Annotated in this window: 43 protein-coding genes; 25 read left to right on the forward strand and 18 right to left on the reverse strand. The window is 56.9% G+C overall.

Features of this window, described 5'->3' with window-relative positions; genetic code table 11:
- Positions 1-48: 48 nt before the first annotated feature.
- The 6 genes from Q0650_RS12005 to Q0650_RS12030 all read left to right on the forward strand — a co-directional run bounded on the left by Q0650_RS12005 (position 49) and on the right by Q0650_RS12030 (position 7,828).
- Positions 49-993 carry an alcohol dehydrogenase catalytic domain-containing protein gene (locus Q0650_RS12005; RefSeq protein ID WP_298819269.1) on the forward strand — a complete coding sequence of 315 codons (945 nt, stop codon included), beginning with the start codon at positions 49-51 and terminating at the stop codon, positions 991-993.
- Positions 986-1,927, forward strand: coding sequence for a response regulator (locus Q0650_RS12010; protein WP_298819271.1), 942 nt, complete (start codon positions 986-988; stop codon positions 1,925-1,927). Before Q0650_RS12005 ends, Q0650_RS12010 begins: the two co-directional genes overlap by 8 nt.
- 252 nt (positions 1,928-2,179) lie before the next feature.
- Entirely contained in the window at positions 2,180-5,521 is a 3,342-nt protein-coding gene (locus Q0650_RS12015; RefSeq protein ID WP_298819272.1) for a tetratricopeptide repeat protein, read from the forward strand.
- Positions 5,518-6,126 (forward strand): FFLEELY motif protein, encoded by a 609-nt coding sequence (locus Q0650_RS12020; protein ID WP_298819274.1) that lies wholly within the window; start codon positions 5,518-5,520, stop codon positions 6,124-6,126. Before Q0650_RS12015 ends, Q0650_RS12020 begins: the two co-directional genes overlap by 4 nt.
- A complete protein-coding gene (locus Q0650_RS12025; RefSeq protein WP_298819277.1) occupies positions 6,123-6,932 on the forward strand; it encodes a formylglycine-generating enzyme family protein in 810 nt (269 codons plus the stop codon). The genes Q0650_RS12020 and Q0650_RS12025 overlap by 4 nt, the downstream gene beginning before the upstream one ends.
- 56 nt (positions 6,933-6,988) lie before the next feature.
- Positions 6,989-7,828 (forward strand): YecA family protein, encoded by an 840-nt coding sequence (locus Q0650_RS12030; protein ID WP_298819279.1) that lies wholly within the window; start codon positions 6,989-6,991, stop codon positions 7,826-7,828.
- A gap of 1 nt (position 7,829) precedes the next feature.
- Here the strand turns inward: Q0650_RS12030 and Q0650_RS12035 are convergent, their stop codons facing one another.
- The 3 genes from Q0650_RS12035 to Q0650_RS12045 all read right to left on the reverse strand — a co-directional run bounded on the left by Q0650_RS12035 (position 7,830) and on the right by Q0650_RS12045 (position 12,624).
- Complete coding sequence (locus tag Q0650_RS12035) at positions 7,830-11,345, reverse strand: ATP-binding protein (protein WP_298819281.1); 3,516 nt, start codon at positions 11,343-11,345, stop codon at positions 7,830-7,832.
- A gap of 145 nt (positions 11,346-11,490) precedes the next feature.
- Positions 11,491-12,222: an amino acid hydroxylase gene (locus Q0650_RS12040; RefSeq protein ID WP_298819283.1), complete on the reverse strand. Its 732-nt coding sequence runs from the start codon at positions 12,220-12,222 to the stop codon at positions 11,491-11,493.
- An 84-nt stretch (positions 12,223-12,306) separates the two neighbouring features.
- Complete coding sequence (locus tag Q0650_RS12045; RefSeq protein WP_298819285.1) at positions 12,307-12,624, reverse strand: metal-sulfur cluster assembly factor; 318 nt, start codon at positions 12,622-12,624, stop codon at positions 12,307-12,309.
- 119 nt (positions 12,625-12,743) lie between these two features.
- Between Q0650_RS12045 and Q0650_RS12050 the strand changes: the two genes are divergently transcribed.
- The 6 genes from Q0650_RS12050 to Q0650_RS12075 all read left to right on the forward strand — a co-directional run bounded on the left by Q0650_RS12050 (position 12,744) and on the right by Q0650_RS12075 (position 19,922).
- Positions 12,744-14,372, forward strand: coding sequence for an aspartate:alanine exchanger family transporter (locus Q0650_RS12050; RefSeq protein WP_298819287.1), 1,629 nt, complete (start codon positions 12,744-12,746; stop codon positions 14,370-14,372).
- A gap of 280 nt (positions 14,373-14,652) precedes the next feature.
- Entirely contained in the window at positions 14,653-15,885 is a 1,233-nt protein-coding gene (zigA, locus tag Q0650_RS12055; protein ID WP_298819289.1) for a zinc metallochaperone GTPase ZigA, read from the forward strand.
- 63 nt (positions 15,886-15,948) lie between these two features.
- A complete protein-coding gene (locus Q0650_RS12060) occupies positions 15,949-16,314 on the forward strand; it encodes a SaoD/DsrE family protein (RefSeq protein ID WP_298819291.1) in 366 nt (121 codons plus the stop codon).
- A 641-nt stretch (positions 16,315-16,955) separates the two neighbouring features.
- Positions 16,956-17,885: a Bug family tripartite tricarboxylate transporter substrate binding protein gene (locus tag Q0650_RS12065; RefSeq protein ID WP_367280817.1), complete on the forward strand. Its 930-nt coding sequence runs from the start codon at positions 16,956-16,958 to the stop codon at positions 17,883-17,885.
- Positions 17,882-18,373, forward strand: coding sequence for a tripartite tricarboxylate transporter TctB family protein (locus tag Q0650_RS12070; protein ID WP_298819295.1), 492 nt, complete (start codon positions 17,882-17,884; stop codon positions 18,371-18,373). Before Q0650_RS12065 ends, Q0650_RS12070 begins: the two co-directional genes overlap by 4 nt.
- A gap of 10 nt (positions 18,374-18,383) precedes the next feature.
- The gene (locus Q0650_RS12075; RefSeq protein WP_298819296.1) at positions 18,384-19,922 is read left to right on the forward strand and encodes a tripartite tricarboxylate transporter permease; all 1,539 of its coding nucleotides are present in this window, start codon (positions 18,384-18,386) and stop codon (positions 19,920-19,922) included.
- Positions 19,923-19,997: 75 nt separating this feature from the next.
- On the opposite strand, the gene Q0650_RS12080 is transcribed toward Q0650_RS12075, so the two are convergent.
- The 6 genes from Q0650_RS12080 to Q0650_RS12105 all read right to left on the reverse strand — a co-directional run bounded on the left by Q0650_RS12080 (position 19,998) and on the right by Q0650_RS12105 (position 30,519).
- Positions 19,998-22,730, reverse strand: a complete 2,733-nt coding sequence (locus Q0650_RS12080; protein ID WP_298819298.1) for a phosphoenolpyruvate carboxylase — start codon at positions 22,728-22,730, stop codon at positions 19,998-20,000.
- 267 nt (positions 22,731-22,997) lie between these two features.
- Positions 22,998-25,604 (reverse strand): hypothetical protein, encoded by a 2,607-nt coding sequence (locus tag Q0650_RS12085; RefSeq protein WP_298819300.1) that lies wholly within the window; start codon positions 25,602-25,604, stop codon positions 22,998-23,000.
- A gap of 104 nt (positions 25,605-25,708) precedes the next feature.
- Positions 25,709-28,372 (reverse strand): Tad domain-containing protein, encoded by a 2,664-nt coding sequence (locus Q0650_RS12090; RefSeq protein ID WP_298819302.1) that lies wholly within the window; start codon positions 28,370-28,372, stop codon positions 25,709-25,711.
- A 72-nt stretch (positions 28,373-28,444) separates the two neighbouring features.
- Complete coding sequence (locus tag Q0650_RS12095; protein ID WP_298819304.1) at positions 28,445-29,038, reverse strand: TadE/TadG family type IV pilus assembly protein; 594 nt, start codon at positions 29,036-29,038, stop codon at positions 28,445-28,447.
- 23 nt (positions 29,039-29,061) lie between these two features.
- A complete protein-coding gene (locus Q0650_RS12100; protein WP_298819306.1) occupies positions 29,062-29,634 on the reverse strand; it encodes a TadE family protein in 573 nt (190 codons plus the stop codon).
- Between the two features lie 168 nt (positions 29,635-29,802).
- Positions 29,803-30,519, reverse strand: a complete 717-nt coding sequence (locus Q0650_RS12105) for an esterase family protein (protein WP_367280818.1) — start codon at positions 30,517-30,519, stop codon at positions 29,803-29,805.
- Positions 30,520-30,618: 99 nt separating this feature from the next.
- On the opposite strand from Q0650_RS12105, the gene Q0650_RS12110 reads away from it, so the two are divergent.
- The 4 genes from Q0650_RS12110 to Q0650_RS12125 all read left to right on the forward strand — a co-directional run bounded on the left by Q0650_RS12110 (position 30,619) and on the right by Q0650_RS12125 (position 33,613).
- A complete protein-coding gene (locus tag Q0650_RS12110; RefSeq protein WP_298819308.1) occupies positions 30,619-31,812 on the forward strand; it encodes an MFS transporter in 1,194 nt (397 codons plus the stop codon).
- Between the two features lie 91 nt (positions 31,813-31,903).
- Positions 31,904-32,566 carry a protein disulfide oxidoreductase gene (locus Q0650_RS12115; protein WP_298819310.1) on the forward strand — a complete coding sequence of 221 codons (663 nt, stop codon included), beginning with the start codon at positions 31,904-31,906 and terminating at the stop codon, positions 32,564-32,566.
- A gap of 124 nt (positions 32,567-32,690) precedes the next feature.
- Positions 32,691-33,326 carry an RNA polymerase sigma factor gene (locus Q0650_RS12120; RefSeq protein WP_298819311.1) on the forward strand — a complete coding sequence of 212 codons (636 nt, stop codon included), beginning with the start codon at positions 32,691-32,693 and terminating at the stop codon, positions 33,324-33,326.
- A gap of 23 nt (positions 33,327-33,349) precedes the next feature.
- Positions 33,350-33,613, forward strand: coding sequence for an anti-sigma factor (locus Q0650_RS12125; protein ID WP_298819312.1), 264 nt, complete (start codon positions 33,350-33,352; stop codon positions 33,611-33,613).
- Here Q0650_RS12125 and Q0650_RS12130 read toward each other — a convergent pair.
- Positions 33,610-34,506, reverse strand: coding sequence for a LysR family transcriptional regulator (locus Q0650_RS12130; RefSeq protein WP_298819314.1), 897 nt, complete (start codon positions 34,504-34,506; stop codon positions 33,610-33,612). The genes Q0650_RS12125 and Q0650_RS12130 overlap by 4 nt on opposite strands.
- A gap of 313 nt (positions 34,507-34,819) precedes the next feature.
- On the opposite strand from Q0650_RS12130, the gene Q0650_RS12135 reads away from it, so the two are divergent.
- From Q0650_RS12135 to Q0650_RS12145, 3 genes are all read left to right on the forward strand, one after another.
- The gene (locus tag Q0650_RS12135) at positions 34,820-36,220 is read left to right on the forward strand and encodes a rhodanese-like domain-containing protein (RefSeq protein WP_298819316.1); all 1,401 of its coding nucleotides are present in this window, start codon (positions 34,820-34,822) and stop codon (positions 36,218-36,220) included.
- 115 nt (positions 36,221-36,335) lie between these two features.
- On the forward strand, positions 36,336-37,031 hold the full coding sequence (locus Q0650_RS12140) for a DUF1641 domain-containing protein (RefSeq protein WP_298819318.1): 696 nt from the start codon (positions 36,336-36,338) through the stop codon (positions 37,029-37,031).
- 80 nt (positions 37,032-37,111) lie between these two features.
- Positions 37,112-38,302: an FAD/NAD(P)-binding oxidoreductase gene (locus tag Q0650_RS12145; protein ID WP_298819319.1), complete on the forward strand. Its 1,191-nt coding sequence runs from the start codon at positions 37,112-37,114 to the stop codon at positions 38,300-38,302.
- 112 nt (positions 38,303-38,414) lie between these two features.
- Here Q0650_RS12145 and Q0650_RS12150 read toward each other — a convergent pair whose 3' ends face one another.
- The 3 genes from Q0650_RS12150 to Q0650_RS12160 form a co-directional block, all read right to left on the reverse strand.
- On the reverse strand, positions 38,415-39,833 hold the full coding sequence (locus Q0650_RS12150; protein WP_298819321.1) for an FtsW/RodA/SpoVE family cell cycle protein: 1,419 nt from the start codon (positions 39,831-39,833) through the stop codon (positions 38,415-38,417).
- 75 nt (positions 39,834-39,908) lie between these two features.
- Positions 39,909-41,144 carry a threonine ammonia-lyase gene (gene ilvA, locus Q0650_RS12155; RefSeq protein WP_298819323.1) on the reverse strand — a complete coding sequence of 412 codons (1,236 nt, stop codon included), beginning with the start codon at positions 41,142-41,144 and terminating at the stop codon, positions 39,909-39,911.
- Between the two features lie 39 nt (positions 41,145-41,183).
- Positions 41,184-41,399 (reverse strand): hypothetical protein, encoded by a 216-nt coding sequence (locus Q0650_RS12160; protein ID WP_298819325.1) that lies wholly within the window; start codon positions 41,397-41,399, stop codon positions 41,184-41,186.
- A gap of 98 nt (positions 41,400-41,497) precedes the next feature.
- Between Q0650_RS12160 and Q0650_RS12165 the strand changes: the two genes are divergently transcribed.
- The 4 genes from Q0650_RS12165 (at position 41,498) to Q0650_RS12180 (ending at position 44,496) form a co-directional block, all read left to right on the forward strand.
- Positions 41,498-41,806, forward strand: a complete 309-nt coding sequence (locus Q0650_RS12165) for a nucleotide pyrophosphohydrolase (protein WP_298819326.1) — start codon at positions 41,498-41,500, stop codon at positions 41,804-41,806.
- 128 nt (positions 41,807-41,934) lie between these two features.
- On the forward strand, positions 41,935-43,209 hold the full coding sequence (gene aceA, locus Q0650_RS12170; RefSeq protein WP_298819327.1) for an isocitrate lyase: 1,275 nt from the start codon (positions 41,935-41,937) through the stop codon (positions 43,207-43,209).
- A 102-nt stretch (positions 43,210-43,311) separates the two neighbouring features.
- Entirely contained in the window at positions 43,312-43,881 is a 570-nt protein-coding gene (locus tag Q0650_RS12175; RefSeq protein WP_298819330.1) for an AAA family ATPase, read from the forward strand.
- Positions 43,882-43,908: 27 nt separating this feature from the next.
- Positions 43,909-44,496, forward strand: coding sequence for an acyltransferase (locus Q0650_RS12180; protein ID WP_298819332.1), 588 nt, complete (start codon positions 43,909-43,911; stop codon positions 44,494-44,496).
- A 16-nt stretch (positions 44,497-44,512) separates the two neighbouring features.
- Here the strand turns inward: Q0650_RS12180 and Q0650_RS12185 are convergent, their stop codons facing one another.
- Positions 44,513-45,811 (reverse strand): M14 family metallopeptidase, encoded by a 1,299-nt coding sequence (locus Q0650_RS12185; protein WP_298819334.1) that lies wholly within the window; start codon positions 45,809-45,811, stop codon positions 44,513-44,515.
- Between the two features lie 60 nt (positions 45,812-45,871).
- A complete protein-coding gene (locus Q0650_RS12190; RefSeq protein ID WP_298819337.1) occupies positions 45,872-47,206 on the reverse strand; it encodes a DUF58 domain-containing protein in 1,335 nt (444 codons plus the stop codon).
- Positions 47,207-47,420: 214 nt separating this feature from the next.
- Between Q0650_RS12190 and murJ the strand changes: the two genes are divergently transcribed.
- Positions 47,421-48,722, forward strand: coding sequence for a murein biosynthesis integral membrane protein MurJ (gene murJ, locus Q0650_RS12195; RefSeq protein ID WP_298819339.1), 1,302 nt, complete (start codon positions 47,421-47,423; stop codon positions 48,720-48,722).
- A 99-nt stretch (positions 48,723-48,821) separates the two neighbouring features.
- Positions 48,822-50,987, forward strand: coding sequence for a diguanylate cyclase (locus tag Q0650_RS12200; RefSeq protein ID WP_298819341.1), 2,166 nt, complete (start codon positions 48,822-48,824; stop codon positions 50,985-50,987).
- On the opposite strand, the gene Q0650_RS12205 is transcribed toward Q0650_RS12200, so the two are convergent.
- From Q0650_RS12205 to phoU, 3 genes are all read right to left on the reverse strand, one after another.
- Positions 50,961-52,730 (reverse strand): choice-of-anchor Q domain-containing protein, encoded by a 1,770-nt coding sequence (locus tag Q0650_RS12205; RefSeq protein ID WP_298819343.1) that lies wholly within the window; start codon positions 52,728-52,730, stop codon positions 50,961-50,963. The genes Q0650_RS12200 and Q0650_RS12205 overlap by 27 nt on opposite strands.
- Positions 52,731-52,943: 213 nt before the next feature.
- Positions 52,944-56,537 (reverse strand): methionine synthase, encoded by a 3,594-nt coding sequence (metH, locus tag Q0650_RS12210; RefSeq protein WP_298819345.1) that lies wholly within the window; start codon positions 56,535-56,537, stop codon positions 52,944-52,946.
- Positions 56,538-56,791: 254 nt separating this feature from the next.
- Entirely contained in the window at positions 56,792-57,451 is a 660-nt protein-coding gene (gene phoU / locus Q0650_RS12215) for a phosphate signaling complex protein PhoU (protein ID WP_298819347.1), read from the reverse strand.
- Positions 57,452-57,671 lie beyond the last annotated feature (220 nt).

The following is a 57,671-nucleotide window of genomic DNA, read 5'->3' on the forward strand; positions in this document are numbered from 1 at the left end:
TGTATAGTATAATAGACTTCGCTAATGCGAAAACCAAAAGTTTGCCGTATGCGCGCAATTGTTTTTGATAACCAACTGCAGTTCAGAGCAGATTATCCCGAACCTCAACGCCAACCGGGTGAAGCGCTCATTCGCCCCCATCTCGTTGGTATTTGCAACACTGACCTGGAAATCACTCGCGGTTACATGAATTTCCGCGGCGTCCTCGGTCACGAGTTCGTTGGCACAGTGATCGAGAGTGACAATCCGGCCTGGATAGGTCAGCGGGTAGTTGGTGAAATCAACGCTGCTTGCCGCCGGTGCCCAACATGCCTGCGCGGTGATGAAAGTCACTGCCCACAGCGCACAACCCTTGGCATTGACCGACGCGACGGCGCAATGGCCGATTTATTCACGCTGCCTGAGTCGTGTCTGCACGCCGTGCCGACAACAGTGAGCGACGAAGCGGCAGTCTTTACCGAACCTCTCGCTGCGGCGCTAGAGATTGTGCAACAGAGTCACATTCATCCAACCGATCGCGTCGCTGTCGTTGGCGACGGCAAACTCGGCGCGATGATCGCACAGGTGTTACGGTTGACCGGCTGCGATCTGACTCTGGTTGGGCGCCATCCCGAACGGTGGGAACTGTACCGCCGACAAGGTGTCACATGCGTAACGGTTTCTGAACTAACCGCCAACCAGTTTGATATTGTGATTGATTGTACCGGCAATCCGGCTGGGCTGGCAACTGCCCGGCAACTGGTTCGTCCGCGCGGTCGCCTGGTTCTCAAGAGCACATTTGCCGCCGAGGCACGCCTGAATCTGAGCATGCTGGTGGTTGATGAAATCCAACTGATCGGCTCGCGTTGCGGCCCATTCGCTCCGGCGCTACGCTTGCTCGAACGCGGCTTGATCGAAACCGAATCTCTGATCAGTGCTCGTTACCCGCTTGATGCGGGCATGCATGCATTTGCCGTTGCGCCTGGTCAGCTCAAGGTTTTGCTCTGTGTCTGAACCATTCCATAAACCGACGGTCCTGATTGCCGATGATGAGCCAAACCTGCGCTTCCTGCTCAGCAATGCGCTGGCGCAAGCCGGATTTGACGTGCTTGCGGCAGAAGATGGGCTTGATCTGATCCGGATTGCTCAGGAAGAGATGCCTGATGTGATCTTGATCGATCTTATGTTGCCCGGTATCGATGGCTATGAGGCGATACGTCAGCTTCGCAATGACACCCGCACGGCTCACCTGCCGATTATCATTGTTACTGCGCGCACCAACCCCGCCGATGTGGTGATCGGTTTCGACTCCGGCGCTGATGATTATGTCACTAAACCATTCAATGAAGCCGAGTTGATTGCCCGCATCCGCTCGTTGCTACGTCGCACTGCGCAACGTCCGGTGCGCAATCCACTGACCGGCTTGCCCGGCAATCTGTTGATCAGCGAAGAGATTCGCTATCGCCTGCAACGCGGCGAAGCGTTTGTGCTGCTCTACATCGACCTGAATGACTTTAAAGCATTCAACGATGCTTACGGCTTTGCGCGCGGCGATCAGGCCATTCTGTTGCTGGCCAACATTTGCGAGCAGTCTCAACGACACTTCGCCTCACACCCAACCTTTCTCGGCCATATCGGTGGCGATGATTTCGTTATGCTTTGCCCAACCTCGATTGCTGCCGATCTGGCAATATGGATTGTCGATCAGTATGAGCAGGCTGCCAGGGCACTGTACGATGAGCGCGACCGCGAACAAGGATTCCTGATCGGGCACGACCGCGCCGGTAATTTACGCCAGATTTCAATTGGTGCAGTCGCTATTGGCGGCGTCTCAAGTCATAACTATACGTCGGTTGAAGAGTTGTCGCGGGCTGCTGCTGATATGAAGCACGCGGCTAAAGTATTCGGTGTCAGCGCTGTGGTCATTGACCATGCGCGCTTGAAATGAGCGCGCAATAACCGCAAAAACGGTCTCGATTTCCGAGCGAGTCAGGGTTTACCACGCGCGCCGTTGGTCAGATCATCATTCCCAGAGTTTACCGGCACAATAACCGAGCCTTTCATTGCCGTAATGTAAGCCATTCTCTTTTTCATACGCTTGCTGTCATAGAGTTACGTTCATTGCTCAGCGCTTGAAATATCGGCAAAACTGCTTACAATTAAGATGCAATGTCGTAGGTTGTGGGCAAGGAGCACCATCATGCGCTGGTCCTGGCGACGAGGACAGGTGGAACCTTATATTGATCAGCAAACCGATCGCCCCAAATGGTATCGACGCCTGCATCGCTGGCAATGGCTCTTGCTCATGTTGGCGCTGATCGGTGTTGTAATCAGCCTTGTTGTCCTGCTCCAACCATCCGAACCTCGCTTTGTGATTGCAATTGCGCCGTTTGCCGATCAAGATGGGCGCACCGGCCAGCAGATTGCCGGCGCGCTAGCGCGCCAGCTTCGCGCGCAAGGTAGCAATCTGATACAGGTTCTGAGCGCGGAAACCCGACCGGGCAGTAAAGCTGATGCCCTGGTTCTGGCCCAACAATTAAATGTCGATCTCCTGGTTTGGGGTGAAGTTACGCCCGGTGGCGTGCTTGATAGCGCCAGCTTGCGCCCTCACTTGATTTACACGCCGCGCAATCTTGACATCACGCAGGCGTGGCACAACTTCGCGCCACGCTTTGCCATGCCGCAAAGCTTTACGATCAGCGCAGCGCCGATAAATGGCCAAGCAGTTCTCATCCCTTACTTACTTGCTCTAACCGCCTATCATCACGGCGAAGCAGATCTGGCGCTTGATCAGTTTCAACGACTGCTAGAGGTTCATCCGCAATTGAATCCCCTCTTGCCACAATTATTGCAGGGTAACCTGCTGTGGGCCCGCGGATGGTATACGGCGGCAGCAACGGAATATCAAGCAGCGCTCGCGACGGCAACTGAGGAGCGAGCGCTGATCACAAACAATCTTGGCGCTATCCTGTTCGATGCCCGCGATCCCGCAGCGCCAAACTATTTCGCCGAAGCTATCGATTTGCTCGATGGTCGCGATCTCGGCCAGTTGCGGGTTAATCTGGCGCTCTGGGCCTTGCGCGAACAGCGTACACGCGATGCAGTATCCGATCTCGAACAGGCGCGAAACCTGTTGCCGGCTCATCCAGAACTGGAAATCATTCTTGCCACTGCCTACCGCGAGAGTGGTCGCCTCTCAGACGCCGCCACTGCCCTGGAACGGGCCGCGCAGTTGAAGAGTATGTTCCTCAACCGCGTGCCGCAGGCATTCCGCCCGGCAGTTGAGACGCGCCTGGAAGCACTTTTGTTTGAAGAGCGTGCCCTGGTCACATTTGAACGCTTGCTTCCGCTTTCTGGTCCCCTCTACTGGTCGATTGAAGCGGCTGAGCCGCTGCCTGCGGCTGATAGTGTGCGCCAGGCCCGCGACAATCTACGCACCGCGACCGAATATATGGCTCGCTCGATCAATTTCTGGCGGCAAAGAGCTGCCAGCGAAGCAGCCATTTTTCCCGGTGCCGGCCTGATGTCTACCGGGCAGGCCGAACGCAGCGAAGAGCTTGCCAATCGCCAACGCATTGAGCTGGCCTTGATCGAGGCAACCCTGCAAGCCGCGACGGGGAACCAGGCTTCTAGCTCACCAAACCGGTGGCTGGCCGCGCTCTTTGGCGCGACGAGTGCCGATAATACAACGGTTGCTACGCTGCAACAGTTGCGTGAACAATTGCCCGACGATGTGCCACTGTTGCTAACGCTCGGATTTGCGCTGCGCGTTGACGGTCAGCTCGATCAGGCTGAGCAGATCTACCGGCAAGTGATTGAACTGGCGCCACAGCTTCCCGATGGGTATGTCGGTGTCGGCAAGATAGCGATGTCTCGTAACGATCAGGCCGGCGCGCAAGCGTCGTGGCAGATGGCGCTGGAACGCAATCAAGCCTTCTTTCCCGCTCACCTGGCGTTAGCGCGTCTTGCCGAAAGCGCCAGCGACTGGTCAACGGCAATTACGCACTGGCGCGCGCTGACAAACTGGCAGGAAACCCCGTATACCATTGTGAATCTGAGTCGGGTATTGCGTCGCAGTGGTGTAAGCGGGTTCGCCGAAGCTGAACGGCTGCTCGTTCCCCTGGCAACTACCGAAGCCGAAGCAGCTATCGAACTGGCCCGTCTTTACAATGACGCTGGCTATCCAGCCGAAGCTGCCGCTGTATACCGAGATGCGTTGACCCTTGCGCCCCGTTCGACTGTTGCTGCGTTCGAGCTTGGCGAGACGTATCTCAAACTCAACGACCTGACCGCCGCCGAGCAGATGTTGCGCCAGGCCCTTTCGTTCGACGAGCGGAATCTCGATGCGCGCATGCGATTAGCTGAGCTGTACGAAGGTCCGCTCAATCGGCCCGACCGCGCGGTCGAACAATACCGGATTGCGCTTGGGCAAGGTATTGATGATCCCGACCGCCTGATAATGATTGGGCAGGCTGCGCTCAACGTCGATGCCGCGACCGTGGCCATTCAGGCCCTTGAGCGCGCTCTAAATCTGCGCCCTGAATCGGTTACTGCCCAACAGTTGCTCGCCCGCGCCTATCTGGCCGGTAATCGGGTTGAGGCCGCCGCCCAAACCGCCCGCCGGGCCATCGAACAGACGGCTAACCGCGCCGACTCTGAAGCGATCGCAGCCCGCACCAACGCGCTCCTGACAATGGCCGAAATTGCCCGCCGCCGTAATGATGAGACAGCGGCTGATGAATTCTACCGCCAGGCCATCGCAACCGATCCACGGTCAGTTGCCGCGCATATCGGTCTGGGTGAACTCACCGCCGGGCAAGGCAACTGGGGGGTCGCGCTCGGCTACTTTGAGACCGCAGTCAATCTACCCGGTGGCGAGACCAACCCGACTGCTCAATTCTGGCTGGGCGAGGCGTTGCTCCGCAATGGTCAGCTTGCCCGCGCCATGGCCGCATACCAACGCGCGCTCGAGCTACAACCTCAATATCCCGGCGCGCTGCTGGGCCTGGCGCAAACGCAATACGCTTTGGGCCGGGCCGATGAAGCCCTGGAAACCGTCGATCAAGCGCTACGCCAGGAAAGTAACTTCGCCGAAGCCCATCTTTTCCGCGGGAAACTGCTACAAGAGGCCGGTCGCTTCAACGAGGCCCGCGCCGCATACGATGCCGCCATCAGCGCCAATGATCGTATCGCCGAGAGTTTCTACCGCCGGGCACTGCTGGCAATTCGCGCCAATGATTATGATCAGGCAATCCGTGACCTGAACCGGGCCATTGCCCTGCAACCAAATTTTCCTGAAGCCCATTACTGGCTTGGCCGCGCCTACTACGCTCAAGGCCGCACCGAGAACGCTTCGCAGGCAATCCGCCAGGCTATTGCCCTCAATGCAGATTACAGCGAAGCCATCTTTTACAGTGGTTTGATCGCCGAAGACCAAGCCAATCTTCTCGCTGCTCGTGAAGCATATCAGACTCTGATCAGTCGTGAACCAACCAGTGAATGGGGGCAACGCGCTCGCGCTCAACTTGAACGCCTGCCATGAACACACTCCGTCAGTATCGGATTGCCTTGCAAATCTTCCAATCAAACCGCCTGCGGCGCGATTATCAAGATTTGTCGGAAATACCTGAGTACGAGCCGCTCGGCGAGTTCTTCTTCAACGAAATGTACGGCCCGCGCGACTTCAGCCAGCGCGATCAAGAAGGTCGCCGGTTACAGCACTTTCTCGGCATGCTGCCCGGTGTGCATCTGCGCGATCTGGAAGAGGTGCTGGAATTGCTCGATCTCACCTACCAGCTCGATGACGATCTGGCTCGACTGATGCAGGCCGCGCAGGTTGGCACCGATTTTGATGAAACCACCTACGAACACTTCTACCGGCTGGCCGACCGGTATGACGAACGCTTGCGCCAGCTCACGCTGATCAGGAGTTCGTTGTACAATGTCTTCCGACTATCGCGTTCGTCAATGCTTGGCATGGCCTTGCGCCGATCGCATTTCATTGCCCGCCTTGCCGGTATCGGTCACGTGCATACGTTCCTTCGACGTGGCTATGAAGCTTTGCAACATCTTGCCGCCATCGATCATTTCGCCGAAACGATCTATCAACGCGAGCTTGATCGGCTCAATCGTATCTATCAACGATGAAGCACATATCTGAACTGTTGCCAGTCATTGTGTTGATTCCCGGCCAGACCTTTCTCATGGGCACCCCCGCGCGCGAGACCAGCGCTCTCGCGCGCCGCTATGGCGGCACCCGCGAGAGCTACCACGAAGAGACTCCACAACACGAGGTGACAGTGCCGGCTTTCGCGATTGCACAGACTCCATTGAGCGCCGCACTCTATGCCTGTGCCGTCGCCGCCGGCGCCGTGCCGCCACCACCGATCTGGCGCGGCCCGCAACCTCCGCCTCATCTGTCCGATCTGCCGGTGACCGATATCACCTGGCACGAAGCGCGCGCCTTTTGCGCCTGGCTGAATCGGCAGCCCGATCTCGCCCTATGCCTGGTCGATAGTAACGGACAACCCCTGCCACCGCCATCGCATCTCCACTTTCGCCTGCCTGCCGAGGCCGAATGGGAACTCGCTGCGCGCGGTATTGATGGCCGTCGTTTCCCATGGGGCGATACGTTCAGTCCTGAGCTGGCTAATACCCGTGAAAGCGGTCGCGCTGCGCCAAATCCACCCGGCGTCTACCGCAACGGACGCAGCCCATTCGGGATCGAGGATATGGCCGGCAATGTCTGGGAATGGACATCCTCGCTCGATCGACCATACCCATATCGGGCTGATGATGGACGCGAAGACCCCGCCGCGCCGGGACGACGGATTCTGCGCGGCGGTTGCTACGCCAACCCGCAAGGCTACGCTCGTTGCGCTTGCCGGTTTCGCTTGCAGCCAACAATGCGCAATCAGTTTTTGGGAATGCGATTAGCATTGAGTATTTCTTGACACTATCGAATCTGCCAGTTTGACCAACATCGACTGTATAATAAGGAGTAACGGGTATGACTCGCACCGGAGCGCCGAAACCGGGTCGTAATGACCCCTGCTACTGCGGCAGTGGCCGCAAATATAAAGACTGCCACTTGCGCCAGGAAGAGGAATGGCGTAGCCAGCAGTTACGGCTGCGCAACGCTCAGGATAGTCTACTTCAACGCATCCTGGCCATGGCGACCGATGCTGAGGCCGCAGATCTGCGCACAGCGTTCGACCGCTACTGGAATGGACGCTATCAATTCGAGCAGTTGGCCGAGTTGAATGAACGCGAAGGCTATGGCGCCGACCGCTTTATGGTCTGGTTTGCCTTCGACTATCGCCAGAGCGATGGGCAGACTTTGGTGTCACGTCTCGCCAAGACCATCGACCAAAGCGACTTGCCACCGCTTGAGCGCCAATTGCTGCCACAATGGGTTGATGTGCGGCTTCGCCCTTACCGGGTTGAACGCCTGCGCCCCAATGCCGGCGCGAATCTGCGTGACCTGCTGACCGATGAACCGCTGATACTAGCCGATAGCCATGCCTCGCTGCGGCTCGAGCTAGACGAAGTTATCGTTGGACATCTGGTACCGGTCGATACTCCACTCGGCGCCAATCAGTCCAACTACTATCTCGCCGGCCCGGCAGCGCACCTGACCCCCGATACTGCCGAACCGCTGCGCGCGTTTGCCGATATTCACCTGGCAGCATTTCGCCGCAATCATCCCGATGCCGGGTGGCTTGAACTGCTGCGCGAACGCTCTGAGATTTTCAGTCACTTTATCCTGATCTTGCCTACCGACAAGCCTGACCCAGAACGAATTCAGCGCTTCATCGCTGAAACGCGACAACAACTCCTTGGTGAGTAAGTTATTCGACAACAATCTCGGCCAGGGGCAGTGTGAAATGAAACGCGCTGCCCTGGTCGGGCTGACTTTCCACCCAAATCGCGCCATGATGGGCCTCAACCGCCAATCGGCAGAACGTTAACCCCAAACCGATCCCTTCATTTCGTCTGCGACTAACCTGGCTGAAGCGATCAAAGATACGCTCCTGATCTTCCGGGGGAATGCCCACCCCTTGATCGCGCACAACAAAATGCGCCATCCGGTTGCCAGGAATGAGCAAGGTCAATTCATCCGAAATCTGTACAATCTGATCCTGACCATTTGCGGGCACGTTCGCTACCTCAAGCGTAATCACACCCGCAGATGGGCTAAATTTCAAGGCATTCTCGAGCAGATTTTGCAAAACGCGGGCGATAATGTTGCTATCGGCAAATACCATTTGAATGTGCGGGTCGATTCGGTAAACGATCTTTACCTGCTTAAGCTGGGCCTGAATCGAGAATGGATCGATAACCCGCTCAATCACAGCTTCAATCGGCAATGGGCCGCGATCGAGTGGCATCTGACCACTCTCCAACCGGCCAATCTCGAGCATTGTATTGACCAGATTGAGCAATCGATGAGCGCTGTTTTGTCCAACCCGCACTGCCTGTTGCTGACGTTCGGTAAAGAGATCACCTAACTCATTCGTCAACCGCTCAAACGCCAGCAGAATGGTATTGAGAGGATTGCGCAGATCGTGGATCAGCATATGGGTCAAATCGTCGCGCAACTGCTCGGCTTTTCTGGCTGCTGTCACGTCGCGAATGGTAAGCAAGAACGCCTGTGACCGTCCGGCAGTCAGATCACCGGCCTGTGTCACCTGCCATGCCAGTATCGTATCTTTGCTCGACAGGACGCCGGTCGCGTTAGAAACCGTCAGTAAACGCTGCAAGGCGGCAACGTCGCGCGGATCGAGCATACGTTGCGTCATCCACTGTATCAAAACATCGTTAATCGTTCGCCCCTCAATCTGTGATAATGGCGACGACCATGCTGAGGTTTGGGCAAGACGGTAAAATGCTTCGTTAGCAACAATAATAACACCATCCGCAGCGAACAAGATTAAACCATCCTGCACAGCCGCCATCACCCGCGCCAGATTGTCACGTCCACGCCGCACCTCTTCGAGCAAACGCATACTCTCGACCGCCACCGCAGCCTGGGTCGCGTATAGCATGAGCATTTCAATATCGGTAGAGTCAAATGCCTGTTCGCTACCCAGGACGATGACGCCGATCATGCGCTGCGTCCCGCGCAGTGGCACTGCCACGGTTGTCGCCGAACGAAAGACCGGTCGCCGGTTGAGCAAGGCCCGCCGGGCCAGTGTGGTCACAATGTCAGGCTCCAGGGCACTGATGCCAAACATCTGATCAAGCACGAGTTCATCATGATCGCGGTCGTACAACACAATTTGTGCCCAGGCGGCATTGACCATCTCAAGCATGCCGCGCGCCGTCATCTCTAACACCTGTGGCTGTGGCAACGATTGGGAATGGATGACCATACCGAGGCCATTGAGCGCGGTCAGACGTTCGAGGCTGCGCTGCTGACGGTCGCGCAAGAGCGCCATATCAATCGCCGAGCCGGCGATGCTGGCGTAAACGGTCAGCACTTCGAGCTCGGCTACTGTTGGCCGTCGCCCGTTAACCGGATGATCGAGCAGCAATATGGCCTGCACTTCACGATTGGCGGCTCGCAACAATACGACCAGCAGATCAGTAGCTTCCCACTGCGTGGTTCCAAATGTCACATACTGCGTGGAGGAAGATGATGGCGGGATGTCGAACAACACAGCAAAGGTCGGGCTATGACGATTGAGCAAGAAACAATCTTCGCCGAAGGACCACTCGTTGGCCAACACGTCGAGGCGGGACGCAGCGAGCGTTCGACCCAACCAGAATTCTCGCCCCAGATCACCCATCACCGCCACGCACGTCAACACCGGATGGAGACGGTGGTTATGTTGATTTACAAAGAGCGCTGCGCTCTGGAATTGCGCGCGCTGACCGATCGTATCAATGATCAACTGGAAGAGCTGCTTATGATCTGAGGCGCTCAACATTTCCCGGTTGAAGGCCAAGACCGAACGGAGATCGGCGCTGTACCAATCACGCTCGCGCGCCTGCTGAACGAATTCTGTCGCAACTGGCTCCTGTCGGCGAGCTTGATCAAACACCAGCCCCATCAGACCAACAATGGCCCGGATCTGCTCAATGTCGCGCTCGGTGAACGGAGCATTGCGGTGACGATTGATGAATTGAACCAGGAAGCGTATGCCTGCCGGTGTCGTGTGTGGCACACTGATCAGGTTGGTTGCCGTTATCCCCACAATGCGATCAAGTATGTGACTGCGACGGGGATCATCGGTCGCATCATTCATTATTACCGGCTTGTCAGCGATCAACGACTGCATCAGGATGCTTTGCGGTGATGACAACCGAAAACCGACCAGTCGACTCAATTGCGCATTTGAAGCGTAGCGAAAGATCGCTTCATGCCGTTCTTCATCCCAGAGAAAAATTCCGCCCCCATACACTGCCAGCAAACGACAACTCGCCTCCAGCATCGTTTGCAAGGCGCGATCGGGATCGACAAGATGGAGACTCGCGGCAACAATCTCCTGCCAGGCCTTACTCCGCTCCTGGTGCTGAATGAACTCTCGCCGCAAGATACCTGGCAATAGCGCCTGACTGACGCGGTACACCGTCTCTGCCAGAATGCGTTGCTGCTCTTCACTGATTGGTTGCGTCGTAAAGGCGTAGGTCATCCCAATCGACTCACCGGTTAACCGGATCGGCGCGCCAACCCAATACGCAGGAGTCGTTTCCGGCGATTGATAATCAGGATGGGGACGCACATTGTAACGCGCGCAATCGGTGAGGTAGGCCGCTGTACTGATCGGCACCCCAAGCTTGATCACTGCGCTGCTCAGATCAACATCGGCCAGCCAGAATTGCGTGCCGGTTGCATTCGCGGGCATTTGTTCGCTATAACGCGCCACCAGCTCTAACCAGAGGCTTGAACTGACCGGCGCGACCACACCCATTTCAACCGGACAACCGATGATCCGGCTGAGCATCTGACCGATCTGGCGACAAATTACGTCTGGATCGCTATTTCCGCTAAGAACTTCTAATTCGATATGTAGACGTTGATCCCAACTCGCTTGCCTGGCCCGCGCCTGCAAACGTTCGTAACCAATCACGATCAGATGCTCAATCGCGCCGAGCGCATTGGCTTCCGCCTCCGTCATCTCAGCCGGACGAATGACCAGCCAACCGAGCGGTTTCGTAGTAGCCAGTGGCCTCACCAATCCGGACAAATCCGACTCCGGCTGACCATGACCCGACCATATCAGCGTCGCCTGATGATGGGGCAATGCCCGGCGCAACGCAGTAAGTGCCATTCGTTCGAGATCAACCAGTTGTTGCGCATCAAGGATAGCCGCTGAGATGCTGAATCCCTCAGACGCAGGATGATGCGCAACGTGTACCATCGGTTAACTCTCCTTTCCTTTCATGTCAGTGACGTTATGAACATTGTACCGCGTTTCAACCTGCACAGATCTGATCAGGATCTGAGTCAGAAGAGCGCAAAAAAGGCGACCAGTGGTCGCCTCTGGTCGGTTTCGCCTGACCTTATCACACCTGCGGCGGCGGCAACCCTTCCATCGCCGCGTATTCGCGCAAGATTGCAGCCACATGCTCTAAATCTTCCAAAATGAAGTAGGTCTCGTGCATCGAATAGGCTGCGCCAGGTGTATTCGCTACGCGCCGAATATCAAACGGCACCCGCGGCGTATCCGGCGCAAAGGCGTGATCCAGTTCGCCGATCGACGAAAGCAAACCGGCGCCAAAAGCGCGCAGCTCACCATCTTCGCGGATCAACCCAAATTCAATGCTATACCACCACAGTCGGGCAATTTCAAGCTGCTGCCGTTCGCTACCGGCAAAGTAGAGCGGGCCGAACGCCTGAGCAATGTCGGCGAAACGCTGATCGGTAAAAAAGGCAAGATGACCGATATACTCGTGGAACAGATCGGGCAGCGGCGTGAAATCCAGCTCATCCATTCGCCGAATGTAGTTGGTGACTGGAAAACGCCGCTCGGCAATATGCTCAAACCACTCGGTGGGATTGAGATACTCGTTCTGCGCATCGCATAATGTCCAACCGGTTAAGCCGTGTAAACGCTCACTGACCTGCGCCGGATCAGGCAGGCGTTGCAGATCGAGGTTGAGCTTGCGAAATCCTTCGCGGAAGAGACGGCAGGCATAACGGTCGAGCCGGGGAACCTGACGAGCACAGAGCGTCGCCCAGACCAGATGATCTTCTTCGGTGTAAGCAGGGAGTGCAGGGGGGGCGATGGTCGCCATGACAATACCTCCTCGTATTGCATGTATACTCGGTATACCAGCGTTCGGCAGACACCACCCAACATCTGCCGAACGCAATCCCGCTTAGAAGAAACCCAACTCTTCCCGCGCCTCTTCCGACATCATCGATGGATTCCAGAAGGGCGTCCAGACCAGGTTGATCTTGACATTTTCCAGCTCTTTATAGACTTCGCTGAGCGCCATCACTTCCCGGCGCGCCTGTTCTAGAATCTGCGGCCCTGCCGGGCACGCTGGCGTCGTCAGGGTCATATCGATATCAACCGTCTTGCCGCCATCGAGAATATCAATCCGGTAGACCAGCCCAAGATTGACGACATCAAGGCCGATCTCAGGATCAACCACATTCTTAAGCGCTGCGCGCACCATATCTTCGGTAATCATACGATCCCTCTTTCTTAACCGCGCGTTATCATCGACATGATACCATACACGGCGGAACATGACGAGACTTGCGCCGACGCGATCTGCTTTGCTATCGAGCCGGCTATCAAGGCAACCCTATGATTGACATTCTGGCCACTAACCCAATTCTGCTTCTCTTCATCGTCTCGGCGATCGGCTACCTTCTCGGGCGGATCCGAATCGGTGGCGTGAGTCTGGGTGTCGCGGCAGTGCTGTTTGTCGGCCTGGCCTTTGGCGCGCTTGACCAGCGTCTGCGCCTCCCTGACATTATCTACCTGCTCGGTCTGGTGATCTTCGTCTACACTATCGGTCTCAGCAGCGGCCCCGGCTTCATCGCCTCATTGCGCCGGCGTGGACTGCGTAACAATCTGTTCATCGGCGGTATTCTCGTCGTCGCCGCCGGCCTCACGATGCTGATACGCGCAATACTTAACCTCAATAGCGCCCAAACCGCTGGCCTCTTCGCCGGCAGTCTGACGAACACGCCGGCGCTAGCTGCAATCATCGAGCAGCTCGCCCAGCTCGGCGCAGATGAAGCCCTGCGCGCCGAACCGGTCGTTGGCTATTCCGTGGCCTATCCGGTTGGCGTATTGGGCATGATTCTCGCCATCTATCTGACCCGTCGCCTCTGGCGCATCGATTTCGCGCAAGAAGCTCATCTGCTCCACGAGTTAGGCGCCACCGGCGAGAGCCTGATCAACCGCACCATCCGCGTGACCAATCCCGCTGTCGCTGGTCAGACCATTGCCGACCTGGTAAAACAACATCAATGGAACGTCATCTTTAGTCGCCGTCAGCGCGATGGGCGGCTAGAACTGGCTACCGGTACGGCTCAGATTGCGCCGGGCGACCTGATCAACGTCGTCGGCGCTCCTGAAACTGTCGCGCAAGTCGCCGCAACCCTGGGCGAAGAGACTAACGACCATCTCGAACTCGATCGTCATACCCTCGATTTTCGCCGGATCTTTGTCTCTAACCCGGCAGTTGTCGGCATTCCGCTACGCAACCTTAATCTACCATCAACGATGGGCGCGGTCATCACCCGCATTCGTCGCGGCGATGTCGAGCTGCTGCCCCACGGCGATACAACACTCGAACTTGGCGACCGAGTGCGCGTGGTCACGCAACGCGACAACATGGATCGGGTGAGCGCCTTTTTCGGCGATTCCTACCGCTCGCTGGCTGAAGTCGATGTGGTTTCGCTAGGTCTAGGGGTGGCGCTCGGCATCCTGGTCGGCCTGATACCATTCCCCCTGCCCGGTGGCGGTAGCTTTTCGCTGGGGCTGGCCGGTGGCCCGTTGATTGTGGCGCTACTGCTCGGCTGGCGCGGACGCACCGGCCCCATCGTCTGGAGCCTGCCCTATAGCGCCAACCTCACGTTACGTCAGGTTGGCATGACCCTCTTCCTCGCCGGGGTTGGCACGCGCGCCGGCTACAGCTTCGTGAACACGTTGACACAAGGTAACGGACTGCCTCTGTTTCTTGGCGGCGCGCTGATTACCGTCTCGGTCGCATTTGCCACGCTCTTCATCGGGTACAGGCTGCTCAAAATCCCCTTTAGCCTGCTCGCCGGTATGCTGGCCGGTTTACAAACCCAACCTGCTGTGCTCGCCTTCGCCAATGAACAGACCGGCAACGAAGCGCCTAACGTCGGCTATGCGATGGTGTATCCCACCGCGACAATTGTCAAGATTATTCTGGCCCAACTCTTGCTCGGAAGTGGATGAGTCAGAGCGAGACGTGAAGCGAAGTCATTGGTGCGCAGAGACGTGGACGGCTAACCCGACTTCCGTATGTGCTGGGAGTGTGTCGCGATACCGGTTGTGCGCAGCGCGCCAGCATCTGTTGCAGCTAACCTGACCTTCCGTATGTGCTAGGAGTGTGTCAGCACACTCTTGTCTGTTTGATCGCACTTGACAATTTTTTTGATACAAGGTATCATTACTATCGCTGTCGCGTCAGGCAGCACTTTCTTTCGTTTCCAGTTATTGATATAAGGTATCATTTATGGAACAGGCTACCACCCACTCACATCGCCTGCCGGTCACGGTGCTCTCTGGCTTTCTCGGCAGTGGCAAAACCACGCTACTCAATCATGTGCTGGCAAACCGCGACCACATGCGCGTCGCAGTTATCGTCAACGACATGAGTGAAGTCAACATCGACGCCCAACTGGTGCGACGCGGTGAAGCTGCGCTCAGCCGCACTGAAGAACGGCTGGTTGAGCTAACCAATGGCTGCATCTGTTGCACACTCCGCGAAGATTTGCTCGTGGAAGTTGCCCGTCTCGCCCGCGAACGGCGCTTCGACTACATCCTGATCGAGTCGACCGGTATCGCCGAACCGCTGCCGGTGGCCGAAACCTTCACCTTTCCCGGCCCCGATGGAACAGTGCTTGCTGACCTGGCCCGGCTCGACACCATGGTCACGGTGGTTGATGCGTACAACTTCCCGCGCGATCTCTGCGCGCTCGATGAGCTGCGCGACCGTGATCTGGCGGTAGATGAGGAAGACGATCGCACCATCGGCGATTTGCTGATCGAACAGGTTGAATTCGCCGATGTGATTGTGCTCAACAAGATCGATCTGGTTGCTGCCGATGAGCTTGATCGGCTAGAGGCTATCTTATCCAGACTCAATCCCGACGCGCGGATCATCCGCAGCTCGTTCGGACAGGTACCGTTGAACCAGATTCTCAATACCGGTCTGTTCAGCTTCGAGCGCGCAGCCCAGATGCCGGGCTGGCTGAAAGAATTGCGCGGTGAACACACTCCTGAAACTGAAGAGTATGGGATCAGCAGCTTCGTCTTTCGCGCCCGTCGTCCCTTTCACCCCCAGCGTTTCTGGGATCTGCTCCACGATGAATGGCCCGGTGTCTTGCGCTCGAAGGGCATTTTCTGGCTGGCTACCCGAATGGATCAGTGTGGAATCTGGTCACAGGCTGGCGCGTCGTGTCGGATCGAACCGGGCGGTTGGTGGTGGGCGGCCAGCGCCGAACGGCCAGACGATCCTGCTGAGCAAGTGGCATTGGCCGCGATCTGGGATGATCAGTGGGGTGATCGCCGACAGGAGCTGGTCGTGATCGGCCAGGACATGGATACAGCGGCGCTCCAGGCGCGTCTTACAGCTTGCCTGCTCACCGATGCAGAAATGGCCCTCGGCCCATCCGGTTGGACAACTTTTTCTGACCCTTTCGGCAGTTGGGAGATCGCCTTTACCGTCGATGATGAAGCCGGGTAGCGTAACTTGCAGTACAATCAACCGTGTCATTTCGCAACATCTTTGTATCGAAAAGGAGCAGGTATGAAAGTCGCTTACATTTTCGCCACCTCTGGTCACACCGCCAGCTACAAGCTTGGCAAGATGATTCTGCCCCAACTCGAAGCCGGCAACCACGGCGCGCAGGTCGTTGGGATGTTCTTTTTCGACGACAATACCTATCTGCTGCGCGCAGGTGACCCGCTCGGTGAGCGCCTGGCAAAAGTGGCCGCTGAACAGGGCATTTTGCTGATGATGTGCGATCAATGCGCGCTTGAACGCGGATTGGCCGTAGGCGAACTGGGGAATTGTCAGGTGAGCGGCACAGTGGCCGGCGTGCAGGTCGGTTGTTTCCCCGATCTCTATGCTGCGCTGTCCGGTAATCCACCCGATCAGGTGATTACGCTGTAGCTTCTCGGGTGTAGGCAGTCTGTTGCCTGACTGCGCCGGCAACAGACACGAGAGATTCGGTGGTTGGTCTGAGCGCGCTCGCGCGCCAGAGACCAACCATCGTTTTGCATCGTCACGATCAGAATCTACCCTCCCGCAAACAAGCAATAGTCTCAGAGCGAGCGCAAGAAGTTCGCTTCAACCGCATGATGCCGGCAAAACCGCGACTCTGATTGCGCAGATTTGTGGTTGCGCCTCGCACCTCGTTGAAGGCGCGACCGACTATTTACAAACAGTCAACCCAACAGGGCCTGGAAAGTGGCAGGTATTGCGAGAAACGCGCTGGCGCGCAATGTCCGGTATGCGTTACAGGAAACAAACGTTACGTAAATTTGCACATTTGATCTCAATCGATGTTCGACCAAAGGCCGGTTGTTATCACCATCGAGAGAGCAACAATCCCTGCGCGCCCAGACTCCACGCTCACGCTCGCCAGATCGCTCTGAAACATCAGTGCTTGACGCCTGATAACAACTTTTATTATAATCCGCAGTAACATTCCCAAAAAGCACCGGAACAGTTCCAGCACCCGAGAAGGAAAGGAACCGCAATGAGGCAAGTATTCTCGCTTGTTCTGCTGTTTGTCATGGCACTCAGCGCATGTGGGAATTCAGAGTGCGACAACCTCGACCACTGTTGAATACCCAACACAGCCGATCAACATCATGGCCCCGGCTTCACCCGGTGGCGGTTGGGATAGCACAGCTCGCGCAATGCAGACTGCTCTGGCAGCAACCACCAATCAGACTGTCCAGGTCTACAACGTCAGTGGCGCCGGTGGCACGATTGGTCTGGCTCAATTTGTGAATGAAGCGAAGGGCAAGCCGCATGAACTCATGGTCGGTGGCCTGGTAATGGTTGGAGCCATTCAGACCAACAAAGCGCCGGTCAATCTGTCGCAGGTCACGCCCCTCGCCCTGCTCACAGCCGAAGCCGAAGCTATTGTCGTGCCTGCCGATTCGAAATATCAGACCATGCAGGAGCTGATCGAAGACTTCAAGGCCAACCCGACAGCCATAAGCTGGGGAGGCGGTTCGGCTGGCGGCACCGATCACATTTTGGTCGGCTTGATCGCCAAAGCGGTTGGCGTTTCACCGGCGCAGATCAATTACATTGCCTATTCTGGCGGCGGTGAAGCAACGGCAGCGATCCTCTCCGGCGCAGTGACGGCAGGCGTATCGGGAGTGTCTGAGTTCGCCGAACAGGTCGCCGCCGGCACGATGCGGATGCTGGCCGTTTCGAGTGAACAACCGATTGAAGGGGTAAATGCGCCAACCCTCAAAGAGGCCGGCATTGATGTCGCCTTGATGAACTGGCGCGCCGTCTTCGGAGCGCCTGATCTGACTGCTGAACAGCGCGCTGCGGTTATTGCCGCGCTTGAGAAAATGCATGCCAGCAAAGAATGGCAGGATGCGCTGGCGAAAAATGGCTGGACCGACTACTTCCGAGCAGGCGATGAATTCAGCGCCTTCCTCAATAATGAGATTACTCGCATTGAGGCGGTGTTGCGTGATCTCGGATTGATCCAATGAACGCGGAAACTCGGGCACTTCTCTGGCTGAGGCTCACAGCGTTAGCCGTGATCGGTTTGGGTGGGGTTATCCTCACCCAAACCTCACAAATCGGCGAAAATCTCGGATATACGATCATTGGACCGCGATTCTTCCCAACACTGGTCGGGATTGGGTTTCTGATTCTGGGTGGTCTGCTATTTCTTCGCCTTACCATGTTTCCCGATCAGACCTTGATCGACGAGGTGGTCGCTGAAGAACGCATGATCGATTGGCTGATGACCGCTACTGTACTGGCATTGCTGGTCGTGTATGCTGCCCTGTTAGAATCACTCGGCTATGTGCTTGCGACAACTATCTTTTTCGCGCTGAACAGTCGTGTGCTGGGAAGCCGACGCCTCCGCCGCGACGTTCTGATCGGTTTTGCAATTGGCATCGCTGTCTATCTTTTCTTTACCCGCCTCCTCGGTGTTCGCCTCCCCGCTGGTCTGTTGAGCGGTCTGTTATAGGAATATCGTCGTGGAAGTATTCCAGCAATTATTGATCGGCTTCAGTCATGCGCTCACCCCGCAGTACCTGCTGTTAGCCGCTATCGGCGTCACTATCGGCACAGCCGTCGGTGTTCTGCCCGGAATCGGGCCGGCGCTCACCGTCGCCCTCTTGCTGCCACTGACGTACAACTTCGACCCGACCGGCGCATTGATCATGTTCGCCGGCATCTACTATGGCGGTATGTACGGCGGTTCTACCACCTCGATCCTGCTCAACACGCCGGGTGAGTCGGCATCAGTGGCAACAACCCTGGAAGGATTCGCGATGGCGACTTCAGGCCGGGCCGGCGCTGCCCTGGCTACCGCAGCCATCGGATCGTTCGTTGCTGGAACACTCTCTACCCTTTTGCTCACCTTTACCGCGCCGTGGCTGGCCAGAGCTGCGCTACTCTTCCAACCCGCCGACTATTTCGCGCTGACAGTGTTAGCCTTTGTGAGTGTGACCGCACTGGTCGGTTCATCGCTCTTGCGCGGGATGATCAGCCTCTTCATCGGTCTCTTCTTCGGCCTGATCGGAATCGACGTGCTTTCGGGGCAAGTGCGATACACATTCGGCGTGGTTGAGTTGCTCGACGGGATCGATGTGGTCGTCGTTGCCGTCGGTCTGTTTGCAGTTGGTGAAGCGCTCTTCGTGGCCTCACAATTCCGCCAGCGCCGGGAAGAGGTGCTCGCCGTTCGTTCTCGAATCGGAATGAACCGCGAGGAGTGGCGACGCTCGTGGCCGGCATGGTTGCGTGGCGCCTTGATCGGATTTCCTCTTGGCGCCTTGCCCGCCGGTGGCGCAGAAATCCCGACCTTTCTCAGCTACACCCTGGAGAAGCGACTCTCAAAACATCCCGATGAATGGGGGCGTGGCGCTATCGAGGGTGTAGCCGGGCCAGAAGCGGCCAACAATGCCGCTTTTTCCGGCGTTTTGGTGCCCCTCCTGACCCTCGGATTACCAACCTCGGCAACCGCAGCGATTTTGCTCGCCGCTTTCCAAATCTACAATCTCCAACCCGGACCGCTCCTGTTTCAAAAAGCGCCGGATTTGGTGTGGACGCTGATTGCCAGTCTGTACGTTGGCAATGTTATGCTCTTGATCTTGAATCTGCCGCTCATCCGCATCTGGATCAAGATTCTTACCATCCCGCGCTCGCTGCTCTACAGTGGCATCCTCGTGTTCGGCACGCTTGGCGTCTACAGTATGTCCAACAGCTTTATCGATGTCCTCTTGATGTACGGCATCGGCGTCATCGGTTTCTTTATGCGACGGTTTCGCATACCGATCGGGCCGGCCATCCTCGGCCTGATCCTGATGCCACTGGCCGAAGCGCACTTTCGGCGGGCACTGGCTATCAGTCAAGGCGATCTCAGCGTCTTCGTCACCCGTCCCATTGCGCTGAGTCTCCTGCTTGCCACTCTGGTAGCGATCATCTTGCCCTACCTGCCAGTGTTGATCAACCGACTCACCGGCAAGCGAACGCCTGCCGGTCGTCTGGTTTTTGGGCAAGGTGAAGAGGATTGAGCAGCTTCTGTAAAGGCAACTCCTCATTCACCTCAGTTCCGGCCAGGCCGGGCAACGCGATGGTGAATGCGGCTCTCACCCTGTTGTGCGCAAACCGGCTGCAATTGCATTCACCAGCAAGAGCAGATCGGTCAGGGTCTCTTCAGCAGCCGGATCATGAGCGGCCCGCTGCGCTCGCCATTGGCGTAAGAGCGCAATCTGGCGCTGATGCAGCGGCGCCAGTCCGATCTGCCGCCGGGCCAGTGTGGCCGCAATCTGGGGCCGACGTTGGGCAATCGGCATGCCGAAGATGGCGCTCAATGCCGCTTCGGTACGCGCAAACTCGGCGTCGATCAGCTCAAGGAACTGCTGCCGCAGCGCCTCATCTTCGACCAGTCCGGCATAGGCATGCATCGTTTCGCGGTGCGCCGTTTGAATACTGGTGCTCACATTAGCCAGCAGATAACGCAACAATGGCCAGTTCCACTGCTCGGCGCGCACTTGTTCCCAGGCTGCGGGATCGGTCTGCTGTAAAGCGCTCAGAGCGTAACCAACTCCATACCAGCCGGGTAAATAGAAGCGAGCCTGATTCCAGCTAAAGACCCAGGGAATTGCCCGCAGATCGGCCAGCGTGGCCTGACCGGTGCGCCGGGCGGGCCGGGAGCCAATGCGACTCTGCTCGATGACATCAATCGGCGTAGCCTGCCGGAAGAAGGTCAGGAAGCCATCGCGTTCGATCAGATCGCGATAGGCAGCCTGCGCCTGTCGCGCCAACCAGTCCATTACCGGCTCGAGCGGATGTTGCTCAACCGCTTGACGCCGTTGCCGCAACGTATGGACGGTCGTGCCGGCCAGCAGCAACTCTAGATTGTAAGCTGCGGTCAACCGATTAGCATACTTTTGCGCGATCACTTCACCCTGTTCAGTCAGCCGCAAATCGCCATTCAACGTGCCCGGCGGTAACATCGCGATGAAGCGATTGGTTGGCCCGGCGCCGCGACTGATCGTCCCCCCGCGACCATGGAAGAAGCGAATGCGCACCCCGCGCTCGCGCCCCACCTCTGTCATCGCGCGCTGCGCCCGGTAGAGCGCCCACTGACTGGCCAGAATGCCACCATCTTTGTTACTATCGCTATAGCCGATCATGACCTGCTGCACCAGTTCGCCACCGTTGGCCTGGGCACGCAGACTGCGTTGCGTTACCGGATGATCGAGGATGTCGGCTAAAATCTGGGGACTATGTTCGAGATCGTCAATTGTCTCAAACAGAGGCACAACCGGCAAACGACACACCAATCCTTCAGGAGTAGCATAAGCCAGCCCCGCTTCACGGGCCAGCAAATACACAACCAGGACATCAGTAACATCGCGGGTCATACTGATGATGAGCGGGCCAAGCCCGGCCAGCCCGTGGCGCGCAATGTGGGCCACCAATACCCGATAACAACTGACGACTGCTGTCGCTTCCGGGCCAAGTGGTGTGTCGGGATGAGCAAAGGGACGTGGCGAGGCGACTTCGCGTTCGAGCAACGCCAGTCGTTTTGCCGGATCGGGACTGAACAGATCATCGGCAGGCAAGCCGGCAGCCATTAACAACTGCGCCAGCGCGCGATCGTGGAACTGGCTGTTCTGGCGAATGTCGAGCGTGGCCAGGTGAAACCCAAAAGTCTGCACCAACTGGATCAGCGGTCGGACCTCGGCATCGACTAGTCGTTCAGCGCCGATTGCGCGGAGATAACCGGCAAACTCGCGCAAATCACGCAACAGCTCATCGGCCTGACGATAACGGCCAGGCTCATCTACAAGCCGCGCGGCCTCTGCCGGAGCGTCATCAATTGGCAGTCGGGCCAGCATCAGATTGAGCGCCTGTCGCCAGGGCTCGTTGGGATTGCGGGCAATTGCCCGCGCGCCGCGTTCACCCAACCCGTCAGCCAGTCGTTGAATAAGCGTGGTCAATCCCTCCGGCGTCGGTGTCAGCCGATCGGAGATGCTTAGATGACGGGCGGCCAGTCGAAGCCGGCGACGGATCAGGCGCAACGCTTGCAAGCGCAATTCCTGGAGGGTCTGGGCAGTAATGTCGGCGGTGACCAGCGGATGACCATCGCGATCACCCCCCACCCACGAACCGAAACTGAGTCGCGGCCAGTGTTCGGAAAGTAGCGCCAGATCAAACCCGTTTGCCTGCCAGGCGTAGCGTAACTGATTATCGAGCACCGGCAATACATCAGGAAAGACGTTAACCAGGTAGTGCAGAACATTCCGCACTTCCGAGGGCACATCTGGTTTGCTGAGAAAAATGTCACCGGTGCGCCACAAACGTTCGAGCAGTGTCACAATCTCGGCTTCGATCTCAGCCTGCTCTGCCGGTGACCAGCGTTGACTCTCGCGCCGAACCAGCAACAAGTACAGCTCACGATAGTGTTCGAGAACGGTTGCTCGTTTCGCTTCAGTCGGATGCGCAGTCAAGACCGGCTCAACCCGGATGTCCGGCAGTGCTGTCGCGATCTCTTCCGCAGTCCAACCGGCCTGTTGCAGTTTGATCAAGGTATCACGCCAACGCCCCGACTCGGGTGGCAAATCGGGGTCACGATCTGCAATACGGCGCTGCTGAACTGCGGCGTTCTCTTCGGCAATGTTCAACAATTGGAACGCGATCACCAGCGCCTGCGCCAACGCGCGGGTTGGCACGCTGGTTTCCTGGCTGGTCGTTGATCCCCACGGCAGCACTGCTGCCACTTCCTCAGTTGCCACCTTTCGCAACACCGACCGAAAACAGTCTAGCAAGAATCCAAAATCGATATCGACTTTCGCCTGATCTAGTGGTTGCATCTATCTTCACCTCTGCTGGCTTTACGGTAGGAGTGGCAAGTGCGGATCTTGCTGACACAACTCCCAGGTATCATACCATAGAGGCGATAGCCGATAGCCGATAGCCGATAGCCGATAGCCGATAGCCGATAGCCGATAGCCGATAGCCGATAGCCGATAGCCGATAGGCGCTCTACGTAATCTGTGATCTCTTTCGCGAAAAGGGAGAGACGTTGCAATGCAACGTCTCTCCCTTCCTCTAGAGGGTAAGTCGCAAGGTAAAGTCGGTCAGCGATAAATCACCGGGACATAGACATTAATGCCTGACGATGGCGGCAAAATCTCGATTGTCCGAATAATCCCATTGGGTGGCGAAATGTTTTCGCCGCGGTTATTGCTGCGCCCCTGGGCATCTTCACCGGTAAAGGTGGTATAGTCAACCACAATACCGATGTCATATATTCCCGGCTCGGCAAAGATTTGACTCCAGTTTGCAGGGCCGGTCGTTTGCGCATCCAGCCAATCGCTAAGACTCACAGTATATGTCGCGCCAGCTCCCATTGCGCTCTTAGGCACCTGGGCTGAAACTGTTGCGCATTCCGGCAATGCAGTATTTGAGGCATTTGGATCAGGCGGCGGCACTGCCGTCAACGCCGGCGTTGACGGGTTGCTTCGGCGAGCGATGCACAAATCGACAAAGAAACCACCGTCGCCAGTCGCCGCCACAACACTGCGCGTTGCTGCGAGGCTATTGTTGCGCAGATTGCGCAGAGTCAGGACAATATTGCTAAACTGACCGTTCACCGTCTGCACATTGAAGGTATCGATCAAAATATCGGGGCGCGCCGCCACCACCTTCTCAACGGCGAAGTAGTACAGTTTCGGCGAGATGGTGCGATTGCCAGGATCTTGAATCAAGCGAGCCCGAAATTGCATACAGGTAGCCTGAATTTCCTCATCGGGAAAGGCCGTAATCAAGCGCACAGTGTTCTCGCCATTGATTGATCGCAATGCCGAACCTGGATCGCCATCGAGGATACGCCAGCGCGAGGGATTGGTCGAGGCGGTTGAAGGGTTGAAATCGCTTTCGCGACAGGTGCCACTCGTCACCACTGCCCGGAACTGAACTTCAATATCAGCATCGGGATTGGTGGCCGGACGCTCAATACTGGTCAACCACTTCAACGCCAGCAGACGGGAAGTCTCACCTTCGGTTAACACGCTAAATGGCTGCGAGTAATACCATCCTTCCGGCGCGCGGACTGCGCTGGTCGTTTCGTTAGCCCCACCCACACCACCGACAAAAATTGTCGATTGGGGCTGATTACTCTCATTAGAACCACCTGCAACGAAGATCCAGGCCGCGTTGACAGAGCTTGTGCTGCCTGCCGGCGGCACAGCCGGCACCAATGCCACGGAAGCATTGAGGCGTCGGTTTGGTTGCGGCAACACGTAGTCGTTCGTTTCGTCAGTGCCGACAAAATAGGTGTTGCTTTCGGTCAAGTCCTCCAGCAAAAACGAATCATCGTGGATCGACACCGGAATTGTAGCCGTTGCGCCACTGGCTCCCGGCGATCCGGTGGATGTGGAACCGGTCACGTAGTAGAGTCGGTTGTTGAAGCTCAAGCCGGTGACTCCCTGCCGACCCTGAATACTGATCGACTGCGCTCCCCCACCGCTCGTCTTGGCAACCTGGTTCGTCCAGGTCAATGCGCCCGTATCGGGGTTGACATCTGCCCGCCACACTGCCGTATTGAGAGTCGAGCAATTGATGGCAGTGCAGCCGCCTAACAGGAAAATAGCGTCTTTCTGCACCGGCACGCCACTTTCGACCCGGGTTGCCCGCGTAGCGATAGCTGTGCCTGAATGCAGCCCAAATGGCAAATCGTTCAGGCGTTTCCAGACTGTAGGCGGATTGGGATTGGTCGGATTGTCTGGATTCACCAGATTCCCGTTTGCGGCAACCTGAGTGTAAAAGACGAAGGGGTAGAGGTCTTCTTGTAAGAACTGACCAGGCGCAATACTTAACCCACCGATAACGTAGATAAAATCCTTGCCGGCGTTGGTGCGCACATAGGCAATCTGAACGTTCTGAACGCCTCGCAGATCGGGCGAATTTGGATTGGTGATGATGTTACCATTATCATCAAGAGTTGGAAATCGCCAGTTATCAGGCGCACTCCAGGCGGTAATCAGGCCGCTGCTATTGACCGTTGCCCGTTGCACAACGTTGAGTGAAAAGTCGTAAGTCTGACAATTCTGATCGTAGACGCTCCCACCTACAACAAAGATATACCCAAGGTTTGAACCACCGCTATCCGGCACTGCCACTGCCCCGGCTCGCGAACGAGCGTTGAGCAACAGATCACAATCAGGTCCAGGATCAATTCCTGGTATCTCGAAAGCTTGAAAGAAGGCATTGCCATTTGGATATGGTGTTTCATTCGAGACCAGGGAACCTGAATCCTGGACAACCTCGGCCCGATAGACAAAACGCGAACGGTTCTCTTCGTTAGCATTCGGACTGGTCGCGCCACCGACGACAAACAGGTAGCGGTCGAGCGCCACCAGCGCAGCATCGCTCAGCGGTTGCGGCAGGTCAGCGGTTGCGCGCCACTGGTTTCGGTTTAGCGCTCCTACCGGCGCCAGTTCAACCGAGCCAATCTGATCGGGATTGGTCGGCGAAGCGGGGGAGGCCGCAACCACTGTGCGCTGAAAGACACCGCGCGCAAAATCAGACTGGGTATTGTAGATATACTCCGTAAACCCGGTCTCATCTTCAAGAGCGCGCGCTGACGAAGGCGGCCAGGCAGACAGGATAAGCCAGAGCGATAACCCGCCGATGACGAGTAGAGTCAGAGGACGATAGCGACGAAGCTGTAGCAATGACATCATTACCATAACCTCCCTGGCGGCGATATAGGGCAGCGCAAGTGGTATCGCTGACAAAAACCGGTGCTATACGGGCGGTATAGCGCCTGCATGCCGTCGTATTGCGATCAGTTCACACTGCACACATTGCCATCGAGGCGTATGCGCAGATTCTGCTCGATTGTGGAGATAAATCCAACTCCCTGACCAGACGGCTCAAGCGTCACAATCATATCAGACTGGGTCGAGCTACCATTGAAGATCTGGCTGTACATCCGTGGGCCTGCCGTCGGCGGATCGAGCGGATGCCGGTAGAAGAGATAGGCCTGCATCCGATACGTGCCGCGCGGAATCTCCTCAAAGGTATAGCGCACCCGACCATCAGTGCCGGCCACGATCGGCGCTCGATAAATGCTACCGGTCGTCACATCCTCCAGGATCACCTCGCCGACATTCGGGTAGCGCAGGCCGCCAACGGACTGGAAGTGATCGCCAGGAATAGTGGCGCGCCACTCGCCATCGCTGCCGTTGATACACGGCCCACGCTCGACCTGCTCGTTAATTGCCAGCATGATCCGGTCAACGTTGTTCAAGCCATCAGGTCCGCGTTGTAGCGTCTCGGCAATATAGAAGTGACGCGGCGTTGAAGCAACTCCATCCCGCAAGCCAACTGTAGGCACCGAGGAAATCGTCAGCACATAGATGTCGGTTTGCACATCCTGGCGTGATTTGATGGCCTGCGCCTGCTGGATCATTTGCGTGAGCGGGCGATCAAAGGTCTTGTTGCCTGACGTGTAGAGGCCACCCACCTCAGTGGTCTGGCATTCCGCAGTGTCCAGTACCGCTCCCTCCAAAGCGCGACACCAGTGACCTTGCGGGTACGTGTTACTATTGCTCTGACCACCATTCAGAGTACTATTGCTCGTGTCGATGAAGTAGTTCGGCAACCCGTCGGTAACAAAGATGACTACTCGTCGATACGACCACTCACGGCCATTGTGAACTATCTTTGTTGGGGCGCGATCGAGTATCTCGCGAACCCGATAAAGCGCGCCGGCTGCGTTCGTTCCGCCCCAGGTCAGGTACGGATCGCCATTGGTGAAGAAGTCATTGCTTCCCCAAGTCCTGGGAGCGCGACCAGCGTCGTTCGTAGCTCTTACATTGTGAGCGCCAGCGGCGTGAATAACCCGCTTCAACTCCACCGGATCGCTGCTGAAACCGGTGTTCAGACTTGGATACTGGTACCCTTGCGGCATATCGTGGATAAACCAGACGATCTTCATCTGATCCGATGGCCGGGCGCTGTCATACCCTTCATTGCCGGGCATATTGGTCTGATCAACGAGCAGTTTCGTCGCCTCTTTCGCAACATAGATTCGACGCTCTTCGAGCGGTGTCCAGGCATATTGGGGAGAGCCATTGCAGATCTGCTTGCCGCTTCTATCACGATCGACAGGCTCTCCATTCGGACCTGGCAGGCATTGGCGCGCCACCCCATTCACCCGACCCCGCCCAAGGAAGTCAGCGTTCATTGAACCGGTAACATCCAACACAACCACGTATTGCACCGGCAACCGCTCGCCCACATTAACCTGATATTCCGGCCACAGCTCGACACTACCGGTCAGGCGCACCACGCTGGTATTTTCGGGTGGTGGCGGAGTGGCCGAGCAAGCGGTACCCTGCCGGTCAGGTTCGCCGAGGAAGATGAAATCCATGTAGTTGCGATTTCGCTCGCGGCCATATTCGGTCAGCACGAAGAGACCGAAGCGAACGACGCGATAGGCGGCATTAGATCCCTGTCCGACTGCCACGTCGTAGATAGGCAACACCATGCGGGTGCCGTTGGCAATATGCGCATCGAGCGCGCCGCGCACATCGGTGCTGTTGTTATAACCGGTGCTCCCGTAGATCCAGTCGCCGATATTCAACTCGCCGGGCCGTTCAGGATAATTTGACGGCTGAGGCAGATGGCTGGCCGGCCAGGGGGTCACCTCCATGAAACCGCGGGAGAGCGTTCCGGTGCCGGTGAGCGACATCGCCAGTTCCTGATTGCTGTTGGCGTTGGCGCCGCTCGCGCCGCGACCATCGAGCCAGCGCAGCCAGCCAAAGCCGCCTGGCGTTGCGCCATCAGCCGGATAGAGGCGCATTTTGGTATAACCCCTGTAAGTTCCGGTAGTAAGACGTTGCCAGTTATTATCTGGCTGACCATCGTTATCGGCGTCACCCGGATTGCGAAATTCGTTGCCGCTGATGTAGTCGTTGTTAACGCCAATCGGAAACACGCCATCAGTGGGCGGGCAAGTGCCGGCATAAGCGGTAGCCGCAATCGGCAGTTGATTCTGATTGACAACGCGGGCAAAGGTAGTGTCAACCATGCCTTCAAGGTTGACCTGGATGTACGCCGCGTTATCGGGAGCTACCGTGCCGTCGCGAGTAATGCGAGCGCCGCCCTCAAGCGGTTCGCCGCGGGCATTGAGGTAGAACGCTTCCAGTTCGATATTTGGATCGTTCTCGACATCGATGCCGTTAGAGCGCAGCGAGTTGACAATCGCATTATAAATGACCGTGTTCGTCGTGCCAGCCGGACGGCGAAGGTATGTGTTCATCGCCGCGAGTGACGCGGCGTTGGCAGCGGCGACAGCCCGTCGCTCCTCAGAAAAGGTGCGACCCACGTCTACCGATAAAGCCACCATCCCCATCAACACAACGATCATCAGGGCCAGCAAAGGGATGCTTTGACCCCGCGCTCGTCGTGGCGGGTTGTGATTAATGTTGCGACGCTTCGACATAGTTTTCCTCCGCTTTCTTGATCGGGTTGATGCTTCGATGATGACCAGCAGATAGCGAACCCTCATTCCTCGCTAACCAACAAACTGACTCCGGATAGGCATTGTGTGAGTCACGCGCAAAATGATCTCTCTTCCGAGCACCGGCGCAAATGGAAAGAACAGCCGATAGCGATAGCGAATGGTCACTCTGATCCAGCAGTTCTGACCAGCGTTGCGCATATCAACACGCGGCGTAGTCGTCGCGCACGTGCCACTCAAATTGGCCGGATTGGATCCTTTGGGATTTTCAATAATCACAAAACCATTCGGATTTGTTGGATTGTTTTTATCAAAAATAAGAGACAATTGTAGCTGGTCATTGACACCATCATTATTTAAATCCATGAGATTAGCGACCCCAACCGGCTGGGTACCGCCAGCCGTTCGGATTCGTCTGTAAATCTCTTCGTAATTGAGTCGAACCTCTGTCACCTGTCCACTGCTATTGGTCACAACTACCGGATAGCTGCCATATGTCGCTCCTTCCTGAGCCGCGGCTCGCAGCGCCTGCAGGGTAAAAAAGATCAGGCCAAGATCAACCGCCGCGGACAGCAACAGAAAGATGATGGTGGCAGTCAAAGCAAACTCAACCAGGGCTTGTCCAACAGTTTTGCGACGACGCTTCATCTGTCATCTCCTCTTTCATGCTTTCACTGGCCGGTCTGCATGTTCTGCCAGTCGGCGACATCGCGGGCGCAAGCCACGCCGCGTGGATTGTTTGGGTCAACGCCAAGGTTTTCAATCGAGCGGCGCTGAATGACGCGCAACGTGAAGTTGTTATCATCAAGACCGATCAAATCGAAGAGCGGCGTGATCCCCCGGATTGGATAGTTGATCTCTATTTCAATCGGCCCGCGATCGCTGAGGTTGCGGGTACCCCCACCCCCTGGGTAACGAATAGTGACATAATCCTCGATGCGCCGTCCTTCATTTGCTGAACCATCAAACAGCACAATGTCAGAGCGAATCGCTTCCATAATCCCGCGCACACACGCATCGGCAGTAAAACCGGGATAGTTAGCGGGAGGATTGTTGCGCAATTGCAGCCAGGTTTCATGAGGCGGCAATTGAGCGGCTGCTTCAGCGCCGTTACGGGCTGCCTGCGAGACCATCGAGTAGGCAAAGATGATGTAGCCAAACTCGATGATGCCGAACAATACGATCAGCATAAACGGCAGCAGGAGAGCCATCTCAACCATTGATTGTCCCTGTTTTACCTTCATGGCGCGCGCTCCTACTCAAGACATTTGCTCTGGTTATCAGTATATGACGACAGGGCCGGTGGTAGAATAGTCCGAAGGTACCGGCTTTTTTGACGCTAGCGAGCATTAAAACAGCGAAACAGGCGCCGGTTCACGCCTGTCTCGGCCATCTGGCGGTCGGTCGTTGACTCAATCGTGACCGCCAATATATTGCACGATCATGCGCTGCCAGTAGGGCCAATCATGGCACCAGCCGTCCCAAATCCGTAGAGCGTTGCCGATTCCTTTCGCCCAGAGCTGACTGGAGAGCAATTCGTTCGACCACGCCGCTGGATCGTCGCGCCCGGTAACCAGGATAATATCGGTTTCTCGCAGACGATCGATCGTCCAGGGATCGTTGAGATTTGGCACGAAGTCAACCGGATTGTGAAAGTAGACCCCTTGCGTGTAGTTAGTAAAGAACCGCTTGAGATCGTACAATCCCGACAACCCGATCACGCGCCGCACCAGACCAGGATGACGCAGAGTGAAGATCACCGCTTCACTGGCTCCAAACGAGCACCCGGTCGCAATCAGAAATGGATTGGAATTGAGATGACGTATCAATGGCAACACCTCGGTCAGTAGATAGTGTTCGTACTGTTCTTCACGCCAGATCCGGGCATCTGTGTCGGCAGTGTAGTTGTACCAGCTCTCGCTGTTAACGCTATCGACACAGATGAGCTGGATCCAGCCTTGCTCTAGGTGATGCCCCAATGCGGCGACCATCCCCCGATCCTCGTATTCATAAAACCGACCGTGTGAAGTGGGGAAAACGAGTACCGGCGCGCCGGCATGGCCGAATATGAGCAGTTCCATCGTTCGATTAAGGGCAGGGCTGTGCCATGAGTGATATTGACGTTGCATAATCTACAGGCCACGAAGTTTACATTTGCGAGTGACAATAAGCAAAATGATAGTCCGGGCTGGCGTGGCTGTCAACGCCAGCCGGAAAGGTAGTAGTGCATGACCTCACTGACTGCAACCGGCCTGCGCGAACTCACCTGGTCACAAATCGTTGCGCTCATCTGGGGCCGCTGGCTGATGAGTCTCGCCTTCCGGATTGTCTACCCATTGCTGGCGTTTCTTGCCGCCGGTTTCACTATCGATCTCAGCGCTGCCAGTCTGTTGATCACAGTGCAGGTGGCAGCATCGTTACTCAGTCCACTCGGTGGCGCGCTCAGCGACCGGTTCGGCGATCGTGTAACGCTCATCTGGAGCAGTGCTATTTTCACGCTCGGCGCCACCATCTGCGCGTTCAGCAACGCCTTCATTCCCTTTATGATCGGCTATGCCGTGATCGGGCTGGCAATTGCGCTGGGGATGCCGGCATTGCAGAGCTATGTAAGCGCGCGTAGCCGATACGAACGTCGGGCCAGAATGCTTGGCGCACTGGAATTGAGCTGGGCATTGTCAGCGCTGATCGGCGTGCCGCTGGCAACGGCGATCGCTGAGCGATTTGGAATCGGCGCTGTATTTGGCAGCCTGGCGCTTGCCGGCGCATCTATGATTGGATTGTATGCTATACTGCCTGTTGATCCTCCCGCACTCGCTCCATCGCACCCGGCTGGATCATCGACATCCGCAGCCAACACCATGGCAGTGTTGCGCCAACCAACAGTCGTGGCCGCGCTAGGGTTTATCTTGATACAACTGGCCGCAGTTGAGCTGATTTTCGTGAGCTACGCCGGTTGGCTGAGCAGCGTATTCGGGGCGACCACCACCCAATTAGGTCTGGTCTTTGCTCTTTTGGGATTGGTTGAACTGATCGGTTCACTGACTGCTACCCTCTTCACCGATCGGATCGGCAAACGGCGCGCGGTATTAGCTGGTTTTGCGCTGGTAGGGATCTGGCTGTTACTCTTGCCCTTGAGCGGTTCGTGGCCGGTCTTTCTCGCAGTGCTGCTGGCTTTTGATCTGTGTTTCGAGTTTGCGATTGTCTCAGCCTTTCCCCTCTTCAGCGGTCTCAGCGCCAGGGGACGCGGCGCGATCCTGGCGATGATGACGGCGTGCATCGGTGGTGGACGTATTCTCGGTTCGCTGGCCGGGCCATGGATAACGGCCACTGCCGGCTATACGCTGAATAGCATGCTGGCTGGCGGTCTGGTCTTGCTCGGCGTCGGATTGGGTGTATGGATGATACGCGAAGGGCGGGTTTGAAGCAAGGGGATCGCGCGGTGTAACCAGCTTCGCGCCAGTTGCATCGTATTGGTAGCAATAACAAACGTTGCCACGAGAAAGGAAGCCAACTATGGCCTTGATGCAGGAAAAAGATCGCAAAGCGGTAACGGAAGCCTTCGCTGGATTGCAGCGCCCGGTCGAGATCGTGTTATTTACCTCGGCAGAGAGCGGTGAATACAGTGAAGTTACCCATGAACTGCTCCAGGAGGTGGTGGCGCTTAACCCGCTGTTGCGTCTGAACGTGTACGATCTGGAGAGCGATGGCGCATACGCCGCAGAACTGGGAGTTGACAAAGCGCCCGGAATCGTCTTCTTGATCGGTGAAGAGCGACAAAATCACGGGTTGCGCTTTGCCGGTTTGCCCAGCGGCTACGAATTTGCTTCGTTGATCGAGGCGATCCGGCTGGCTGGCGGCGCCGCGCAACCCGATTTGCAACCGGCAACGCTGGCGTTGCTCGAGACGATCAAGGCGCCGATGCACTTGCAGGTGTTTGTGACTCCAACCTGCCCCTATTGCCCGCGAGCCGTCGTTATGGCGTACCGGCTGGCTCTTGCCAACCCGTATATCACCGCTGAGGGGATTGAAGTGACCGAATTTCCCGAACTCGGTGATCGCTATGCAGTAATGGGTGTGCCAAAGACAGTGATTGACGATCTGGTGCATATCGAAGGGGCAGTGCCGGAAGGGATGATGGTCAACAAGCTGCGTGAGGCAATTGTCGCTGCGGCGTGATAGTCAATGGCTTGAGCAACTCTTGCCGGTTGTCTGATAGCGGCAGCGCGCCACGCAGATCCAGCCCGCCATCGCAGGTATGTTATACTAAACAGTACCAGCATGGCTGCGATGGAGGAACACTGTGCCGGGACCAATTATCGACCTTTCGCTGTACGATGACGAGCAAGCGTTGCTTGACGGGTTGCGTCGCGGTGACCCTGACGCCTGCACCTGCTTCGTGAAACGCTTTGCGCCTTTAGTCTATGCGCGGGCGCTGCGTTTGCTCGGCGATGCAGACGACGCCGAAAATGTATTGCAGACCACATTTATCAAAGCGTGCGCCGCGCTGTCTGAATATACCGGAGCCGGTAGCCTGAAGAGCTGGCTCTACCGGATTGCTTCAAATGAAGGATTGATGCTCTTGCGGCAAAAGCGACCACAGGTTGGCCTGGATGCCGCCGGTGAGCTGACGCCGGACGAAACAGATCTTCATTTCAACATTCCATGGGCGCTTGATCCGGCGCGGAGCGTTCTCGAAGGGGAATTGCGGCGCGAAATTGCCCGCGCAATTGCCGAATTGCCCGATGGATTGCGGGAAGTGGTGGTCTTGCGCGATATTGAACAATTGAGCACCGAAGAGACAGCCGAGCGGCTGGGTATCAGCGCTGGCGCGGTCAAGGTGCGCCTCCACCGCGCTCGTTTGCGGTTACGCGAAGCGTTGGCACGGTATCTCGAAACTGTCAGCGAGACCACATCCCAAAGGGATAACAGCGCCTGACCCTGGCGCGGCTGAGGAATCTCATGGAATCGCATGCGCATCATCACTGTCTTGACCTCATTGATCGCCTGAACGAGTATCTTGATGGCGAGCTGAATGCAGATTCTTGCGCCGAGCTAGAAGCGCACTTGCGCGCCTGTCCGGAATGTCAGGAATTGCTGCTGTCGTTGCAACAGACGGTGGATCTGCTCCACCATCTCGACGATGAGCCGCTGCCACTGCCGCCGGCGCTAGAGGATCGTCTCGCGCGCCAGTTGCAACAACGACTGGCGACCAAATCGCACTAACGGCCATAATGAGCGGTCAGTAACTGGCGAAACGCATACGCAACCGGCGACAACGGTCGCGCTGCGCGCCAGAGCAAGCGTAGCGTGCGCCGCAACAGGCGGCCCTTAATAGCAATCGGATGCAGCGCCCCTACCTCTTGTTCGGCAGAGATGGTATACAAGGGCAAAATGGTCAGACCGGTTCCGATCATCACCATCCGTTTGATCGACTCAAGATTATCAAGCTCGGCAATGACGCGCGGAGTCAACGATTGTTCGCGCAATGCCTGATCGAGCCACGAGCGGGTCTGACTATTCGATTGACGCATAACCATTGGCTGGCCGGCCAGCTCGCTTAATGCAACCTCATCCCTGCCCCACCATGGATGACGGCGACCAACGATGACATACTGGTCGAACTCACGCAACGGTTGTTGCTGAATATCAGAGGCAGTGCTTTCTAGCTCTCCTTCAATTGCACCTAGATCAAGAGCGCCGCTGCGCAACTCGTTGACAATCGCCGGCGTAGTGCCGGTCTGCACGCTGACGGCGAGATTCGGGTACCGCTGGCCAAACATCTGTACCCATTCGGGCAAAAGATAAGCGCTAACGCCGGGTGTAACCCCGATCAGCAACTGACCGGCCCGCAGACCGGCCACATCGGTCACGGCCAGCTCCGCTTCCGCGACGAGGCGAAAGATACCCTCGCAGTATGCCAGCAAGCGCTGCCCGGCAGGAGTCAGTTCGACGCCGCGTCGGCCCCGCACAAACAGCTCGGTACCCAACGACTCTTCTAACGCGCGAATATGCTGGCTTACGCCTGATTGAGTCATGTGCAACTGCTCAGCAGCTTTGCTAAGGCTGCCTGCCGCAACCACCCGAGTGAAGATATCGAGCTTGTACAGATCGAGCATCGTTGCTCTCCTGACGCCCAGGCGCATATCTCGCGACGCGGAAGCGCCATTCCACGGCGTCATCAACACGCAAAAACCACCAGCTTACCCCGCGAACAGGCCATCTATTCCATATTGTAATAACCGACCCTTATCAGAGGTATAAGTCTTCACTAAGAGATAGTATAAGCAAGTTCCGGCTTCTGCCAAGAGGGATTTTTTGTTATCATTCGTACAAACAATACCAACACTCTAGTCAAGCGGCTGGCGCCAACGCTGCACACGGGAAGTAGACCCTGACAGGCAATGAAAGCAGAAGAAGGGAATGTAAGCAATGTTGCTGAAGTACTTTTACGATGAGATGCTGGCGCAGGCATCCTATCTGATCGGTTGCGCCAAGACTGGCGAAGCGATGGTGATCGATCCGATGCGCGACGTTGAGCCGTATCTGCGCGTCGCCGCTAAAGAGAAGCTGCGAATTACCCACGTCACTGAGACGCACATCCACGCCGACTTTGTGAGTGGCGTGCGCGAGCTGGCCGCTCGCACTGGCGCGCAGATGTATCTGAGCGACATGGGTGATGAGAACTGGAAGTATGCGTATCCCGAGGTAGGCAAAGCGATCCTGGTCAAGGATGGCGACACCTGGATGGTGGGCAACATCAAGGTGCAGGTGATTGCAACCCCCGGTCACACCCCTGAACACATTGCTTTCATGATCACCGACACCGCTGGCGCCGACCAACCGATGGGCATTTTCACTGGCGACTTCCTTTTCGTTGGCGATGTTGGCCGGCCCGATTTGCTGGAGGAGGCGGCGGGCATTGCCGGAACTAAAGAGCCGGGCGCGCGCCGGCAGTTCCAGTCGGTGCAACGGATTAAGGCTCTGCCTGACTACCTGCAAGTCTGGCCAGCGCACGGCTCGGGTAGCGCTTGTGGCAAAGCATTGGGAGCGATTCCGTCGAGCACACTCGGATATGAGAAGCGCTTCAACCCTGCCTTTCAGTTCGATGATGAAGATGCGTTTGTGCGCTGGTTACTGCATGGGCAGCCAGAGCCGCCGCGCTATTTCGCCCGCATGAAGCATGTGAATAAGGTTGGGCCGGCGCTGCTGCATGATTTGCCCACTCCGGTAGAGATCGAGCGGCCTGTGCTTGATCAGGCGATGGCTGAAGGAGCATTGGTGTTCGACCTGCGTAGCGCCGCTGAGTTCGTCGCCGGACACGTGCCAGGAAGTATCAGCGTTCCCATCCGGGCGATGTACAGCACTTACGTTGGCTGGTTTGTCGATTACACAAAGCCAACCTATCTCGTCGTGCCGGATGATGCCGATCTGAATGAAATCCTCAAAGATTTGCGCGCGATCGGAGTCGATGATATTCCGGGTTACCTGCCGGCTTCGGCCCTGGGTAACAATCTGGCTCAGTTGCCGACGGCAACGGTGAAGGATCTAAGCGCTGCGCTGGTCAATCACTCGGCTGTCATTCTCGATATGCGCAACTTGACCGAGTATGAAGAGATCCATCTGCCGGGAGCGCTGCACATTCCGGTTGGCTACCTGCCACGCCGGCTCGATCAAATTCCGCGCGATACACCGATCATTGCCCACTGCGCCACCGGCTATCGCTCGCAGGTCGGCACGAGCGTGCTACGCCGCCTAGGTTTCACCAATGTCGCCACTCTGGTTGATCCACAGGGTACGTGGCGCGAACTGGTGTCGGCTGTCGCCGTTTAATTTCCGGTTTACTGCCCACACGGCAGGAGTGGCCATCACTGCCGTGTGGGCAATACGATAACCTGTGAGCAATGGTCTTGCCCGAACGGCCATCGGGCAACAGGTAGGAAGAGCCATGACATACACGCAAACCAATGATGGTATGCCCGCCGAGGTCCATTCACTCGATGCCGGTCACATTGCCAAGCTGCTGAACCAGATGATGGAGCGGATGGATCGACTTGAGCAGCACCTGATGAAGGTGAATACGCTGGCCGATGAAGCGCCAGCGCTCTTGGCCATGGCGACCGATACGGTCGATGGATTGTACCGCGATGCGGCCAACGCTGGCGTCGATATTGATGAGCGATTGAAAGTTGGCTTGCATGCGCTCGAGCGGCTGACCGATCCGGCAACGCTGCGCGCGCTGGCCGGGTTGAGTGAACAACTGGTCACGCTAGAGCAACTGGCCCGACAGGCACCCGGTTTTGCGGCCATGACAGTCGATATGATCGATGAGCTGTATGCAGCGATCAGTAAGCAAGGCGTCGATCTCGAAGGGACAGTTCGTCAGGGCCTGCTCGCGCTCCGCAATCTCTTGACGTTGATGCAGTCGGAAGAAGTGAAGGCGCTGATGAGTTCGGGTGTGCTCGACCCGAAGACGTTGCAGGTGATGGGAGCGGCAGCGCATGCGCTGGTCAGCGCCCAGCGCGAGCCGCGCCGGGCCGGGCCGATGTCACTGCTGGGCGCGCTCTTCAATCGCGATGTGCAGCGCTCGCTTGGATTTGCGCTCAATTTTGCCGAACGGTTCGGGCAGAAGTTGCCGGGATAATGCCAGGATTGGCAGTTGCTTGTTGCGGGCAATAGATCAGATTGCGGCTGATATGCCGCTACTAGAGAGGAAAAAGATCTATGGCTAAGAGCCACTATCAGGTTGTCATCGCCGGTGGCGGCACCGCAGGTTTGACCGTCGCCGCCCAGCTCATGGAACAGCCGAATCCGCCAGAGATTGCCCTGATTGAGCCTTCGACCGTCCACTATTATCAGCCTCTGTGGACGCTGGTTGGGGCGGGTGTCTTTCCACGCGAGCAGTCGGCTCGCCCGGAAGCCGATTACATCCCGCCGGGGGTAACCTGGCTGAAGGAGAAGGTGAAGGCGTTCGATCCCGACAACAACAGTCTGACCCTGAGCAATGGCGAGACGATTACCTACGACTTTCTGGTTGTAGCGCTCGGTATCCAGATCGACTGGGGCAAAATTAAAGGCTTGCCGGAAACGCTCGGTAGAAACGGCGTTTGCTCGAACTATTCTTACGATACGGTTGAATACACCTGGCAGAATATTCGCACTTTCCGCGGCGGCAATGCCGTCTTCACCCACCCCAGCACTCCAATCAAGTGTGGTGGCGCGCCGCAGAAGATCGTCTACCTGGCCGATGACTATTTCCGCCGGTCGGGTGTGCGCCAGCAGAGCCAGCTCAATTTCTATCACGCCGGCGCGGCGATCTTCGCGGTAAAGAAGTATGCCGATGCGCTCAACCGGGTCGTGGCGCGCAAGGGAATCAATGTTCACTTCCAGCATGACCTGATCGAAGTGCGTGGTGAAGCGCGTGAAGCGGTTTTCCTGAATCTTGCTACTCGCGAGACAGTGACAGTTAACTTCGATATGCTGCACGTTTCACCGCCGCAGAGCGCGCCGGATGTGATCAAGAGCAGCACGCTGGCCAATACTGGCGGCTGGGTGGATGTCGATCAGTACACGCTGCAACACAAGCGTTATCCGAACGTCTTTAGCCTCGGCGATTGCTCTAGCCTGCCGACTTCGAAGACGGGCGCAGCCATTCGCAAGCAGGCGCCGGTGGTGGTGGCCAACCTGATGGCGGCTATCGCTAAAGAGACGCTGCCGGCTACCTACGACGGCTACACGTCATGCCCGCTGGTGACCGGCTACGGCAGCCTGATCCTGGCCGAGTTTGACTACACCAATCAGCCCAAAGAGAGCTTCCCGTTTGATCAATCGCAGGAACGCTACAGCATGTACGCGCTGAAGGCGTATGGCCTGCCGGCCATGTACTGGAACGGAATGTTACGCGGGCGCATGTAATCGATTTCTTCCCGGGTCTCCTCCCTCCCCACGCCGCAGCTCCATGTTTGGGGCTGCGGCGATTGATATTGATGGGATTGCGGTCGAAGCCAACGCGCTATGCCGCCGGGCATTAATAACGCTGATCACTGACCGAGATACGCAAGAGCAGGCCAACGATCAGGAAATTGATCACGATTGAGGAACCTCCGTAAGAGACGAAGGGGAGGGTGATACCGGTGAGCGGAATCAGGCGAAGATTGCCACCCAGAATGATCAGTGATTGCACAGCAATGATCGATGTGAGGCCAACGCCTAGCAACTGCTCGAAACCGCGAAACCGGCCAGGGATCGCCAGAGACACGTGAAAACCGCGGAAGATCAGCAGCAGATAAGCGATCAACACCGCCAGCGTTCCGGCTAACCCCATCTCTTCGCCGATTGCCACGAAGATAAAATCGGTATGAACTGCCGGCACATATTCCGGCACCCCCCGACCTAAACCGGCCCCAAAGATACCACCTGAAGCCAGCGCGTAGATAGCCTGCACGATCTGGTAGCCTGATCCCTGAGCTGTTGCCCAGGGATCAAGCCAAACCGAAACCCGCAGCACCACGATAGGCAAAAAGCGGTAGAGCAGGTATGCGCCAGCGGCAAAGGCAGCAATGCCGACAAACACATACAGGCCGCGCCCGGTGGCGACGTAGAGCATTGACAGGAAGACGCCAAACAGTAAGAGCGCCGCGCCCAGATCGCGCTGGAAGACGATAGTGAGCATGGCGATACCCCACATTCCGACCAGGGGCACAAGATACGGCAGCGGCGGCAATTTGAGTGGGCCGAGCCGGTAATTCGATTGCACGACCTCGCGGTATTCATTTAAGTACGAGGCCATGAAGATGACCAGGATAATTTTGAGCAGTTCTGATGGTTGAAAATAGAACAGACCGAAGTTAAACCAGACTCGCACTCCGCTGGCGTTGGGATCGACGCCAAACACAAAGGTAGCCAGGATCAGCAGCAGACCGAGCGATAACCAGAGGTAGCGGTAATGATCGAGGACATCGATGAATGAGAGACGAAACAAGCGAATACAAATGCGGTCGAGCGGGGTAAAGAGGATGGCGGCCATCAGCGTTGTGCCCAGCGTCACCCATAATGTCTGTTTGGCGGCGATACCTTCGTAGCATGGAAACCGCTCGCCAGCAGCATTGCTGCAAAAGGCAATCTGGTTGAGACCCGGCTCGAGCCTTGCCGTCATCATCAGGCTCAGGCCGGCCAGTAGCGCAACCAGGGGCAGAATCAACTGATCGGCAGTGGGGCTACGCCACGAGAGACCGAGCGAGATGGCAACGAAGAGCAGGAGCGGCAAACTTGAGGGCCAGAGAATGCCGGCCAGCCCACTGAACGTAGTTTGCAACTCGCTCTGACCGGTCGCAACCACTACCAGCAGATAACCGGCAGCGAAAAAGAGCAATACCGTTACCAGTAACTGTAATTCAACTGCGCGCAGGCGGCGAAGCTGCGTAAAGGCTGCCCGGATCGTTGCCATAGTTGAGATCCCTGCCAGATGCGAAGGTACAACCATAATGGTTTATTGTGCATCTTCACATCGATGCGATGAAGCTTAAATCGGCCAGTTTGACTCGCGTTCGCAGTGAAATCCGGCCCGTTCGAGCGACTCGATAACTGCCTGCGCATGCTCTCCATCGCGCACTTCGAGGATCAGCTCCACTCCGGCGCGATCGATTGGCACCCGCCACATACCACGACGGTGGAAGAGATCCATCACACTGGCACCGGTGGCGGCGACGTGGTTGACCAGTGCTGCCAATCCGCCTGGCCGATCATCGACACTCGTGCGCAGGAGCAGGTAACGACCCTGACGCACCAGGGCAAACTCAATCACTCGCATCAACAGATTGGCGTCAATATTGCCGCCACACAGCACTGTTGCCGTCACCTGATGCGGATGTACCGACACCTTACCGCTGAGCAAGGCTGCTACGCCGGCAGCGCCAGCGCCTTCGACCACCAGCCGGCTATGTTGCAGCACGTGAGCAATCGCCATCACGATCTCTTCGTCTTCGACCGTGACCACCTCATCAACCAGAGACTGGATCATCGGCAAGGTCAGATCGCCAGGGCGCTTGACAGCAATACCATCGGCAATTGTATTTGCCGCAGGCACAGTCAATGGATGGCCAGCGGCCAGCGAGGCTGGCACCGGCGCGCAGCCAGCAGCCTGAACACCAACGATACGGGCATGGGGTAGCAAGGTCTTGACGGCCAGAGCAATTCCGCTGATCAGGCCGCCACCGCCAATCGGCACCACCAGTTGCTGGAGATCGGGCAACGCTTCAACCAGCTCAAGCCCAATTGTGCCCTGACCGGCGATAACCCGTGGATGATCGAACGCATGGACATAGGTCAGACCGCGCTCTTCCTTGAGAGCATGGGCACAGGCGACGGCATCGTCAAATGTCGCGCCGTGAAGGATGACTTCGGCGCCAAGACGACGGGTTGCCACCACCTTGGTGAGTGGGGCGCGTTCGGGCATAACGATGGTCGCCTTCACGCCGAGCAATTGAGCGGCCTGAGCGACTCCCTGGGCATGGTTGCCGGCTGATGGGGCAATCACACCGCGCGCCTGTTCTTCGGGGGTAAGATGAACTATTGTGTTGTAAGCGCCGCGAATCTTGAATGAACCGCTTTGTTGGGTATTCTCGGCTTTGTAGAAGATCGGCCCGCCCAATTCGGCGCTTAGCCGGGTAGCGGGCAATACCGGCGTTGGCAAAATGATGTTGCGCAGCGCGCGTCGCGCCGCCTGGATGTCGGCAAGTTCAATAGCAAATCGGCTCATGGAACGTCGTTGCTCCCTGATCTGAGGCCATCATTGGCCCTAATCCTCTCCCGCAATGATCTCCTGGGCATTCGCTGCGCGCGCCGCCAGCACGCGAAAGCGCATTGCCGTATCGCGATCGCGCGCCTGCTCGGCAGCGCGCATCAGCACGCCAAGCGCCAGTTGTAACCGACGCAGCTCTTCCCGATCGCCGACCAGTTGCAGTCGGGCAATCTCTTGCTCGCAATAGTGGGCAATCTGATCGATCGTGAGCATCACCATTCTCCTGCGATCTTAGCGTCTTGCCTTGCTGCCATTGTACCATTGTTACTCTACAATGAAACAAATCGATGACAGAGAAAGGAGCTACCTCAATGCCGATGAGCATTGCCGAATTGACTGCCGCGATTAATCAGTTTGTCACTGATAAAGGCTGGTATGCGCCCGACAGCATCTTCCCGCAAACACCGCGCAACATCGCGATTTCGGTGGCCGTAGAGGCAGCCGAGATTCTGGAACATTTCCAGTTTCACGACGAGCCACGCAACCGTGAGGCGCTGGCTGGTGAGCTGGCCGATGTGGCCAATTATCTGTTTCAACTGGCGTATCTGCTCGACATTGACCTTGAACAGGCCATTTTGACCAAGCTGGCAGAAAACTATGGCCGAACCTGGAATGAGTAACTGGTTGTTCGCACCCTCTTTCACAATCATGTAACTATCGCGTAACAACGAGTGTTATACTGCATTCTACCTGTTAAATTTGCCGACCGTGCTCGTCACGTTCAATGAGGAAACTGGAGAAACGCACTATGGATCGTGCCGCACACATCAAGCAGATTGCCGATAGCTGGAACTCCCCTCGTTTTGCCGGTATTGTGCGCCCCTACACCCCGGAAGATGTTTATCGCTTGCGTGGTTCGGTGCAGATTGAGTATACGCTGGCCCGGATGGGCGCTGAACGCTTGTGGAACCTGTTACACAGCGAGCCGTACATCAATGCGCTCGGCGCGTTGACCGGTAATCAGGCGATGCAGCAGGTCAAGGCCGGGTTGAAGGCGATCTACCTGAGCGGGTGGCAGGTTGCCGCAGACGCCAATCTTGCCGGGCAGATGTATCCCGATCAGAGTCTTTATCCGGCTAACTCCGGCCCGCAGCTCGCGCGCGCCATCAACAACGCGCTGCGGCGGGCCGATCAGATTTATCACAGCGAGGGACGCGACGACATTTACTGGTTTGCGCCAATTGTGGCCGACGCTGAAGCCGGTTTTGGCGGTCCACTCAACGTATTTGAGATCACGAAGGCGTATATCGAAGCCGGTGTGGCGGGAATCCACTTTGAGGACCAGCTCGCTTCAGAGAAGAAGTGTGGCCACATGGGTGGAAAGGTACTGATCCCAACCCAGGCTGCCATTCGCAACCTGGTTGCCGCCCGCCTGGCCGCCGATGTGATGGGAGTGCCGACGATTATCGTGGCGCGCACTGACGCCAATGCAGCTACCTTACTGACCAGCGATATCGATGAGCGCGACCGTCCCTTCTGCACTGGCGAGCGCACCAGCGAAGGCTTCTACCGGGTGCGGGCCGGACTCGATCAGGCCATCGCGCGCGGGCTGGCTTACGCTCCTTACGCCGATATGATCTGGTGTGAGACGAGTGAGCCGAACCTCGAAGAGGCGCGCCGTTTCGCCGAAGCAATTCACGCTCAGTTCCCCGGCAAGCTGCTCGCCTACAACTGCTCGCCGTCGTTTAACTGGAAGAAGAAACTCGACGATGCCACCATCGCCGCATTCCAGCGCGAACTGGGCGCAATGGGGTATAAGTTCCAATTCGTGACGCTGGCCGGCTTCCATACGCTCAACTACAGCATGTTCGATCTGGCATACAACTACCGCGAGCGTGGAATGGCTGCTTACAGCGAGCTGCAACAGGCTGAATTTGCAGCGGAAGCATACGGTTACACGGCAACCCGCCACCAGCGTGAAGTGGGTACCGGCTACTTCGATGAGGTGGCGCAGGTGATTGCCGGCGGTGAGAGCAGCACTACAGCGCTGACCGGCAGCACCGAGGAAGAGCAGTTCCACTAAACGCAATCGCTACGCCGGAAATAATAGCGACGGGCTGACGTATCCTGCAGCGGGTTTGATACGTCAGCCCGCCGTTGCTGTATCACGTGTATAATATCGGGTGTGCAGATCCCGGCATTAATTATCATCACCGGTTATCCAGCAACCGGCAAAACAACCCTCTCGCGAGCGCTGGCGGACAGCCTGCGCCTGCCGTTGTTAAGTAAAGATACGTTCAAAGAATTGATGTTCGACGGGTTGGGATGGTCAGATCGGGAATGGTCGCGGCGAATTGGTTCAACGGCCATTTCACTGCTGTACCATACTGCGGCAACCATTCTGTCCAGTGGCCAATCGTTGATTGTAGAGAGCAATTTTCGCGTCGATCTCGATACTCCGCGCATGCAACGATTGCAGGCCATAGCTCCGTTTCGGCCAATCCAGATCCGTTGCGTTGCCCAGGGTGAAGTGCTGGTAGAGCGAATTATCAGTCGGGTTGCGCTCGGCCAGCGCCATCCCGGTCATTGTGATGACATGGCGCCTGCCGATCTCGAAGTGGTTCGCACCCGCGGTGATATTGAGCCGCTGCCAATCGGGGGGCCACTGCTGACCGTCGATACGACAGTGCCTGCGCTGATCGACTCACACGCGATCCTGGAGTGGACACGGGCGCAACTACAGAGCATAGAGTAGCAACCCTACTGTTTAAGGAGTTTGGCAATGAGTCAGGCGATCATCCATCCCACCGCTACAGTTGATCCGCGGGCGCAAATTGGCGATGATACGCGCGTCTGGCACTGGACGCAGATCCGGGAAGAGGTGACCATTGGCCGTGAGTCGATTATCGGCAAGGGATGTTACTTCGATGCCGGGGTAACAATTGGCAGTCGAGTAAAGATCCAGAGCAATGTTTCGGTCTTCCGCGGCGTAACTATCGAAGATGGGGTCTTCGTCGGGCCACACGTCTGTTTCACCAATGACAAAACACCGCGCGCGATCAACCCGGATGGCACGCTGAAAGGGGCAGACGACTGGACGGTAACGCCAACACTGGTGCGCTACGGAGCCAGCATTGGCGCTAATGCAACGATTGTGTGCGGGATCACGATTGGGCGTTTTGCAATGGTAGCAGCCGGCGCAGTCGTGACGCGCAACGTGCCTGATTACGGTCTGGTAATGGGGAATCCGGCTCGCCTGATCGGCTATGTCTGCCCGTGTGGCGCGCGCCTGCCGGGTGGACCAACCCAAACGCCCGAGACGCGCACCTGCCCGGCGTGTGGTCAGACCACGCTAGTTGGTGACGCATAGCAAACCGGGAATGGCATTAGCGGATCGTGTGGGGAACCAGCGGCGCATTGAGTTGCGCGCGCGCAGTTTCCCAGTGACCGAGTGGAGCTAGCTCGATCTGATTGCTGTCCGGATCGAGCAAGAGCACAGCTCGCTCGAAGTATTGGGCAATCCGCCGGCTGCCATCGGCCAGACGAGTGAGAAACGGCGCGCTGAGCGGCTCGCTAAAAACCATTTGCGCGCCGCCCCGCTGCCAGTACTCAGCAAAAGGACCAGATGGCCAATCAACCGGCGTTCCCACGGCATCACCACCGCCATAAGCCAGCGCCGCTGCCGCTTCGGAGCCGAGCGCTGCCAGCCGAACGTAGTCAACGGTGTCGCGCCGGGTTTCATCGACGACGATGATTGCGCGACTGAAGGTTTGGCGGATACCGGTAGCGGAAACTTCGGCGGCGCCCAGCGGCAGACCAAAACGCGCTTCCGCGCCGAGCGCTCGCCAGAAGCGGTAGATAACTGCCGGAACCGGCGTGTCGTTGATCAATCCCGGCTCAGGCAATGGCAACAGCTCAGTGGCATTTGCCAGCACTGCGCGCAATCCGGCGAGATTCTCGGCAATTTCGGGCTGATCGCCAGTGACCAGTTCGGGCGTGATGGCGGCAATGCCCAACCCACCGGCCCAATCGTGCATTCCACCGGTGATAGTGTAACGATCCCAGAAACGGGCATACGTATAACCAGCGGCAGCGGCGTACACTTGCGCCATAGCGATCGAAGGGGCGTGTTCGCAACTGGCCGGGAAGACTACCCCGGCATTGGAATGGAGAAAGATTGCGCCAGCAGCGTCGAGCAGAAATGAGCGGAGCAAGCGGCTTTCAACCTGGGAGTCGGGATAGGGGCCGCCGGTGTCAGAGACAATACCGCGCGCGCCCTGGACCCGTTGCCGCCAGTCATTGTCTGGACATGCATCGTGGCTGGTATCCATATTCCGGTTGAGATCAACGCCGGCAGCGTCGAATCGCCAGCCCCGGGCCAGGCCGTCGGGGTTGAGCAGGGGAATGATGACGAGGCGCACATCGGTCGGTACCTCAGCGGGGTTGGAGCGGAAATGGTCTATCAGGGCCAGCGCCAGGCGATAGGTATTGGCTTCGGGAGCGCCATGGGTCGCGCCGACCACAACCAGTTTGCGCGGGCCATCGCCAAAAATGACCGCCTCGATCGGGCGACCTTCTGCCGAGCGACCGATCTCGACCTCGCGAACAGGTATCGGCTGCGTTGGCGATAACCTCAGTGGCCAGCCCGCCACAATCAGAAATGCCAGCAGGAACAGATATTTCATACCAACCATTGTATACGGAACGATCGACTACGCTTGCGGGTTCTTGCCTCTCAACAAGCGCTACAACCGTGCCTCTTCTTTCAGACGCAGATACGTATTCACCACCGACACCGTTAACGCTGTTGCCGGAACATCGAGGGTCAACGCGCCGCTACGCTGGATCTGATCGAGCAAGGCGCGCCGTTCATCGGCCAACTGTTCGGCAACCAGACGACGAAACAACTCGTGACTGTTACGCACCGGACGACCGGCTATGTTGGCGATATTTGGATCGCTAATCGTTACACATAGCGGCAGATGACGACGGGCTAAACGGCGCAGATGGGTGACAAGGGGCTGAACAGCAGCCGGATTGGCCAGATCGGTAAAGATGATGATCAACGTGCGCCGTTGCTGGCGCTGATCGAGATAGGCCAGCGCAGTGGCAATATCAGCTTCGACCGGTTGCGCCTGCACATTGTACAGCGTCTCAAGTAAGCGTTGAAACTGGCCTTTACCTTTGCGTGGAACAACGAAGTTCTCGACCTTGCCGGCAAACGTGAGCATGCCAACCTGATCGCCTTTGCCGAGCGCCACATAGCTCAGCATCAGAGCCGTGTTGACAACGTAATCGAGCCGGGTCAGACCGGCATCATCAGGTTGAAGCGGGTCAGCCACCGGCATTGCCATTAAACGACCAGCATCGATCACGCAGAGGATATGTTGACTACGTTCAGCCTCAATCTCAGCCACGATTGGCTTGCCACGACGGGCTGTCGCTTTCCAGTTGATCCGTCGGTATTCATCATCGGTGGTGTACTCGCGCAGGCGCTCAAATTCACCACCCTGACCCAACTGCCGGATCGAACGCAAGCCGATGGCGCGCAACTGGCCACGTCGTATCAGCAGATCGTATTTCCGCGCCTCAAGCAGGTTGGGATAGACCTGCACTGTCGCTGCCGCCGGAAAGCGAACCTGGCGTTGATGACAACCGAGCACACCAACGTAGCGCATCACCACATCACCAAACTGGTAGTCACCGCGCCGTCGTGGACGCGCGTGATAGTGGAAAGAACCAAGACTGAGGGGCGCAATTTCACCAGACAACACCTCAGTATCAACCGGCATCTCGACCGGATACTCATCGCGTAATGTAAATCGAAGTGGACGCGGCGAGGCGTTGGTGATCAGGAGCGTGATCAGATTTGACGCGCCAAGGGAGAGTCGCCGATCATGCACACGCTCGACCTCGATCTGATGAGGGCGTGGCGAGAGCAAAATATCGCTGACCAGCACCATGCCGACCAGCGCAATGTAGACCACAGCGATCCAGCTCAAGAACGGCGCAAGCGCAGCCCCGGCGATCAGCGGTGCCGCTAGCAGGAGCAAGAGTAACAGGCGAGGCGTTGGGAGCATGCAGGCACTCGATGTACAGGAGAGGGAAATCCCTGGCGAAACCAAAACGCTCTGAGATACCGGTTATTGCGCGCATCAATATCCATTATAATCGATGCATCAACCTGTAACGACAGACACTACCTCACATATGATCATTCAACGACTGCGGCAAACTCCGCTCCGGGCATGGCCCATCCTGTCACTTTCAACCACCGAAGGTTCCATCCTCTTCATGATCGCGTTTCTGGTCTCAGCGGCACTCGGCGTCGCGCGCCAAACCCTGTTCAACTATCGATTTGGCATCGGTGAAGAAGCGGCGGCACTCTACGCTGCATTCCGGTTATCGGAAACCATCAGCACCCTCATTGCCGGAGGCGCTTTGACCAATGCGCTGGTGCCGTATCTGCTCATAGCAGCCCGCCAGGGCGAGCGGGCAATCTCGCTCCTGGTCAGCAGATTTCTTTCCTTTATGCTGGTGGTGGCGATTCCGCTCACCATAGGCTTTGGGTTGAATGCAGCGCCACTCTTGCGCTGGATCATTGCGCCAGGACTTGACCCGGCAACGCAGGAACTGGCCGCGTTACTAACCCGGATTCTGGTGGCCGAAATTGTCGTGCTGGTTGTCGAAGGCATTCTCAGCGCGATCTTGATTGCGCGCGGTCAATTCCTCTTGCCGGCACTGGGGATTGCGTTGCGCAATTCGGTGATCATCACGGTCTTGCTGACACCCGCGCCAACGATTATTGATGCCGCGATCGGATCGCTCGGCGACTCAATCATTCAGCTTCTCATCCTGATACCCGGTCTCGTCCATCACCGTCTACAACTCCGACCGGCATGGAACCTGCGCGATCCCCTGATGCGCGGCACTCTGCGACTGGCCATACCGGGATCGATTTCGGCAACGATCAACTACAGCAACGCAATCGTTGATACGGCCATTGCCAGTTTGGGAGCGCAGGCGGCAGGGTTAGGCGCGCTCCACAATGCGTTGCTATTGGGATATTTACCGCAACGGTTGTGCGGAATCGCCATTGGTCAGGCAGCCTTCCCCTATCTGGCTGCCGCAGCGGTTGCCCGTGACCGGGATTTGTTTCGTCGCCGCTGGCTCGCGGCCACCGGCATCGGCGCAGCGCTGGCCGCTCTCAGCGGATTGGCATTGGCGATAGGTGGGCGCCGGCTGATTCAGTTGATCTTTGAACGCGGGGCTTTCGATAGTGTAGCCGGTGATCTGACATTTGCCATTCTGTTTATCTTTGTCATCGGCTTGCCGATCTACGTCACGGTGGAAATAACCGGACGGGCATTAATTGCGCTCGGCGATGCGCACACTCCTTTGCTGGCAAACATCGCGCAACTAATCACGCGGATCGGTGTTGCAATGTCCTTGTGGCAGATAGCCGGCGTGTTTGCCGTGCCAATCGCGATTGTGCTCAGCAGCTTCGTCGAGGCCGGCATTCTCAGCGGCGTCATCCTTGCGCGCTTGCGGCAGACACAGACGTGGCGCGCAGCGCACCACATGATCATCGATTGATAAATGCATACAATTATATATTGAATGTTTTCGTTATGTCTGGTAAAAGTCTGGTATGATTGATCGAAGGGGATGCAATTACTACGGGGAGCAGCAATCATGGCAGAACCACAGACACCCCGGCCAGGCAGTCTCCACCTGGATGCAGCAGCCGCACTTTCCCACCTCCCGATCACGCTGAGAGTAATCGATGCCAATTATCGCCTGATCTACACCAACCAAACCTGGAACAACGGGCAGATAATCTGGTCATTACCTCCTGCGCAAGCCGATGAGTCGATTCTCCTCAAAATTGACGACGCAACGCGACGCGCGATCTGGCAGCACTGCTGCGATCGAGCGCTTGACGGCGAGTCATGCATAACGACGATAGCAGAGAGCAGCTTTCATTTCCTACCCATCTCCGATGTTCAAGGCCAGCCCTACGTACTGGTGATTGAAACTGCCTCCCCTCCCCCGCAGGCACAGCGTGACATTGACGACCAACACCGGGTTGCAATCGAGGCTATTCCTGAGCCTTTCAGCCTGTGCGAGGTGATTCGCAACCAGCGCGGTCAGATCGTTGATGCGCGCATTGTCGCCGTAAACACCGCGATGTGTCGGCTGACCGACTACTCGTATCAGGATTTAAGCGGGCAACGCCTCCTTGATCTGTTTCCCAATTTTGCGGAAGACGGTGTCTTCGGCGAGCTGAGGCGAGTAGTCGAAACCGGCACACCGTTGCGACGACAGGCTACCATCACCACCCAGAGCGGTGAGTTACGGATCATTGAGCTGTGCGTTGTCCAGATTGGTGACGGCTTTACCGGAATCTGGCGGGACATCACTGCCCAGGTACAGCGCGATCAGCAATGGCGCCAGCAGGCGCAACTCTTCGATCATATCGTCGATGCAGTGATTGGCACCGATTTGAATTATGTCATCACAAGCTGGAATCGAGGAGCTGAACTGATTTACGGCTGGTCGGCAAGCGAGACGATTGGTCACCGTTTAGGCGAGTTCCTTAGGACCCATTTTTCCGAGACTACAGCAGAAGAAGCGATGGATACTCTGCTCCAGACTGGTCGTTGGGAGGGTGAAGTAGAGCAGAACCGGCGTGACAACACACTTGTGCCCATCCATTCGGTTGTTGTGTTAGTTCGTGATGAAAAGGGCGCGCCTACCGGCATTGTGGCTGTCAATCGCGATATGAGCGAGCGGCGGCACTTCGAACAGTTGCTGATGAAAGTCAACCAGCGACTCGAGGAGGCGATGATCGAGGCCCAGCGGCAGGCGAATGAAGTGTTGCTGGTCAATGAATTACACGATTTGCTCCAGGTCTGTCAGACGCGGAGCGAAGCGGCCAATGTGATTGCGTTTAGCCTGCAACGGATCTTCCCAAGACAAATCGGGTATGTGCTGGTGCGCCAGACCGGCTCTGCCAGCCTGAATCTGCTGGCTGCGTGGGGCGACTGCGCGCCAACCAGCGATCCGATCACCATCGACCAGTGCTGGGCATTGCGTCGAGGCTTACTCCACCGCGCCTGTCCCGAAGAAAATCTCCGCTGCGCGCATATACCCCCAGCCTACGAAGATTGCACATGCTGCGTGCCACTGGTAGTGCAAGGGGACATTTATGGATTGCTGCACATTGCCGGTCGCGATCTACCGCGGAGCGAATTGATTGTGATGACCGGCGACGCGATCAAATTAGCGCTCTCTAATCTTGATCTGCGCGCGATGCTACGCGAGCAGGCCATCATCGATCCATTAACTAGCCTTTACAACCGACGTTATCTGGAAACCACCCTGCCGCGCGAACTTCACCGCGCGCAACGTGAGCGATCGCCGCTTACGGTGGCGATGGTCGATATTGATTATTTCAAACAGTTCAACGATCAGTATGGGCACGATGCCGGCGATACACTTTTGCGCGAGCTGGCCACCATCTTCCGCGAGCATATGCGACAGAGCGATCTGATTTGCCGGTACGGTGGCGAAGAATTTGTGCTGATTATGCCGGGAATTAACAGTGTCACGGCGCAACAGCGGCTTCAGCAACTGAAAGAAACCGTGCAGCACCGCCCAATCACCTTTGCCGGCCAACTGCTAAAGCCGGTGACCATCTCGATTGGCTATACCATTTGCATGCCTGATGAAGATAATGCGCGCCACGCGCTCCAGCGAGCTGACGCGGCGCTCTATGCAGCCAAACGCAGCGGACGCAACCGGGTCGTCCGCTTCTCTGAAGATATCCCGCTACCGGACGAGCAACGGCACGAATAATTTCAGCGGAGCCTGAGACACCTCAACACTCAGCTCATTACTGAAAGGACCGCACACGATCTCATTGCAGGCACGCACACGGATCGTGTAGCGTCCCACATCAAGCAGGATGCTATTATTTGTGAGCAAAACCATCCAGGTCAGGCCATCGACTCGCCGCGCTTCTGCTTCGTAGCGCGCGGCGCCGGTTACCGGACTGAATGACACCTGCACCAACGCACCGTGATTGGTCAGGCCGGTCAGGGTTGGCGGCTCGAGCTGCGCCGCTGGAGCAACACCGGCGTACTCAAACGCGCCGAGGTCACAGGGGCCAACTCGCGCTGCGCCGCGCTGATCGAACGCCGGACAATCAGCTCCGGCATCAATTGCCGGACTACCCGCCAGCAATGCGAGAGAGGGGATGAAGCCGCCGTGATAGTCAACACTCTGCGCAACGCGCGGTTGGGCCAGCATAATACCGCTCACACACGATCGACCGGTTGGGGTTTGCAGATTGCGACTACCGCGGAGGGCACCAAAGCACTGCACCGAGTCATGCGAACTACCGATCTGGTTATCGGCGATGATGGTATTGCGCAGTTCAACATCGGCGCTATTGCTTGACGTATTATAAATACCGCCACCGAGCCGGTCAGCGTGATTGTGGGCAACGGTAACATTGACGACAGTGGCCTGACCACCGTTGAAATAGAGACCACCGCCATTGCCTTTGTCAGTGTTTGCGGCATCGGCGCGATTACCAACCACGGCGAGGTTGGTCAATACGGCGCGATTCCAGTTGGTATGGAATGTTGTCTGCGCCACTACCACAGCGCCACCAATATCTTCAGAACGATTATTGAAGAATGTTGAGTCGCGCAAGGTGAGAGGGCCGTTATGGTGCATCAAGGCGCCACCGCTGGCGCGACCATTGCTATTGAGATAGACGATATTATCGGCAAAAAAGCTGCGTTCGATGGTAGAGCTATCGGGATGGTAAAGGTATGAATAGACAGCGCCGCCAAAATTACGCGCTTTGTTGCCGATAAAGATACTATCACGGATCACAATTTGACCGCCGACTCCCGATTGACCGGCGCCATCGTTGTAGATTGCGCCACCGAAACCAAAATTGGCGACCACACCACCGCGCGAGCTATCGTTATTGCGGAACGTGGAACGCAAGACGGTGATCGGGCAACGCAAATTATAGATCGCGCCGCCATTGATGCCGCGATTGTGCTCGAACAGGCTATCTTCGATGTGAAGACGACCAAAATGCATTGAAATTGCGCCACCGCCCTCTTCATCTGTACCCGCCGTGCTATCGTTGTTGCGAAAGATGCTATTGTAGATAAACACCCGCGAATTGAGGCCGGCGGAACGAATTGCGCCACCCTCGACGCTACGGCCATCAATCAGCGTCAGATTGCGGATAGTAAGAGTCGTATCGTAGAGCCAGATCAGGCGCGTTCGCCCGCCGCCGCTGAGCGTGACACGTCCACCCTGTTGGGGGCCACCGCCATCGATCTCGGTATCTTGGCGAACTTCTAGTTGATCGGTAAGGGTAATCGTAACCGGTTGAGGACCGCAATTGAAGGTAACGCGCCCACCGCCAGCAACCGCTGCGCGAAGCGCCGCTTCGGTGCAACTACCCGGTGTGCCGTTGCCGACCACGCCAGCGGCATGAACCGGCGCTGCCGACCAGATGAGGACGATACTACCAACGAGGAGCCAGCGCAGCAGAGATGACAGATTGTTCATTTTTAAGCCCCATGAGATGAGACATTGATGACAGCTTTTTCATCTCACAGGATAAAAGTGCAGATCTTTGCTGGCTACATGACTTTTTGGCTATATTTGTAGATAGTACCTGCGGTAAAGAATGGCAAGCGAGATTAATGAATTGTCAGATAAATGAACAGAGCGGCACAGATGTGCCGCTCTGTTGACAGGCGCCAGCAATGACGCTACGAATTACGACTCGTTCTGAGTATCAGCTTCAGCGCGGTCAAGGGCGCTGCCGATACTGAAATACTTCGCTTCAGGGTGATGCACCACGATGGCGGCAGTGCTCTGTTCGGGCACCAACTGGTAGGCCGCAGTCAACGTCACTCCGATCTCCTCACCGGGTAAAATCTGCCACAGTCTGGCATGTTCGGACAGATCGGGGCAGGCCGGATAACCCCACGAATAGCGCTTACCGCGCCGTTCGTCAAGGCCCAGCCCTTGCCGGATAATGCGGTTCGTATATTCGGCCAGCGCCTCGGCCAGACTAACGCCGAGACCATGGATGTAGTAGCTGCGGCTGTAGTCGCCGCGCTGTTGCAATGCATCAACCAGTTCATCGACTGCGCTGCCCATCGTGACGATTTGGAAGGCAGCTACATCGTATTCACCACTCTCAACACTGCGGAAATAGTCGCTAATGCAGAGCCGCTCACGCGCAGGTTGACGCGGGAAGGTAAAACGAGTCAACTCGCGCGAGCGATTGGTCGGATCGTATACGATCAGATCGAGACCATCACTCTGCACCGGGAAGTAGCCATAGATCACCTTTGGCTGCAACCAGCCATCACGCTCAGCTTCAGCGATCAATTCGCGCACTTTTTGATCAAACTCGGCCTGCAATCGCTCCCATTCGGCGCCCTTGGCATTTTTTGCCCCCCATTGCAACCGGTAGAGACTGTTACGGTCAAGGCATGCAACCACATCTTGCAACCGAATCCGACTGGTAGCGCGCCAGCCCCAGAAGGGAGGCACCGGCACCGGCACATCAGTGCGCACTGCCGAACGCGCGCCAGCCGCACTGGCTCGTGATGCCTCACCAAGCTCGGTCAACGCAACCCGTCCGGTCACACGCCGGTGGAGCACATTGGCCGCTTCACGGATCGTCTGTTCGATAAACTGGTCACGCACCGTTGGATCGCTCAGCTTATCCATCGTCTCCAACCCCTCAAAAGCGTCTTTGCAGTAGAAGACGCCGGCAGGGTACGGATCTTCCTCATCGACGAAGGTAATGCGCTGACCGTATTGCCGGTTAATCGCCGCGCCGCCGACCAGCACCGGTATTTTGAGGCCACGCCGGTGAAGCTCTTGCACGCAGAGCGGCATTTGCTTACTGGTGCTGACCAGCAGAGCTGAGAGACCGATGGCGTCAGCCTGCACTTCTAACGCCTTCTCAATGATGGTATTGATCGGTACCTGTTTGCCGAGGTCGTAAACCATGTAGCCATTGTTGGAGAGAATGGTATTGACCAGATTCTTGCCGATGTCGTGAACATCGCCGTAGACCGTCGCCAGCACCACTTTGGCCTTGCTCGCGCCTTCAATGCGATCGAGGTAGGTCTCCAACCGGGCTACCGCCTTCTTCATCGCTTCTGCGCTTTGCAGCACGAACGGCAGAATCAATTGACCAGCGCCAAACAGATCGCCTACCTCTTTCATCGCCGGCAGCAGCACATTGTTAAGCACATCAACCGCAGCTCGCCCTTGAGGCGAAGCGCCTTGCTCGTCGCGCAAAGCTGCTGCCGGATCGCTCAGGCGCAAACCAACTGCTTGCAAACGCAGATCGACGGCCTCATCAATGTCTTGCTCAATCCCCTCTTTCTTGCGGTGCAGAATCTTCCAGTGCAACCGCTGATCGACCGTCATACCGGCAGTGGGATCCTCGCGTTCACCCTCACTGCTGGCAGCGTGTTGCTCGAAGTATGCAATGAAACGAGCTAACGCATCGTCACGACGGGCAAAGATCAAATCTTCGCACACTTCGCGTTGCGCGGGGTCAATCTCGGCGTAAGGCGTGACATGAGCCGGATTGATAATAGCAGTATCCAGACCGGCGGCCACAGCGTGGTAGAGGAAGACGGAGTTGAGGGCGGCGCGAGCGTGTGGGGCAACGCCAAAGCTAAGATTGCTAACACCGAGGGTCGTGAAACAGCCGGGAATCCGCTGTTTAACCAGACGAATGCCCTCTAAAGTCTCGATAGCCGAATGGCGCAACTCTTCCTGGCCGGTGGTGATTGGGAAGGTCAGCACATCAAAGACCAGGGCTTCGGCAGGGATGCCATACTCATCGCGGGCAATCTGGGCAATCCGTTCAGCGATGGCAACTTTGCGTTCGGCGGTATGGGCCATCCCCTCTTCGTCAATCGTCATGGCAATGACCGCCGCGCCATAGCGCGCTGCCAGCGGCAACACTTTATCGATCTTCGCGCCACGCCCACCCTCAAGCGAGACCGAATTGATCAAAGCGCGACCGGGGTAGATCGATAGTGCGGCTTCGAGCACCTCGACTTCAGTGGTATCGATCACCAGCGGCAACTCGATATTGAGCGTCAGTTTCTTGATCAGGCGCGTCATCTGCTCTTTTTCATCGCTGCGTTCGGTCATGGCCACGCAGACATCGAGCATATGAGCGCCACTCTCCACCTGCTCGCGGGCCACCTCGAGCGCGCCATCGTAATCATCGCGCAACAGAAGCCGTTTGACCTTGCGCGAACCCAGCGTATTCAATCGCTCGCCGATCATCGTAAGGGTGGCATCTTGCCGGAGCGCGGCTGCGCGAATACCCGAACTGACGCTGGGAATGTACTCAACCTGCCGTTGCTTCGGATGCGGATTATCACCTAAAAGCTGGCGCAAACGAGCAATGTGCGCCGGTCGCGTGCCGCAGCAACCGCCAACCACAGATACCCCGTAGTCATGCACAAATTCGCTCAAGATGTCAGCAAACGGCTCCGGCTCCATCGGGTAGACTGTGCGTCCTTCCACCTCAAGCGGCAAACCGGCATTGGGGATGCACGAGATCGGCTTACGCGAATGAGCGGTCAAATATTGAATCGCGGCGCGCATATGCTCAGGGCCGGTACTGCAATTCAAGCCAATCACATCAACCGGCATCGCTTCGAGCGTGGCGATCAGAGCCGGAACATCAGTGCCGAGCAACATCCGACCCGAGAGATCGAGAAAGACCTGGGCCTGCACAGCAACGTCGGGCCGGTTGAGATCGGCCTTTGCCCGTCGGATACCATCGAGAGCCGCTTTGACTTCGAGGATATCGACACTCGTCTCGACCAGCAGCAGATCGACCCCACCCTCAATCAACCCGATCGCCTGCTCGCGGAAAATATCCGATAACTCGGCGAAGGTAATGTCACTCAAAGCTGGATCGTCCGATGAAGGAAGCTTTCCGGTCGGCCCCATCGAACCGGCGACATAACGCGGACGTCCATCGCGAGCAGCAAAGCGATCGGCTACCCGGCGGGCCAGAGCCGCTGCGGCGCGGTTGATCTCGATCACCCGGTCACCTAGCCCCCATTCCGCCAGACGGGGGCGGGTGCTCTGAAACGTACAGGTTTCGATCACATCACAACCTGCTTCGAGGAAGGAGGCGTGGATCGATTCAATGACATCAGGCCGGGTAATAACCAGATAATCGCGGCAACCAAACGTCGCTTCACCCCCGTAATCTTCGGCGGTAAGATCGAACGTATCAATCGACGTACCCATCGCGCCGTCGTAGATCAAAACCCGCTCGGCCAGCGCCTGCAAATAGGTCGGTCGTGTCACAACAGCCTCATTCATCTACCCTGGATCGAAATGCAGAATTGCAATCTCGACGCAACCGGTTGACAAAAAAGACGCCGGCGATCGAGAGACAGGAGCGCCGGCGCCGGTCTTTTCATGATAATAATATAGCAAAAAGCGGGGCAACGCGCGTGTTATGCTCGTTTGCGCGCTGGTTGGGAACGGCAATGCCACTATCACTTCGCCGCAGGTAGGGCAACACCATCTCGCCCGAGAAACGAGCAACTCACAAAACCTTAATTCAGCGTTGTTTGACTGTTTGTAGCCAGATAGATCACACGTTCGCCGATATTGGTGGCGCGGTCAGCAGTGCGCTCCAGGGCGTGAACCATATCAAGCAGATCGATAGCCGCCTCAAATCGGTCGGGATCCTGGCGAGCATCGGCGACTATCAAAGCGCGGATCGTATCTTCCAGCTCATCAACTCGCTCGTCGTAGGAAGTTAATGAGCGGGCCAGTTCAGCATCCTGGCGCAGAAACGCTTCCAGACTGATATTGACCATCTGCAAAGCGAGTTGCGCCATCTCGTGAATTTGGGGCGGCGGTGCCACAAACGCAGCGCGACGTGAAGCGCGGCGCACACGCTTGGCGATGCTATTGGCATAATCACCGATCCGCTCTAGCTCGCCGGCAATGGCCGTTACCACGCTGGTCAGGCGGAGATCAGAAGCAACAACCGGTTGCTGCGTCGCCAAAACATGGATAACACTCTCTTCCAATGCGCGCCACACTTCATCGATCTGTCGATCATCATTTATAATCTGAGCAGCGGCAACAGTATCCCAGGTTTCCAAACAGTGAATCGCGCGCAGCAATTGCTGCTCAACCATACTAAACATACGCAACAGATCCTCGCGCAAGGCGCTGATCTGGCGAATATACCGCTCACGAACCATGTGAATTCCTCCTTATTGCCCTTAGCCGCTCCTACAGCATCAGCTCAGCTCACCTGCGATCGCGACTTGCGCTATGTTGCATGTATGTCATAGAAACTAACGTTGCTTCGAAATGGTCATGCTTAAATACAAGCAATCAGGTCGTTGAAGCCAGAAAAGAGTCCGCTCTCATTATACTTGAAACCTTGACCGAATTGGCGCGAAATTGACGAGAATGGCT

It is taken from the genome of uncultured Chloroflexus sp. (assembly GCF_937129525.1).
Taxonomy (GTDB): Bacteria; Chloroflexota; Chloroflexia; order Chloroflexales; family Chloroflexaceae; genus Chloroflexus.

What these genes read in the sequence shown, in the direction of transcription:
- Q0650_RS12050 (WP_298819287.1), top strand. Translation starts at nt 12,744, where the DNA reads ATGATTGACATTCTGGCCACTAACCCAATTCTGCTTCTCTTCATCGTC.
- Q0650_RS12020 (WP_298819274.1), top strand. Translation starts at nt 5,518, where the DNA reads ATGAACACACTCCGTCAGTATCGGATTGCCTTGCAAATCTTCCAATCA.
- Q0650_RS12130 (WP_298819314.1), bottom strand. Translation starts at nt 34,506, where the DNA reads ATGCTCGATCTGTACAAGCTCGATATCTTCACTCGGGTGGTTGCGGCA.
- Q0650_RS12110 (WP_298819308.1), top strand. Translation starts at nt 30,619, where the DNA reads ATGACCTCACTGACTGCAACCGGCCTGCGCGAACTCACCTGGTCACAA.
- Q0650_RS12035 (WP_298819281.1), bottom strand. Translation starts at nt 11,345, where the DNA reads ATGGTACACGTTGCGCATCATCCTGCGTCTGAGGGATTCAGCATCTCA.
- Q0650_RS12205 (WP_298819343.1), bottom strand. Translation starts at nt 52,730, where the DNA reads ATGAACAATCTGTCATCTCTGCTGCGCTGGCTCCTCGTTGGTAGTATC.
- aceA (WP_298819327.1), top strand. Translation starts at nt 41,935, where the DNA reads ATGGATCGTGCCGCACACATCAAGCAGATTGCCGATAGCTGGAACTCC.
- zigA (WP_298819289.1), top strand. Translation starts at nt 14,653, where the DNA reads ATGGAACAGGCTACCACCCACTCACATCGCCTGCCGGTCACGGTGCTC.
- Q0650_RS12115 (WP_298819310.1), top strand. Translation starts at nt 31,904, where the DNA reads ATGGCCTTGATGCAGGAAAAAGATCGCAAAGCGGTAACGGAAGCCTTC.
- Q0650_RS12150 (WP_298819321.1), bottom strand. Translation starts at nt 39,833, where the DNA reads ATGGCAACGATCCGGGCAGCCTTTACGCAGCTTCGCCGCCTGCGCGCA.
- Q0650_RS12125 (WP_298819312.1), top strand. Translation starts at nt 33,350, where the DNA reads ATGGAATCGCATGCGCATCATCACTGTCTTGACCTCATTGATCGCCTG.
- murJ (WP_298819339.1), top strand. Translation starts at nt 47,421, where the DNA reads ATGATCGCGTTTCTGGTCTCAGCGGCACTCGGCGTCGCGCGCCAAACC.
- Q0650_RS12090 (WP_298819302.1), bottom strand. Translation starts at nt 28,372, where the DNA reads ATGTCGAAGCGTCGCAACATTAATCACAACCCGCCACGACGAGCGCGG.
- Q0650_RS12080 (WP_298819298.1), bottom strand. Translation starts at nt 22,730, where the DNA reads ATGCAACCACTAGATCAGGCGAAAGTCGATATCGATTTTGGATTCTTG.
- Q0650_RS12100 (WP_298819306.1), bottom strand. Translation starts at nt 29,634, where the DNA reads ATGAAGGTAAAACAGGGACAATCAATGGTTGAGATGGCTCTCCTGCTG.
- Q0650_RS12160 (WP_298819325.1), bottom strand. Translation starts at nt 41,399, where the DNA reads ATGCTCACGATCGATCAGATTGCCCACTATTGCGAGCAAGAGATTGCC.
- Q0650_RS12165 (WP_298819326.1), top strand. Translation starts at nt 41,498, where the DNA reads ATGCCGATGAGCATTGCCGAATTGACTGCCGCGATTAATCAGTTTGTC.
- Q0650_RS12105 (WP_367280818.1), bottom strand. Translation starts at nt 30,519, where the DNA reads ATGCAACGTCAATATCACTCATGGCACAGCCCTGCCCTTAATCGAACG.
- phoU (WP_298819347.1), bottom strand. Translation starts at nt 57,451, where the DNA reads ATGGTTCGTGAGCGGTATATTCGCCAGATCAGCGCCTTGCGCGAGGAT.
- Q0650_RS12030 (WP_298819279.1), top strand. Translation starts at nt 6,989, where the DNA reads ATGACTCGCACCGGAGCGCCGAAACCGGGTCGTAATGACCCCTGCTAC.
- Q0650_RS12200 (WP_298819341.1), top strand. Translation starts at nt 48,822, where the DNA reads ATGGCAGAACCACAGACACCCCGGCCAGGCAGTCTCCACCTGGATGCA.
- Q0650_RS12070 (WP_298819295.1), top strand. Translation starts at nt 17,882, where the DNA reads ATGAACGCGGAAACTCGGGCACTTCTCTGGCTGAGGCTCACAGCGTTA.
- Q0650_RS12015 (WP_298819272.1), top strand. Translation starts at nt 2,180, where the DNA reads ATGCGCTGGTCCTGGCGACGAGGACAGGTGGAACCTTATATTGATCAG.
- Q0650_RS12190 (WP_298819337.1), bottom strand. Translation starts at nt 47,206, where the DNA reads ATGCTCCCAACGCCTCGCCTGTTACTCTTGCTCCTGCTAGCGGCACCG.
- Q0650_RS12085 (WP_298819300.1), bottom strand. Translation starts at nt 25,604, where the DNA reads ATGATGTCATTGCTACAGCTTCGTCGCTATCGTCCTCTGACTCTACTC.
- Q0650_RS12005 (WP_298819269.1), top strand. Translation starts at nt 49, where the DNA reads ATGCGCGCAATTGTTTTTGATAACCAACTGCAGTTCAGAGCAGATTAT.
- Q0650_RS12140 (WP_298819318.1), top strand. Translation starts at nt 36,336, where the DNA reads ATGACATACACGCAAACCAATGATGGTATGCCCGCCGAGGTCCATTCA.
- Q0650_RS12095 (WP_298819304.1), bottom strand. Translation starts at nt 29,038, where the DNA reads ATGAAGCGTCGTCGCAAAACTGTTGGACAAGCCCTGGTTGAGTTTGCT.
- ilvA (WP_298819323.1), bottom strand. Translation starts at nt 41,144, where the DNA reads ATGAGCCGATTTGCTATTGAACTTGCCGACATCCAGGCGGCGCGACGC.
- Q0650_RS12180 (WP_298819332.1), top strand. Translation starts at nt 43,909, where the DNA reads ATGAGTCAGGCGATCATCCATCCCACCGCTACAGTTGATCCGCGGGCG.
- Q0650_RS12060 (WP_298819291.1), top strand. Translation starts at nt 15,949, where the DNA reads ATGAAAGTCGCTTACATTTTCGCCACCTCTGGTCACACCGCCAGCTAC.
- Q0650_RS12145 (WP_298819319.1), top strand. Translation starts at nt 37,112, where the DNA reads ATGGCTAAGAGCCACTATCAGGTTGTCATCGCCGGTGGCGGCACCGCA.
- Q0650_RS12045 (WP_298819285.1), bottom strand. Translation starts at nt 12,624, where the DNA reads ATGATTACCGAAGATATGGTGCGCGCAGCGCTTAAGAATGTGGTTGAT.
- Q0650_RS12185 (WP_298819334.1), bottom strand. Translation starts at nt 45,811, where the DNA reads ATGAAATATCTGTTCCTGCTGGCATTTCTGATTGTGGCGGGCTGGCCA.
- Q0650_RS12135 (WP_298819316.1), top strand. Translation starts at nt 34,820, where the DNA reads ATGTTGCTGAAGTACTTTTACGATGAGATGCTGGCGCAGGCATCCTAT.
- Q0650_RS12025 (WP_298819277.1), top strand. Translation starts at nt 6,123, where the DNA reads ATGAAGCACATATCTGAACTGTTGCCAGTCATTGTGTTGATTCCCGGC.
- Q0650_RS12040 (WP_298819283.1), bottom strand. Translation starts at nt 12,222, where the DNA reads ATGGCGACCATCGCCCCCCCTGCACTCCCTGCTTACACCGAAGAAGAT.